We start from the raw sequence: 57,671 nt of genomic DNA on the forward strand, positions 1-57,671 counted from the left end.
CAAGTGTTTCTTCATGTAAGGAACACAGCTTCTTCCGGATGGAAGGAGCGGGAAAGTACATGCTTTTGATCGGAAGCGACGCCGCGTTTTACAAAGGGGCGCGGTGACGGACTGCGGTCTGTCTTCTTCCGGATCAAATCAAGCGCGATAAGGGCGTTTGGTGGATGCCTAGGCAGCAAGAGGCGATGAAGGACGTGATACTCTGCGTTAAGCCATGGGGAGCTGAGAATAAGCTTTGATCCATGGATCTCCGAATGGGGCAACCCACCTGACAGTTTGTTATTGTTATCTTCGGGTAATCAATAACGGGCTGAACCAGGTATCTTCAACCTGAATACATAGGGTTTTAGAAGCGAACCCGGGGAACTGAAACATCTAAGTACCCGGAGGAAAGGAAATCAACAGATACTCCCCCAGTAGCGGCGAGCGAACGGGGACCAGCCGAGCCATGAGAATGACCGGAATGTGCTGGAAAGCACAGCCAGAGCGGGTGACAGCCCCGTATGGGAAGTTCGATTGGACGTATTAAGTAGGGCGGGACACGTGAAATCCTGTCTGAAGATCGGGGGACCACCCTCGAAGGCTAAGTACTCCTTGCTGACCGATAGCGAACCAGTACCGTGAGGGAAAGGTGAAAAGCACCCCGACGAGGGGAGTGAAACAGTTTCTGAAACCGGACGCCTACAAGCAGTCGGAGCCGCCTTGAGCGGTGACGGCGTACCTTTTGTATAATGGGTCAACGACTTGGTCTATCTGGCAAGCTTAAGCCGTTAGGTGTAGGCGCAGCGAAAGCGAGTGTTAAATGCGCGACTTCAGTCAGATGGATCAGACCCGAAACCGAGTGATCTAGCCATGTGCAGGATGAAGGTTGGGTAACACCAACTGGAGGTCCGAACCCACACCTGTTGAAAAAGGTCGGGATGACGTGTGGCTAGGGGTGAAAGGCCAATCAAACTCGGAGATAGCTGGTTCTCCGCGAAAGCTATTTAGGTAGCGCCTCGGACGTATCCTCCTGGGGGTAGAGCACTGCATGGATGATGGGGGCCCACAGCCTTACTGAGTCTAAGCAAACTCCGAATACCAGGAAGGACTATCCGGGAGACACACGGCGGGTGCTAACGTCCGTCGTGGAGAGGGAAACAACCCTGACCAACAGCTAAGGCCCCCAATTCGTGGCTAAGTGGGAAAGCATGTGAGACTTCCAAAACAACCAGGAGGTTGGCTTAGAAGCAGCCATCCTTTAAAGATAGCGTAACAGCTCACTGGTCTAATCAAGAGGTCTTGCGGCGAAGATGTAACGGGGCTCAAGCCACGAGCCGAAGCTTTGGGTGTGCACATCTGTGCACGCGGTAGCGGAGCGTTCTGTGATAGAGAACGCTGCCTCTTTTGTTCCTTCGGGATCAACGGAGGCATTGTTCTGACTGTGAAGCCGGGCCGTAAGGCATCCGGTGGAGTGATCAGAAGTGAGAATGTTGACATGAGTAGCGACAAACAGGGTGAGAGACCCTGTCGCCGAAAGTCCAAGGGTTCCTGCTTAAAGCTAATCTGAGCAGGGTAAGCCGGCCCCTAAGGCGAGGCCGAAAGGCGTAGTCGATGGGAACCAGGTTAATATTCCTGGGCCAGGAGATGGTGACGGATCGCAGGTGTAGTGAGGTCTTATCGGATTGACCTTGCTGCTGAGCGGTTCCTGGAAACAGCCCTCCATGAGACCGTACCCTAAACCGACACAGGTGGACTGGTAGAGAATACCAAGGCGCTTGAGAGAACCACATTTAAGGAACTCGGCAAAATACCTCCGTAAGTTCGCGAGAAGGAGGCCCCGTTGGCAGGCAACTGTTGGCGGGGGGCACAAACCAGGGGGTGGCGACTGTTTACTAAAAACACAGGGCTCTGCGAAGTCGCAAGACGACGTATAGGGTCTGACGCCTGCCCGGTGCCGGAAGGTTAAAAGGAGATGTGCAAGCATTGAATTGAAGCCCCGGTAAACGGCGGCCGTAACTATAACGGTCCTAAGGTAGCGAAATTCCTTGTCGGGTAAGTTCCGACCTGCACGAATGGCGTAACGACTTCCCCGCTGTCTCAAATGTGGACTCAGCGAAATTGAATTGTCTGTGAAGATGCAGACTTCCCGCGGTTAGACGGAAAGACCCCATGCACCTTTACTATAGCTTCGCACTGGCATCAGGATTGTGATGTGCAGGATAGGCGGTAGGCTTTGAAACGGGGACGCCAGTTCCCGTGGAGCCATCCTTGAGATACCGCCCTTCGCACTCTTGATGTCTAACCGCGGCCCGTTATCCGGGTCCGGGACCCTGCGTGGTGGGTAGTTTGACTGGGGCGGTCGCCTCCTAAAGAGTAACGGAGGCGCGCGAAGGTTGGCTCAGAGCGGTCGGAAATCGCTCGTTGAGTGCAATGGCAGAAGCCAGCCTGACTGCGAGACTGACAAGTCGAGCAGAGTCGAAAGACGGCCATAGTGATCCGGTGGTCCCGAGTGGAAGGGCCATCGCTCAACGGATAAAAGGTACGCTGGGGATAACAGGCTGATGATGCCCAAGAGTCCATATCGACGGCATCGTTTGGCACCTCGATGTCGGCTCATCTCATCCTGGGGCTGGAGCAGGTCCCAAGGGTACGGCTGTTCGCCGTTTAAAGAGGTACGTGAGCTGGGTTTAGAACGTCGTGAGACAGTTCGGTCCCTATCTGCCGTGGGTGTAGGATACTTGAGAGGAGTTGCCCCTAGTACGAGAGGACCGGGGTGAACGTTCCACTGGTGGACCAGTTGTCGTGCCAACGGCAGTGCTGGGTAGCTATGAACGGACAGGATAAACGCTGAAGGCATCTAAGCGTGAAGCCCCCCTCAAAACCAGGTATCCCTTGAGAGCCGTGGAAGACCACCACGTCGATAGGCCGGAGATGTAAGCGCAGCAATGCGTTCAGTTGACCGGTACTAATGGCTCGACAGGCTTGATTTGATCCGGAAGTGGCCAGATCTGACACAGATCCCCGCTTCCAAAAGCATCCTTGGACAACTTACGGACCGCAAGGTCCGCAACGCTGAGCGTTTCTTATCTGATCTGGTGGACATAGCACGAGCGAAACACCCGATCCCATCCCGAACTCGGCCGTTAAGCGCCGTTGCGCCAATGGTACTGCGTCTCAAGACGTGGGAGAGTAGGTCACCGCCAGATCTGATAAGAAACGCAGCTCTCGAACGATCCAGATCATCGCGCCAACCCAACAATCGGCGCAGCCGCGCAACAGATCGCGCAGAATGGCGCGGGGTAGAGCAGCCCGGTAGCTCGTCAGGCTCATAACCTGAAGGCCGCAGGTTCAAATCCTGCCCCCGCAACCAGAATCTTGTTACATGTCAAATACTTAAAGGCCGAGCATAACGCTCGGCTTTCGTCATTCCAAATTCTTGTCAACGCCTGGTCAACGTTTATCGAGTCCCCCATCAACGGTTCGGATAATCGTCCGCGGAGGCATGCCTCACTTCGGAAGATCATCCCGAAACCGGTCCATCTGATGCATCCGCTCGTGAAGAATCGTCACGATGCCGACGTCCCCGTTCGACAGACGCCGCCAGTACACGAAATGATGCGCATGGCGGAAGTAGAAGCCTTCGACCCCGAACTCGGCCGGGATGCGGCGTGACGCGACGCCATGGCTTTCGATCTGATCGAACGCCGCGAAAAGCTCGGTGATGTACCGATCCGCCTGCTCAGGGCCCCAGCGGTCGCGGGTGTAACGGTAGATCTCGTCAAGCCTCAGCGACGCGGCCTCCTGGACTCGGACGGCCACGTCGTCAGCCCCGGTTCCGGGCGATCACCTCGGCGGCGGTCAACGAGCGATAGCTTTCCTCCGGCGATGCAAAGGCACGCGTCAGCTCAGCCTTCAGACGATCAAACGCCTCCCGTTCCGCCCGCTCCTTGTCGCGCCGGATCAGGTCCCGCACGTACTCGCTGATGTTCTCGTAGGACCCGTTCTCGCCCACGTTGGAGGCCACAAACTCGCTCAGCGCGCCGCTGATGCGGACCGTCATCGTCGTGGTCTGGGACATGGTGGCCTCCGTCTGGTAGTATTCAAGATAAGCAAAATTGAACACGCAGGCAAGGCGTACCATATGGCCAACCTCCGCGTCGGGTGCGGAGATTGGCATTTCTATTCTCCGCAAGTGAGATCGGCTACGCTTTCAAAATCGCCGCGCTGCGGCTCTCAACCGGTTGAAGCAGCCTGTTCCGGAAGGCCCCAGACAGCGCGAGCGAGCGTAACAAGTGAACGCTGACGCTGATGAACGGCCCCTTCATTCCAAGTGGAGTACGGCTCGATCGAGGTGACCGCCCGGTCAATGCGAGTGTTCGCACCGACCTTTGGCCGTTCGCTCAGCGCCCGTGTCAACAGCAGCTTGGACTGCTGATACACCGGCCTCTTTTCGCTGTACGGGCGGTTCCCGAGCGAGGTGTTTATGGATTTTTCGACAAGGACGAGGTTACCCAGCCTTTGCACGACCTCCGGATCGCTGACGGGACCGAACTCCGCGGCGGCCTCTGCATTCGGTGTTTGCGGGAAGATATGCTCGACCTCGTACCCGCCGCTGACATAGTTCCCAAGCCACCTCGTACCTTCGGTCTCACCATATGCGAGGAGATCCACCTGCTGGGTAAGCTTGGCCAGCACGTACTGGAACCGATACAGCTGCAAGCTACGCAGAGCGAGACGCCCCATGGAGTCATCGAAACGATTCGCCAGGTCTGCCTTCGCCTTGTCGAAGCGTGCGACGATGAACGCATCAAGCTCCTCGTCCGACTTGATGGACCGCAGCTCCGTTGCCCACTTTGCAAAGTTGCGCTCGAAATCCCGCGTCGGTTCACGCGTGATGACATAGCAGAAGAACAGGTTCTCCACTTCGGCGGCCAGACGATCGAACAGCGCCGGACCAAGATGGCGCCCCGCAAGAAGCAGTATCAGGTGCTGACGCGCTGCTTGGCCGCCCAGTAGCCGGATGTTGTCGAGATAGCGGTTGCGCTCACCCTTTTCATTCTTACCCTCGCGAAACCGCTCATAGGCCCGTGCGGCAGACACGAGTTCTTTGGCAAAACCGATTGGATCGCGTCCATACCCGACGAGCGCATCGTTTTTCGTGAACCAGCCATAGATCTCGTCCTCACGCAGGAGATCCACGTCGTACCTGCTGAAGATGAAGTAGCGGAGAAATCGCAGGGGTTTCTCGCCCATGCGAAAGATCGTGTCCTGCAGCTCCTTCCACGTATCCTTCAGGCGGTCGAACTGTCCCTTGGGCGTCTTCATGAATAGCAGGTTCTTCAGAAGGTCCATGGAGTTCAGTCCAACGCCACGATCGTTGATCGTTTCGAATATCTTCAGGGCTTTCGCGACGTCTTCGGTCTCGATGCGGATCAGCTTCACCTTGTTCGTCAGGTACCCGTAGAGTTTGCGGACGGCTGCGGCATCCTGACCGAATTCGGACTCGAGAAACCGGGTGACGACATGATGGGCGTTTTGCATGTTTCGCATCGACTGGGTGGAGGGCGTTTCGATGCGCTTCCCATCAGCGAGGCGAGTCAACGCATCGCCACTGTCTTCATACTGCAGGTCGAGCCGATAGCGTCGACGCTCCTCGCCGGAAACGTCAACCGCAGCATCGGCGATCTGGGAATTCAGCACTGAGGAGGGCTGCGCTCCCAGCTCAGCGAACCGATCCCGGATCGCGCAGAGCGTGATGTAAAGAGTTGTCATCCGCTGTTGGCCGTCGATCAGGTCAAGCACGCCATCGCGGCCAGGGCAGACGACGATGCTGCCGATGAAGTACTCTGGGGCATCTTGCGCGGGGCCGTCGCCCATCTCTTCGCGGACGTCCTTCAGAAGCTGTTCGACCTGGTCCGTATCCCAGACATACTCGCGCTGATAATCGGGGACAGCATAGAAGGACTGGAAGAGGCTGGCGACCGAGCAGTCTTCACTCTGGATCTTCTGAACGGCCATCTGCGCTTTTCCTTCCCGTTGACACAGTTAAGTCGTCGCAAAATCTGCGGAATTCTTCCAGACCAGATTTGCAGCGATCGCATGTCACTCCCGAAAAGTGCTCAGCCAGAGGCCAAGGTGAAATAGCCGTCGACAAGCTGTCTGACGACATCGCATTTCATCTAAGTGCACAATTGTGCCCATCGCCATGCGGGACAGGCATGGCCGCACCTGCCAACAGCGACCTGCGACGAATCCCTGCCGCTCGTTGACAACGTGAATCTATGAACCGGGTCGGGCAATGCGCTGCGGTCGAGGCGTCTGGCGCTTGCCTCGGGGGGGCTTCGCCCGGCCCGGATTTCACCCGCACGCCCGCGCCTGGTCGCGCAGCACGGCGTAGTCGCTCAGCATCCGGACGATGACCGCGCCTTCCGGTAAAGCCTCCACCTCGTCAGCTGCGCGGGCTTGATCGGCGGCTCTGTAGTCGACCACGGGCGGGCAGGGTGCGCGGGTGTCAGAACCGGCCATCGCGCAGCCGGTCAGCCAGAGCGTCACGATCATGAGGGCGGCGAGCGGCTGCGTCGAGCATCTGTCGGTGGATGGCATCGTTTCTCTCTCTGACATCAAGCCTTTCGGCGGCGCGCCCCGCGCGTTCACCGGTTCGGCGCAGGTTGAACAGAAACAGCAGGATCGCTGCTGCGGTGAGGATCAGGCCCAGCGCCTTGCGCGCCGGGCCTTGGTTGAGGAGCCAGCCGATCACCGCTGGCCCCGCTTCCAGTCATCAATCCGCGCATGGATCGTGACGGCGATGCCGATCAGGGCGATGGCGATCAGGACCCAGCGCAGCGTGTCGAGATATGGCACCAGCGGCTGGATGGTGGACTGGGTCTCGGCGAGAACGTCCTGCAGTACCTCGACCCCAGCAGCGCCGACCGTGGCGGCACCGGCCGCCCCGCCGCCACGGAGCGTGCGGCTTTCCGACAGCACTTCGCGCGCCAGTGGCAGTTCAGGTGCAAAAGGCACCGGCCGCGCCGGGAACGGATCGCCCCACGAACGAGCGGGCCCAAGGTCGATGTGCATGAAGCCGGAGCGGGGATAATACCCGAACCCCAGGAAGCCAACCGCCCGCGCTGCTGCCTCGAAAGCTGCGGGATCGTGGTTCGCCATGGCGATGTCGAAGGCGGTGCCCTGCATGTGTTTCGAGGCAGGGGCCCCGCCGACGGCGCGGTTGTGTTCGGGGCTGCGATAGGCAGAGCGGACGATCAGCGGCTTGCCCAACCGGTCGCGCAGGGCCTGCAGCTTGTCCATGGCTTCGGTGTTGATCTTGATCGCGCCGGTGCCGCGGCAGGCAATCTCGGCAGCCGAGAAGTTCGGCCAGCGCCAGGTGTTGGCGGGAACGTTGCGCCAGTGGGGGTAGGTCAGGGTGGGCATGGGATCCTCCAAATGAAAAACCCGCCTCTGGGGCGGGGGATGTGATCTTGGTTGTGTGATCTTCAGTCGATCAGTCGGATCGGCCACGCTGGAAAGCGTCGAAGAGCATGTCCCGCATCGAGCGGATGTCGGTCTCGATCCGGTCGAGACGGTCGCCATCGGCTTTGCGGTCCTCGCTGCGTTGGCGGTCGATCCGGTCCCGTTCGGAAACCAGTTCGCGGTCAAGCCGGTCCAGCAGGGCCTCGTTGGTGAAGGCCTTGCGCGTGATCGCCGCGAACAGGGCGATGGTGCCGCCGATGAGGGCTGTCAGCGCGGCGGTGATCCCATGGTCCCGAAAGGCCCGCGCGACCTCGCTGGTCAGGGTAGTCTGGTCGTTCATGATGGTCCTTTCGCGGTCATGCTGTTCAGAAATCGGTTTCGAGGTAGACCCCGGCGCAGTCGTAGGCGACGGCTGCGGCGGTCGCCCCGGTGTTCATGAACAGCCGTGGGGACAGGAATTGCGTGTTCGCAGGCAGGTCGGCGGTGATTTCCTGCTCGAAGACCGCGCCGGAAACCTCGTCGACGACGCGCACCCAGACGGAGTTGCCGTTGGGCGGGGCGGCGATGAAGAGCGTCAGCACGCCACCAGTGGCGATAGCGAAGGACGCCCCCATGTCTGTCAGGGTCGGTGCGCCGGTGCCGTCGTTCGCGACCAGCTGCCAACGGGTGTGGGTGCCGCGCTGGAAGCCGATGCCGATGCAGTTAATGGCTGCTGCCAGCGTGAGGGTGGTGGCCATCGCCGCCGTCGATCCGTAGAGGCCGAAGAACGCCATCCCGGTCGCCTGCAGCGTTGTCAGCGAAATCCGCGTGACGAAGGTCCAGCCACCGAGGCCCGCCGCATTGCCGCGCCAGCAGGCCCAGCCTGCGGAACGCTGGTCGGCGACAGATTCCGCCACAGCCGCCGAGGTCAGTCGCCAGCGGCGCATGCTGGCGGCCAGGTTCGTGGCGGCGAGGGTCGGGTGCGAGACCGTGCCGACCGAGGTGATCGGCAGGCCTTCGCCGGTGATCGTCGTGCCGGTCGAGGGCGCCCAGTTCGCGATCCGGTTGACGCCGAAGTGCGGCTGCAGAGGGAAATCCCGGCCCGAAGGCCGCATCACATCGACCACGGTGCCCCTGCGCGGTTCCGGGCATAGACGGAGGCCTTGCCTGCCGGTGGAGGCGATGGCGCTGCGGCCAGTCCCGGCAGAACGGTCGGCTGCGGCAGTTCCACCTGGCCGCTCGCGCGGTCGATCCGTATCGCGTCGTAGAAGGCTGAGCCATCCGGGCTCACCTTGAAGCTGAAGTCGTCATTGCCCAAGAGGCCGATCAGCGCTCGGGCGGAGAAGCCGGTCTTGAAGGCGAAAGCTGCGTCGTTCCCGGCGGCGGCCTTGTTTACGGTCGCCTCAATGCCCGCCCCTGCGTTGTTCAGAAGGACCGCAGGCGTATTGACCGACAGCCGGTTGTAGCTGTCAGCGGTTGCCCCGCCGAGGCCCAAGAGCTGCGCGGTCAGGTTCGCCTGGGGCATGCCGACCTGCGTGACGGCATTGGCGAAGGTGACGGTCGGTGTGTTGATCACCGTTGTCCCGCCAGCACCTGCCGTGGCCGAGCCGATGTTGACGACCGTAGTCGATCCGGATGCGCCGCCGGTGCCGAGGTTCACGGTCTTGGTGACGCCCGTGGTCGTGGCCCCGGTGCCCATGCCATAGGTTGCAGTCCCGGTGGACGTACCGATGGTCGCAGTGGCCCCGGATGTCGTCACCGTTCCCGAGGCCGTCAGCGTGCCCGATAATGTCTTGTTCCCGTTGAAGGTTTGGGTGCCTGCGAGGATCGCCAGTTCCGACGAGGTGTTGGACTGTTTTGCCCGACAACGGGCGCCAAGTTCTGGCTCTCGGTAATGAATGAACTGCGCAACCGGGGCGTCCAGGACATTCTGATCGCCATCGTGGATGGGGTGCAGGGCGTCCCGGAAGCAATCACCGCAGCCTTCCGGGATGCTACAGTCCAGACCTGCCCTCGCCATGGTCTCTCAGCGCCGGTGGCCGCCGAGGCCGACGACCAGGCCGAAGCCGCGATGACCACGGTGACCTTCATCGACCTGACTTCGGCCCAGACCTGACTCCGGCCCAGAAAGAGGCTTTCGCGGCCAAGGTCGCGCTGATCGCCGATCTGGTGCGCGAAAAGGCCGGTGCGGATCTGGTGAACGGCCTGTTGGCCGCGACCGGAAAATAACCGACGACCCGGCCCCGGCAACAACTGCCGGTGCCTTTCATTTCCCCGATGCCGGACACGCGCCCCGCGACCGCGCTGCACATGTTGAGCCGTCCGGCCTGAACATCATCATGAGGCTATGACCTCGAAAAGGACCATGACCCCGGCGAGAACTGAAAACAGGCTTGACCAAACCATGCAATCAAAGGGCCGATTGACAATTTGAAGCTGGGCGAGGGGGATGCGCGGGTGAAGCTGCCGCTTCATGTGGTCTGGCCGCGCGACGTGCGTGATCCTGCACGGGATGTGGCCCTGGAAATCCTGCTGTCGATTGCCGACCGCTTCGCCGCATCGGCCTGAACGTGCAATGTCGTGTTGCCCGTGCCGGCAGTGCCGGTTCGTGGCTGGCGAATGGATTTTGCGGTCCTGAATCCACGAGGATAGCGGTTCCATGATGATGGGTCACCCGCCGTTATTCCGCCGGTATGCCTCGCCGCGCTTGTTTCCGCAGTATTTCAGGACTTATCGGTTTTTACCGACACCGTGCTGAACGACATTCGCATGGCTCGTCCGGTCGCGACGGAGGCGGATGTCATCGGCGCCGCGCAGATGGCCGGATGCGACGGGTTCATCCGCGCCCTGCCTTCATCGTTACATGAATGGGACACTGCCCTGCGGGGCCTGCAGGCTCGCTGTCCCGCATGCGCCCGTCGGGTGATTTGCATGGCGGCTCCGGTGGTGGGATCATTGGTATGACCAATTTGGTCACAAACAGCTTTGTCGTCCTGACGTGGTAAAAAATACTTGACTGATCCTTCGCCCGTGCCATCCTGAAATCGGAAGCTGGGATATTTGGTCAGACCAATTTGGCGCGCTTCCAACGGCGACAACGAGGAGGTTGAGCGCATGACTTCGACTGTAATTGAAGCCGTCCCGGTATGCAGGACCAGTTTCCTTGCCATGGCCGGTTGATCCATCTCATCCGAATTACAATGCGGCGCTGACCGAAATCGTCCCCGATGCGGTGCGCGATTCCCCGGCGTTTTCCTGATAACAAACCATCCTCGGTTGCACCGGCCGCAAGCACGGCGTCGATCCGAAATAATCAGCGGAGGCTTTCGAACATGGAAGTTTGGGCACAGAATTACGATCCGGCGGGAAACATATGGCTATCCAGCCTTGTGGCCCTGATCCCGATAGCCTTCTTTTTTCTGGCCCTGGCCGTCTTTCGCTTGAAAGGCTATGTCGCCGGAACGATCACGGTGATCCTAGCGCTGCTGGTGGCGGTGCTGTTTTACGGCATGCCGGTGGACATGGCGCTTGCCTCGGCCGTCTATGGTTTTTTCTACGGGCTGTGGCCGATCGCCTGGATCATCGTGGGTGCGGTGTTCCTGTATAAGATTTCGGTCAAGACCGGCCAGTTCGAGATCATCCGTTCCTCGATCCTGTCAGTGACCGAGGACCAGCGTCTGCAGATGATCCTGGTGGGCTTCGCCTTCGGCGCCTTTCTCGAGGGCGCGGCGGGCTTTGGCGCCCCGGTCGCGATCACGGCGGCGCTGCTGGTCGGGCTGGGCTTCAAGCCGCTTTATGCCGCCGGTCTGTGCCTGATCGCCAATACCGCCCCGGTGGCCTTCGGTGCCATGGGGATCCCGATCATCGTGGCCGGGCAGGTGACCGGGCTGGACCCGTTCGAGATCGGCCAGATGGCCGGTCGGCAACTGCCCTTCCTGACCATCATCGTGCTGTTCTGGGTCATGGCGATCATGGACGGCTGGCGCGGCATCAAAGAGACCTGGCCTGCGGTCATCGTCGGCGGCGGTTCCTTTGCCATCTCGCAATTCCTGACCTCGAACTTCGTCGGCCCGGAACTGCCCGACATCACGTCGGCCATCGCCTCGCTGGTCTGCTTGACGCTGTTCCTGCGGGTCTGGAAGCCCAAGCATATCTTTCGCTTCGCGCTTGATGCCGACGAGGCGGCCAGGGTCGCCGGCAGCCAGGAGCCCGGCATCCATCGCAGCTATACCGCCGGCCAGATCGCCAGGGCGTGGTCGCCCTTTCTGATCCTGACCGTCATGGTGACGATCTGGAGCATCGCGCCCTTCAAGAAGCTGTTCGCCGCCGATGGCGCGCTGGCAAGCTGGGTCATCAAGATCGAGGTGCCCTTGCTGCACAAGCTGATCGAGAAGGTCCAGCCGATCGTGGCAGAGCCCACGCCCTACGACGCCGTCTATCAGTTCAACTGGTTCTCGGCCGTCGGCACGGCGATCCTCATCGCGGCGATCATCACGGTCATCTATCTGCGGATGCGCCCGGCCGACGCGGTCAAGACCTTTGGCGAGACGCTGAACGAGCTGAAAATCCCGATCTATGCCATCGGCATGGTGCTGGGCTTTGCCTTCGTGGCGAACTATTCGGGCCTGTCGTCCACGCTGGCGCTGGCACTGTCCCATACCGGCAGCGCGTTCACCTTTTTCTCGCCGTTCCTGGGCTGGCTGGGCGTGTTCCTGACCGGATCGGACACTTCGTCCAACGCCTTGTTCGGCGCGCTTCAGGCAACCACCGCGAAGCAGATCGGCGTGCATGAGGTGCTGCTGGTGGCCGCCAACACCACCGGCGGCGTGACGGGCAAGATGATCTCACCGCAATCCATCGCCATCGCCTGCGCGGCGGTGGGGCTGGCGGGCCGCGAATCGGACCTGTTCCGCTTTACGCTGAAACACAGCCTGGCCTTCTGCGCCATGATCGGCATCATCACCACCGTGCAGGCCTATTGGCTGACATGGATGATCCCGTGACCTGAACCACGGATCCGGCGGCCCGCAGCGGTCGCCGGGCCATCGCCTTGCCGCCCCGATAATGACGAGCCATCGACATGCCTTCCTCTCGCCTGCCGGACCAGATCGCAACAAGGATCGAAGAACTCATCGTCTCGCGTCGGCTGACGGCGGGCGACCGCCTGCCCGCCGAACGCAAGCTGGCCGAGGAATTGCAGGTCTCGCGTTCGTCGCTGCGCGAGGGCATCCAGCGACTGGCAAGCCGCGGCCTGCTGGTCAGCCGGGTCGGCGGCGGCACCTATGTCGCCGATCTTTCGCCCGTCTGGTCGCGCGAGGCGATCTACAATCCGCTTGAAACGCTGGTCAAGGGCGACCCGGAATATCGCTTCGACGTGCTGGAGATCCGTCATGCGCTGGATGGCACCGCGGCATGGCATGCCGCCATCCGCGCCACCCCGGAAGACCGCGACCGGCTGCGCGAAAGCTATGAACACACGGTGGCCCTGCATGGACACGAGGACCCGATGGAAGAGGCGCGCGCAGACGCCTCGTTCCACCTGGCCATCGCCGAAGCCTCGCATAATCTGGTGCTGGCGCAGGTCACGCGGGCGCTGTTCGACCTGCTGCAGGTCAGCATCTCGCGCAATCTGGAAAAGCTTTATACCCTGCCCAAGGTCTATGAGCCGCTGTCCGCCCAGCACGGCGAACTGACCGAGGCCATCTGCGCGGGCCAGCCGGACCGCGCCCGCGAAGCCGCCTATGTGCATATCAATTTCGTGCATGCCTCCCTGAAATCCATAGACGAGGACATCGCCCGCAAGGCGCGTTCGGCCCGTCTGTCTGCTGAAAAGACCCATATGCCATGATCATTTCTGCCTCGACCGACTATCGCGAAGCCGCCCGGCGCCGCCTGCCGCCGTTCCTGTTCCATTACATCGACGGCGGCGCCTATGCCGAACACACGCTGCGCCGCAACGTGTCCGATCTGGCCGATGTCGCGCTGCGCCAGCGGATCCTGCGCAACATGTCCGATCTGACGATCGGCACCGAGCTGTGGGGCGAAAAGCTGGACCTGCCGCTGGTGCTGGCCCCGGTCGGCCTGACCGGCATGTATGCGCGCCGGGGCGAGGTTCAGGCCGCCCGCGCCGCCGAGAAAAAGGGCATCCCGCTGACGCTTTCGACCGTGTCGGTCTGCCCCATCGAGGAAGTCGCCCCGGCCGTCCAGCGCCCGATCTGGTTCCAGCTTTACGTTCTGCGCGACCGCGGTTTCATGAAAAACGCATTGGAGCGCGCGCAGGCGGCGGGGGTCAGGAATCTGGTCTTTACCGTGGACATGCCGGTGCCCGGCGCGCGCTATCGCGACGCCCATTCCGGGATGAGCGGCCCTAATGCCGAGATCCGCCGCCTGTTCCAGGCCGCGACGCATCCCCGATGGGCCTGGGACGTGGGCCTGATGGGCCGCCCGCACGATCTGGGCAATGTCTCGCGCTATCTGGGCAAGGCCACCGGGCTGAAGGACTATATCGGCTGGCTGGGGGAAAATTTCGATCCCTCGATCTCATGGGCCGATCTGGAATGGATCCGCGATTTCTGGAAGGGCCCGATGATCATCAAGGGCATCCTGGACCCGCAGGACGCCCGCGACGCGGTCAGTTTCGGTGCCGACGGCATTATCGTCAGCAACCATGGCGGGCGACAGCTTGACGGCGTGCTGTCCTCGGTCCGGGCGCTGCCGGCCATCGCCGATGCGGTCAAGGGCCAGATGAAGGTGCTGGTGGACAGCGGCGTGCGGACCGGTCTTGACGTGGCGCGGATGATCGCGCTTGGCGCGGATGCGGTGATGATCGGGCGGGCCTTTATCTATGCGCTTGCGACGGACGGTCAGGCCGGGGTCGAAAACCTTCTGGACCTGTTCGCCAAAGAGCTGCGCGTGGCGATGACGCTGTGCGGCGCGAAATCGCTGTCCGAACTGACGCGCGAGTCGCTGGCGATGGATGGCCACGCGCTTGCTTTGGCCGCAGAGGCCGGATGACCGGTGCTGTCGAACGGTGCCGCTGCGGGCGGCGCGTCGCAGCGAATGACGGGCGGTTTGCCTATCAAGGGGGGAAAGGCAATGAGTGATCTGGGATCGGACATCGACCCGATTGAATCGCGCGAATGGCAGGATGCCATCGCCGACGTGATCGAACGCGACGGGGCGGGGCGGGCGCATTACCTGCTGGACCGGGCGGTGCAGCAGGCGCGCGCGGCTGGCGCGACCCTGCCGTTTTCGGCGACGACGCCCTATCAGAACACCATCCCCGTGGACGATCAGCACGAGTTCCCGGGCGATCTGGAGATGGAATGGCGCATCCGCACCATCAACCGCTGGAACGCCATGGCGACCGTCGTGCGGCGCAACAAGGAATCCAGCGAATATGGCGGGCATATCGCCAGCTTCGCGTCCTCGGCGGTGATGTATGACGTCGGCCTGAACCATTTCTGGCGGGCGCGCTCGGCCATCCATGGCGGCGATCTGGTATTTTTCCAGGGCCATGTGATCCCCGGCATCTATGCGCGTTCCTTCATGGAGGGGCGGATCAGCGAAGACCAACTGATCAACTTTCGTTCCGAAGTGGCGGGCAACGGCCTGTCGTCCTATCCGCATCCGTGGCTGATGCCGGATTACTGGCAGTTCCCGACCGTCTCGATGGGACTTGGACCGCTGATGGCGATCTATCAGGCCCGGTTCATGAAATACATGCATCACCGGGGCCATATCGACATGGCCGACCGCAAGGTCTGGTGCTTCCTCGGCGATGGCGAGATGGACGAGCCGGAAAGCCGCGGCGCCATCGACCTGGCGGTGCGCGAGAAGCTGGACAACCTGATCTTTGTCGTCAACTGCAACCTGCAACGTCTTGACGGCCCGGTGCGCGGCAACGGCAAGATCGTGCAGGAACTGGAAGGCGACTTCCGGGGTGCGGGCTGGAACGTCATCAAGCTGCTCTGGGGCAAGGGCTGGGACCAGTTGCTGGAAAACGACGTCACCGGGCGTCTGCGCCAGTTGATGGACGAAACCGTCGATGGCGACTATCAGACCTTCAAGTCCAAGGACGGCGCCTATATCCGCAAGCATTTCTTTGGCAAATACCCGGAAACGGCGGCGCTGGTCGAGGATTGGACCGACGACCAGATCTGGAGGCTGAATCGCGGCGGTCACGACCCCGAAAAGGTCTATACCGCCTTCCGCAAGGCCACCGAGACCCGGGGCGTGCCGACCTGCCTGCTGATCAAGACGGTCAAGGGCTATGGCATGGGCACGGCGGGCGAAGGCCAGAACACCACCCACCAGCAGAAGAAACTGGCCGAGGATCAGCTTCGCGCCTTCCGCGACCGCTTCAAGATCCCGGTCTCGGACGAGGATCTGCCCAAGGCGCCCTTCGTGTCGCTGAACAATGCGCAGAAAGCCTATCTGGCCGACCGGCGCAGCGCCCTGGGCGGGGCCTTCCCGCAGCGCAACGCCACCGCGCCCAAGCTGCCGATCCCGCCGCTGGAGACGTTCAAGGCGCAGCTTGAGACCACGGGCGAGCGCGAGATCTCGACCACCATGGCCTTCGTGCGCATCCTGACCACGCTGCTGCGCGACAAGCAGGTGGGCAAGCATGTCGTGCCCATCGTGCCGGACGAAAGCCGCACCTTCGGGATGGAGGGCCTGTTCCGCTCGATCGGGATCTACAACCCCGAGGGGCAGAAATACACCCCCGAGGACCGCGAACAGATGTCCTATTACCGCGAATCCATCGACGGGCAGGTGTTGCAGGAAGGCATCAACGAAGCCGGGGCCATGGCCGACTGGATCGCAGCGGCGACCGCCTATTCCAACCACGGCGTGCCGATGATCCCGTTCTTCATCTATTACTCGATGTTCGGGTTCCAGCGGATCGGCGATCTTGCCTGGGCGGCGGGCGACAGCCGGGCGCGCGGCTTCATGCTGGGCGGCACGGCGGGGCGCACCACGCTGAACGGCGAGGGTTTGCAGCATGAGGACGGCCACAGCCACATCCTGGCCGGGACCATCCCGAACTGCATCAGCTATGACCCGACCTTCCAGCACGAGGTGGCGGTGATCGTCCAGCACGGGCTGAAGCGGATGTATGAGGATCAGGAGGATGTCTATTTCTACCTCACCCTGATGAATGAAAACTACGCCCATCCCGACATGCCGGCAGGCTGCGAGGACGGCATCATCCGCGGCCTTTATCGTCTGAAAGAGGTCAGGAAGCCCGGCAAGAAGCACGTCAACCTGCTGGGGTCGGGCACCATCCTGATCCAGGCGATGAAGGCGGCGGACATACTTCAGGCCGATTTCGGCGTCAGTGCCGACATCTGGTCGGCGACCAGCCTGAACGAACTGGCCCGCGACGGCCAGGACGCCGCGCGCTGGAACCGCCTCAATCCGCTGGCCAAGCCGCGCGTGCCTTTCGTCACTGAGCAGCTTTCCAGGGCAAAGGGGCCAGTGATCGCGGCCACCGACTACATGAAGAACTATGCCGAACAGATCCGCGCCTTTGTGCCGGGCCGCTTTTCGGTGCTGGGCACGGACGGCTATGGGCGTTCGGACAGCCGGGCAAACCTGCGCCGGTTCTTCGAGGTGGACGCCAGCCACATCGCCGCGGCGGCCATGGTCGATCTGTTCCGCGAAGGGGCGATAGACGAGGCCACGCTGAAATCCGCGCTGAGCAAATACAACATCGACGGCGAAAAGCCGAACCCCCGGCTGGTCTGAGTCGGAACGAGGGGAGACCTGACATATGGCTATCGAAGTAAAAGTTCCCGATATCGGCGATTTCAAGGACGTGCCGGTGATCAGCATCCTGGTCGCGGTGGGCGACACCGTCGCCGCCGAGGATCCGCTGATCGAGCTGGAATCCGACAAGGCGACGATGGAGGTGCCCAGCCCCGTCGCGGGCAAGGTCGCCGCGATCTCGGTCAAGGAAGGCGACCGGGTGTCCGAAGGCGTGCTGATCCTGACGGTCGAGGCCGACGGCGCTGCCGATGCGCCCGCCGCGGCGGCCCCGGCAGCGGCCCCGGCAGCGACCCCGGCGGCGCCCGCCGCGACGCCGGCAGCCGCCCCGGCGGCAGTGGCGGCCCCGGCCCCGGTGACGGATGCGGGCTTTGGCAAGGCGCATGCCTCGCCCTCGGTCCGCGCATTCGCGCGCCAGTTGGGCATCGACCTGTCCAAGGTCAACGGCACCGGCCGCAAGGGCCGCATCCTGCGCGAGGATCTGGTCAACAGCTTCAAGTCCGGCGCGGCCCCCGCCGCATCGGGCGGCGCGGCGCAGGGCGGCATGGGCATCCCGCCGATCCCGGTCATCGACTTCTCGAAATTCGGCCCGGTCGAGAATGTCGAGATGGCGCGCATCAAGAAGCTGTCAGGCCCGGCGCTGCATCGTTCCTGGCTGAACGTGCCCCATGTCACCCATAACGAGGAAGCCGACATCACCGAGATCGACCAGTATCGCAAGGAACTGGACGACGCGGCGAAAAAGGACGGCTACCGGGTGACGCTTCTGTCCTTTGTCATCAAGGCCAGCGTCTCGGCGCTGAAGACGCATTGGGAGTTCAACTCCTCGATCCATCCCGACGGCGACAAGCTCATCCGCAAGGGCTATTACAATATCGGCTTTGCCGCCGACACGCCGAACGGGCTGGTCGTGCCGGTGATCAAGGATGCCGACCGCAAGGGCATCGTCCAGATTTCCAAGGAACTGGGCGAACTTTCCGCCAAGGCCCGCGCGGGCGAGCTGAAATCGGCGGACATGCAGGGGGCGACCTTCACCATCTCGTCGCTTGGCGGCATCGGGGGCACCTCCTTCACCCCCATCGTCAACGCGCCCGAGGTGGCGATCCTTGGCCTGACGCGGTCCAGGATGGCGCCGGTCTGGGACGGCGCGCAGTTCGTGCCGCGCAACATGCTGCCCATGTCGCTCAGCTATGACCACCGCGCCATCGACGGGGCGCTGGCCGCCCGCTTTGCCGCGACCCTGAAATACCTGCTCGGCGACGTGCGCCGGATCATGCTCTGAAAGGAAGGCACGTTCATGGAAGTCAAAGTCCCCGATATCGGTGATTTCAAGGATGTCCCCGTCATCAGCCTGCTGGTGGCGGTGGGCGACGAGGTGACCAAGGAACAGCCGCTGATCGAGTTGGAATCCGACAAGGCGACGATGGAGGTGCCTTCCCCCGCGGCGGGCAAGGTGGCGTCCATCGCCGTCAAGGTCGGCGACAAGGTGTCCGAGGGCGCGCTGATCCTGGTGCTGGAAGGTGCCGGGGCCGCGACCGCCCCGGCAGCCGCCGCACCGGCTGCGGCATCGACTGCGGGCCCGGCTGCGGCCCCGGCTGCGGGCGGCGGTGATGTGCATGCCGAGGTGGTCGTGCTGGGTTCCGGACCCGGCGGCTATACGGCGGCCTTTCGCGCCGCCGATCTGGGCAAGAAGGTCGTGCTGATCGAAAAGGATCCATCCCTTGGCGGCGTCTGCCTGAACGTGGGCTGCATCCCCTCCAAGGCGCTGCTGCACGCGGCCAAGGTCATCACCGAGGCCGAGGAAATGGCGCATCACGGCGTCACCTTCGCCGCCCCGCAGGTCGATCTGGACGGCTTGCGCGGCTGGAAGGATTCGGTGATCAAGCAACTGACCGGCGGGCTTGCGGGTCTGGCCAAGGGCCGCAAGGTGACGGTGGTGAATGGCTATGGCCGCTTCACCGGCCCGAACATGATCGAGGTGGACAATAACGGCGCGAAATCCACCGTCAGCTTTGATCAATGCATCATCGCGGCGGGCTCGGAACCCGTCACCCTGCCGTTCATCCCGCATGACGACCCCCGCGTGATCGACTCGACCGGCGCGCTGGAACTAGCCGATGTGCCGGGCCGGCTGCTGGTGCTGGGCGGCGGCATCATCGGGCTGGAAATGGCCTGCGTCTATGATGCCCTGGGGTCCAGGGTCACGGTGGTCGAGTTGATGGACCAGATCATCCCCGGCGCCGACAAGGACATCGTCAAGCCCCTGCACAAGCGCATCGAGGGCCGGTATGAAAAGATCCTGCTGAAGACCAAGGTGACGGCGGTGACGGCGGGCGAGGACGGCCTGACCGTCACCTTCGAGGACGACAAGGGCGCGACCAGCACCGACACCTTCGACCGCCTTCTGGTCGCCGTGGGCCGCAAGCCCAACGGCAAGCTGATCGGCGCCGAGGCGGCGGGCGTCGCGGTGGATGATCGCGGTTTTATCGCGGTGGACAACCAGCAGCGCACCAATGTCGCCCATATCTTCGCCATCGGCGACGTGGTGGGCCAGCCGATGCTGGCGCACAAGGCCGTGCACGAGGGCAAGGTCGCCGCCGAGGTCTGCGCGGGCCACAAGCGTTTCTTCGACGCCCGCGTGATTCCCTCGGTCGCCTATACCGACCCGGAAGTTGCCTGGGTCGGCCTGACCGAGGCGCAGGCCAAGGCCGAGGGGCGCAAGACCGGCAAGGGGGTCTTTCCCTGGGCGGCCTCGGGCCGGTCGCTGTCGCTTGGGCGGTCCGAGGGCATCACCAAGCTGGTCTTCGACGAGGCCGACGACCGGGTGATCGGCGCGGCCATCGTCGGCCCCAATGCGGGCGACCTGATCGCCGAGGTGGCGCTGGCCATCGAGATGGGCGCCGATGCCGTCGATCTGGGCCACACCATCCACCCGCATCCGACGCTGAGCGAAACCGTGAACTTCGCCGCCGAGATGTTCGAGGGCACGATCACCGACCTGATCCCGCCGAAAAAGCGGCATTGACCTGTCGGCGGCGGCGGCCCTTCGTGGTCTCCGCCGCTGGCCCGATTCATGGCCACGGGGCGCGCCACCCTCTGGAGCCGGAAGAAGGAAGATCCCGGATGACGACGACAGAACAGATCGCCACGCGTGCCGCGCTGCTGGACCGGCTTGCCGGGATCGTGGGGGCGGGCAATGTGCTGACCGCACCGCGCACCACCCGCCGCTTTACCCGCGGTTTCCGCTATGGCTCCGGTCCGGTCGCGGCTGTGGTCCGGCCCGGTTCGCTGGTCGAATTGTGGCGGGTTCTGAACGCCGCCGTCGCGGCCGGGCGGGCGGTGATCCTGCAAGCCGCGAATACCGGCCTGACGGGCGGCTCGACCCCATGGGGCGAGGATTACGACCGCGAGATCGTGCTGGTCAGCGTCATGCGCCTGCGCGGCATCCATCTGCTGGGCGGCGGCGAGCAGGTCGTCTGCCTGCCCGGCGCGACGCTGGACGCTCTGGAAAAATCCCTGCGCCCGCTGGGGCGCGAGCCCCATTCCGTGATCGGGTCGAGCTGCATCGGCGCCTCTGTCCTGGGGGGCATCTGCAACAATTCCGGCGGCGCGCTGATCCGGCGCGGCCCGGCCTATACCGAGATGACGCTTTATGCCGAAGTCCGCGCGGATGGCTCGGTCGCGCTGGTCAACCATCTGGGTCTTGATCTGGGCGACGACCCCGAGGAAATCCTGGCCCGCGTCGAGGCGGGCGACCTGCCCCCGCCCGCGCCGACCGACGCCTGGGCCTCGGACCGCGAATATGCCAGCCATGTGCGTGAGGTCGATGCGCCCACCCCGGCGCGGTTCAACGCCGATCCCCGGCGGCTGCATGAAAGCGCGGGCTGCGCGGGCAAGCTGGCGGTCTTCGCCGTGCGGCTGGACACGTTTCAGGCCGAAAAGGACACGGCGGTCTTTTACATCGGCACCAACGACCCGGCCGAGTTGACCGAGATCCGCCGCCATATCCTGTCGCAATTCGACAGCCTGCCCATCGCCGGCGAATACATCCATCGCGAAGCCTATGACGTGGCGGCGAAATACGGCAAGGACACCTTTCTGTTCATCCGGAAGGCCGGCACCGACCGGATGCCCGCGCTGTTCAATGCCAAGGCGCGCATGGATGCGCTGACCGAACGGCTGTGGCTGGGCACCACGCTGTCGGACCGGCTGGCGCAGGCGGTGGCCGGGTTGTTCCCGCAGCACCTGCCCGCGCGCATGAACGATTTCCGCGACCGCTATGAACACCATCTGCTGCTGCGCATGGGCGGGGCGGGCATCGGCGAGGCGCGCGCCTATCTGTCGGGGCTGTTCCCGTCGGCCAATGGCGACATGTTCGAATGCACCCCGGCCGAGGGGGCGGCCGCCTTTCTGCATCGTTTCGCGGTGGCCGGTGCGGCGGTGCGCTATCGCGCCATCCATGCCCGGCAGGTCGAGGACATCGTGGCGCTGGACATCGCCCTGCGCCGCGACGACCGCGATTGGGTAGAGGTGCTGCCCGCGGATCTGGATGCGAAGATCGGCAAGAAACTGTATTACGGGCATTTCTTCTGCCACGTCTTCCATCAGGATTATGTCGTGAACAAGGGTCACGACTGCCTGGCAGTGGAACATGAGATGTGGCGCTTGCTGGACGAACGCGGCGCCGAATATCCGGCCGAGCACAATGTCGGCCACCTGTATCGCGCCAAGCCGGAACTGGCGGGCTTTTATCGGTCCATCGACCCGACCAACAGCCTGAACCCCGGCATCGGCCAGACCTCGAAATGCGCGCATTGGTCCTGATATTTCGTCGACCTGGGGCAGATCAGGACGGGTGCCCCCGCTCAAGATCCAGATCGCGAAAGACGTCCTCGCCAACCCGTCTGTAGTCGACAGAGCCATGCAGCTTGTCGAGTTGAAGGACGCCGCCAACGAAGCCCGCGCGTGCGGTGCCGCCACGCCGGGGCAGGATGTCAGGATGCATCGCTGCCGCGCTCTGCGCGAAAATCCATTCTGGGACGAACCGCCGCGCGCATCAGGAAGAAAAGCCGCCGCAGACAACAATCCAAGTTATCGGCCGCGTGGCAGCAGCCATTGGCAGGGGAACCGGCGGCGGTCGGTGCTTGATGCTTTGGCTTCCGTCACCGCAAATCCGGCACGACGACGGGTTCGAACAGCACCGTATCCTTTGGCTGGTTCAATGCCGATTGCGCCCGGCGCGCCTATTGCATCCGGCCGGTCACCCTGGCCTTGCGGCGCGCGGCGCCATATTGCCGCCACAACCCAAGAGAATACAGCACCAGCGCCGCCCAGATCAGCGGAAAGGCGATCCGGCGCGACTGGTCGAACGGCTCGCCAAAGACCAGCACCGCGTAGAGAAAGATCAGCGTCGGGGCGATATATTGCAGGATGCCGACGGTGGACAGGCGCACCAGCTTGGCGCCATTGGCATAGAGCATCAGCGGAACGGCCGTGACCACCCCGCAGCCCGCCAGCAGCAACGTGTCGGCGGCCGTGCCTGTGCCAAAATGCGACTGTCCGGTCAGCCCCAGCCACAGCAGGATGGCCGCCGCAAAGGGGCACAGCACCAGCACCTCAAGCGTGAAGCCCTGGTTGGGGCCAAGCGGCAGGCTTTTCTTGCAATAGGAATAGAACCCCCAGCACAGGGTCAGCCCCAATGCCACCAGCGGCAGGCGGCCCGCCTGCACGGTCATGATGACGACGGCGGCCGCCGCCAGCGCGATGGCCGCCAGCTGTGTCCGGCCCAGCCGTTCCTTCAACAGCACCGCCCCCAGAAAGACGCTGAACAGAGGGTTGATATAGCAACCCAGCGCCGCCTCCATCGCGTGATCGTTGGCGATGGCCCAGACATAGATCAGCCAGTTGACCGAGATCAGAGCCGCCGTCAGCACCGCCATGGCCAGCAGGCGCGGCGCGTGCAGGGCGGCGGTCACCTCGGCCGTGCGTCCTTGCCAAATCAGCACCGCCGCCGCGATGGGCAGCGACCAGATCACCCGATGGGCGACGACCTCGACCGGTGGGACATGCGCCAGCGCCTTCATGTAAAGCGGCAGAAAGCCCCAGAGGACATAGGTCAGGATCGCCAGGACCAGGTGCGCGGACTATATCCGCCTTGTCCGAAACATGCCCGCAGGATGGGCAAGATGAGAAAAGGTGCCGAGATGTCCGCTGTCGAAATGAGCCATAACCGTGCTGCCGCTGGTCTGGGTTCGGTCTTTGCCCGCGTGACGGCGACGGTCGCCGCCTGGAACGATGCCCGCATCACCCGCCGCGAACTGAACCGTCTGACGGATCGCGAACTGAGCGATATCGGCTTGTCCCGCGGCGATATCGAACGCGTTGCGCGCGGCCTATGAAGCCAGCCCGATCAATGAACAGACCCCGCGGCGCAGCCTCGGGGTTTTTTCATGCGCGGGCGGTGGACGTCCGAGGTTCCGCATGTTCGCAGTCCAGGGCAGGAAAGAAACGGCCTGTCATCATGCGCAAGGCTGTGTGAGCGGTCGCAGCGGGTGGATGGCGGCCGATGCGCCCCGCGCCAATCCCGCGCCCAACTGACGGGGCTTCTGCTGTGGCGGGCTATCGCGACCTGGTCAGTGCCGCGACGCCGGCCAGGATGATCAGGCCCGCCCCGGCAAGTGTCCAGATATCCGGCCGCTCGCCAAAGACGGCGATGCCGGCGATCATCGCAAAGACCAGCCGGGTATAGCGGAAGGGCGTGACCGCCCCGACCTCGCCCGTGCGCATGGCGATGGTCAGCGCGGTATAGGCGACGACCCCGCTCAGCGATCCGGCGATCACGCTGGCCGCCGCTGCCTGGCCCGGCCAGACCGGCGCAGGCCCGAAGGGCAGCGCGATCAGCCCCGAGACGATCAGCATCAGGAAACCCAGCACGCCCAGTTGCCGATGCGACATGGACATGGGCGCCGCGCGCGTCGCAAGGTCGCGGCCGGCGAAGCCCAGCGTCGCGATCACCGCGAAGATCGACAGCATGCCGAAGCCCTCGGCCCCCGGGCGCAGGATTAGCAGCACGCCGACAAAGCCCACCGCCACCGCGATCCAGCGGGCAGCGCCCACGCGCTCATGAAACACCAGCGCGGCGCCCGCGATCACCACCAGCGGCGTCGCCTGAAGGATCGCCGAGGCGGTCGAGAGCGGCGTCAGCGCGATGGCGAGCATGAAAAACAGCCGCCCCACGATCTCGAAGGCAGAGCGGGTCAGCATCAACTTCGACAGCATCGCGACCGAGAAAGGCTGCTCGCCCGCCAGGATCGCCATGACGGAAAAGGCCAGAACGCCGATGATCCCGAACGAGATCAGCACCTCGCCCACGGGCAGGGTCTGCGCGGCTGCCTTGAGAAAGCTGTCCTCGACCGTGAAGCAGGCCATCGCCAGCACCATGAACAGCGCGCCGCGCAGGTTCCAGACCGCATCGCGCCGCGAGAGTTGAATTTCCATGCTGCGTTATCCCCGCTGAACATCGACACGCCTCTCATCATCCGTTCATGCAGCCGTTTCAAGGGCGATTGCCGGCAGGGCGTGTTCTGCGTCACAGGACATCCGTTTTGCGGCCTAGCACATTCCTGGCATATCGGGCATTCGCCAAAATCACCTCGGAACCCCGTGCTTCAAGTATCTGGAAGGCCGGGATCCGGTAGACACCGGTGGATTCCATGGCAATGCTGGTCGCGCCGGAGTCCATGGGCCAGTCGGCCATATCATGCAGATCCTGCGTGAAACGTGCCAAATGGCCTGACAGGCATACCGCTGGCCCTTGGGGTTCACTGCTGCCATGCGCATGGTCGAACCGATGTCGATCGCCGCAGCCTTGGGATTGACCATCTTCAGATCCGAGTGGTCTTTGGTCGTAATCGGGTCATGGCATCCCCTTCGAACAGAACGAAGGGCGTGGGTCATGCAAGTCCGTCATCTTGCCTCGATCGCGATCGCTGACAACGCAGCGTCGTCACTCTCAAGTGCGCATCCGCCCATGTTCCACGTTTTTTAACGGGGTCCATCCCACCAATAAGCAGTCGGCATCTGCCCGTCCCCGCCAGCCTGGCACAAGCTGTTGCTACCGCGCACAGGGGCGCTGGGGTCCGTGACGGTTTTTCGGGATGTCCCTCTTGCTGCGCGCAAACAGTCCCCCGGACTGTTTCCTGATCCGTGCAAGTCCTTGAGGATGCGGATCCCGCGCCGGAGCCGTTCGTTCTCGCGCGCCAGTTCACAATCCTCGGCCGATAGCATATCCGTGTCGCGGTCTGCATTCACCCATTTGTTCAAGGTCGGCAAGTTGCCCCCATATCATTCGCAACCCGGCACCGCGTCCTTGCGAAATTCATCCGTCCTGCCTGTGAGGGTCCTGGCGCCCGATTGGCCGCGGGGGGCGTGCAGGGGATTGCTGCACTAAAGGCATGGCGATGGGTAGCCCCAGCACCGTCTGCTCGCCGCGTAGAAGATGCATGATCTTCGGGATTAAGTCGTGCATTTACGCATGGGTAGGTTGCGGCGGTTGTCGGCCCCCGCAACCAAAAATATTCGTAAGATCAAAGACTTCAGAGCCGAGCTAAACGCTCGGCTTTTGTCGTTCCAAATTCTTGTCAACAGCTGGTCAACGTTTATCGAGGCCCCCTACACGGGCAACATGATCGCGCAGAACGCGGCAATCATGCCGCCGCCCTGCATGCCGGTTCAAGCCAAGCCCAGATTTCCGCAGTAACCTCCGCGAGCGGCCGCCCTTCGAGAGCCGTGCCCCCAGAGTAGGCCCGCCACTGCGTCATCTTCGCCGGATCGGTCGAGAACTCCTCCGACAGGCCGACAGGGCAGGAGGCTGGAACAATCGTATAGCGTCGAGCGAAGGTTCCTCGGATCGCGGCCGCGAGGTCGCCCGTGTCGATGTCGATGGATTTCGGCAGCGTCCACAGATCATACAGATCCTTCATCCGGCTGTTCGCCAAGCCCAGCGCCACCACGGCCTGAAGCTTCTCGGCGATGACCGTTGCTGGTGAATAGGCGCGGATCGATGTGGCTGGAAAGTCGAGCAGGGAGCCGTACTCGATCTCGAATTGCGGATCGGCCAACGCATCGCCGAAGCCGAGGTCCACGGTGATCGGTATGCGCGTGTTGCCCAAGCGGGCTTCGGTCCGGAGCCGCATCCCGCCATAGATCTGGTCTTCTCGAATGGCGACGGCCGTCAGGCTTTCAATGTCATAGACCAGCCCGTCATCGCCATCTATGGCGAGTATCTGGGAGAAGGCAGTCTTCAGTTCTGCCTCCTCGTCCGAGCCGAACGCCAGGAAGTCGATGTCCCGGGTGAAGCGGCCAGTGTCGGCCGTCCACAAGGTGACAAGCATGCCACCCTTCAGGACAAAGCGGTCGCGATATTCGGAGACCGACAGCCGGTACACCAGTCGTTCGAGGCCGAAGGCCACCAGCACCACGTCGAACAGCTGACCTTCAGCACGGGCAAGGTTCAGCAGACGCTGACGCACGGAGGCCGCGACATCTTTCGGCTGCATAGCCATTGGATGTCAGTGCCTCCAGATAGGGGCGCATCTGGTTCCACGCGCCGTTCTCGCGAGCTGCTGCGGCAAGCTGGCCTGCCGTTGCCTTCCTGGCGCTTAGCGCGGCCTTCATCGCTTCAATGGCAACCGATCGGTCTACAAGCTTCGGGTTCCGAAATGCGTCGGCAATTGTCTTGGCTATGGAGTAGACCCGAACCTCCGCCTCTCCGATCCGATGGACCTCGGTGCCATTGGTCAGGTAGGGCTCACGGAAACGCACGATGCGGATGCGAGGGTATTCGATCTTCGGTGCCCAGTCCTTGGCGCCGATGGCGATCCACACCCGGCGTGGAAGTTGGTCGGTAAGCTGATGAAAGGATAGAGCCGAGGTCAGGCAGATGACGGCCTTGGGTGCAAGCTTGGCGATCTCGATCAGCCCTGCATGAAGGTCTGGCTCGCTGCCTGGCAGCTGATATAGGCCCCGCCCAATCCGTACCACCACGCCATCTGCCACCGCCCTCGCGATGGTGGTTCCGCTCACGCCGATGGACGCCAGATCCCTTGAACGGGCTGGCGCATGAACTTCCATGTAGTCGATCATGCGGGCGCGCTGGCCCTGATCCGTCGCAAGCATGGTTACAAAACCTCGGACACAAGTGCATCCTGTCCTAGGTTTTGTAACATGTCGCTCTGCTTCAAGCAACCTGCGCAGGTCGCCAGTCTCCGCCAGCATGGCCTCCTGGCCCGTGAAGGATTGCCAGCGCTCGACGGCGACATCGACATAGGCCGGGTTCAGTTCCACGCCGAAGCAGACCCGGCCAGTGGTCTCGGCCGCGATCAGCGTCGTGCCGGAGCCCATGAAGGGTTCATAGACCGCCTGACCCGGGCTGGAATTGTTCAGGATCGGCCGCCGCATGCATTCGACCGGTTTCTGCGTGCCGTGGACCGTGTCGGCATCCTGATCGCGGTTGGCGATCTGCCACAGCGTGGTCTGCTTGCGGTCCCCGGCCCAATGGCCCTTGCCCTTGGCGCGGACGGCATACCAGCAAGGTTCATGCTGCCAGTGGTAATCGCCGCGGCTGAGGACCAGCCGATCCTTCGCCCAGATGATCTGCGACCGGATGGCGAAGCCTGCAGCGGTCAGGCTGTCCGCCACGGTCCCCGCATGCAGCGCGCCGTGCCAGACATAGGCGACGTCGCCAGGGAACAGCGCCCATGCCTCGCGCCAGTCGGCACGGTCGTCGTTCAGCACCTTGCCGGTGCGTTTCGTCTTCGCGGCCCCGGCCTGGTTGCGCCAGGAGGGGTCATACTCCACGCCATAGGGCGGGTCGGTCACCATCAGCAGGGGGCGCACATCGCCCAGCAGCCGCCCCACCACATCGGCCGAGGTGCTGTCGCCACAGATCAGCCGGTGCGCGCCCAGCTGCCAGAGGTCGCCCGGCACCGACACCGGCGTGACCGGAAGCTCCGGAACATCGTCCTCGCCCTCGACCGGACCTTCCCCGCCCAGCGCCTCGGGATCCCGCAAAAGCGCGTCGAGGTCATCGTCGCTGATGCCGAGCAGCGTCAGGTCGAAATCTTCGGCCAAGAGCCCAGCGATCTCGTCGCGAAGCATGGCCTCGTCCCATTCGCCCAGTTCCGTCAGCTTGTTGTCGGCGATCCGGTAGGCCCGGCGTTCCGCCGCGTCGAGATGGCTGAGCCGGATTACCGGCACCTCGGTCAGCCCGAGCATGGTCGCAGCCAGCACCCGGCCATGGCCCGCGATCAGCTCGCCGTCGTCGGCCACCATGCAGGGCACGGTCCAGCCGAACTTGGCCATGCTGGCGGCGATCTTGGCCACCTGATCATCGCCATGCATCTTGGCATTGCGGGCATAGGGGCGCAGCTGGGCAATCGGCCAAGATTCAACCTGGCTCGGCGCGAAGACGAGGTCCATGGGATGCGGCTCTGGATGTGGGGGAGGGGAAACGAAAAGCGCCCGCGAGGGGGTTCCTCCGGGCGCAATTCTTCGATGATCAAGGGTTAGGTCAATGGGGGCAGGTCTGTCAACAGGAAAAATGAAGCGGATTCAAGTGCTTCTGTCGATTCCCGGTTTTGGCCTGCCGCGTGGACTCCGGCCCCTGTTATTGTGCCGTGTAGCCGCCATCGACGAGGTGGTAGGAGCCCGTGATGAAGCTGGCCCGTTCCGAAAGCAGGAAGACGATCAGCGCGGCCACCTCTTCTGACCGGCCGAGACGGTTCAGGGCGTGTTTGCCCTCGAGGAACTTGAGCGTAGCCTCATCCAGTGCATTGGCGACCAGCGGTGTGTGGATGAAGCCGGGACCGACGGAATTGACCCGCACCCCGCCCGCGGCATGTTCGAGGGCCGCGTTCTTTGTCGCGCCGACGACCGCGTGCTTGGCACTGACATAAGCAGTGGAATTGGAAAAGCCGACCGAGCCGAGGATGGAGGCCACGTTCACCACCGCGCCGCCGCCTGCCTTCTCAATCTCAGGGATGGCAAAGCGCATGCCGTAGAAAACGCCAGACAGGTTGATGTCGATGACCTTCTGCCAGCCCTCGAGGTCATAGCTGCCGGTCGGGGCTGCAGGCCCACCAATTCCGGCGTTGTTGACGATGCCGTAAAGCGCGCCGGTCTTTGCCACGGCGAAATCGACCATGGCTTTCACCTGATCGGCCTTGGCCACATCGACGGCGAAGGGATAGGCCTTCCCGCCCTTGTCAGTGATGCCCTTCACCACCTGTTCGGCATGCTCGAGGTTGAGGTCCGCGACGACGACGGTTGCGCCACTGCTGGCCAATTCCTCTGCCGTGGCTGCCCCGATGCCTGAGCCGCCACCGGTGACGATCACCGTCTTGCCATCAAAACGCAGATCCATGCTTTCCTCCTTCGCCTGCCATTAGTTCGTAAGCCACAGGATAGCCAGCCCATCGGGAGGATGTCACGCGGTGCGGGTGGCACGATGGAAATTTCGGGCTGGATTCCGTGCCAAGTGGATTCCCAAAACTGGCCAGGGTGGATTCCGGTCGGGAATCCACCTCGCCAAGATCGTGATTTGGCAAGCGCATGACTTGTAATGATTTTTTGTCTGACGGCCCTCAGGGTGGCTTCCAAGTGGATTCCCCGGCTAAGAATCCAGTCGCTAGCGAACTGCCGCGCTGCGCCCCCCCGCATACGTTTGGGGCCGGGGAGGAACCAAAGGAGGGGGGAGGCAATCCCTCCTCGTTGGTCAGTTGCCCTTGAGGAAGTCGTCGACGAACTCCGATACGGGAGTGACGCCCGTCACCAGCAGGTGATCCCTCGCCCTTGTGCAGGCGACATAGAGCAGGTGCCGTTCCGTGTTGTAGACTTCCTCGAGGTCCGCGTCGTCAGCCACTGACTCGATCCGCTCTGATTGCGGGATCACCTCGTCGTCGCAGGCCATGACCACCACTGACCGGAACTCCAGCCCCTTGGCGAAGTGCATTGTACTGATGGCGACTGCCCCGTCCTCCACTTCGACTTTTTCACTCAATTCGACCGCACGAACGCCCGCAGCTTTCACGGCAGAACGCGCACGTTTCAGTTCTGCATCCGACCGGACGAAGACACCAACCTCCCGCGGCGCGCAGCCCTCTTTCAGCCGACCAGTGATCCAGCGTGCAACCGAGCGGCATTCATGATCATCATCGTTGCAGGCCAAGACCATGGGCGGAGGCCCATCGAACATGGACACCGTGCCGCGCCGCCCTTCCGTGTTTCCGTCGACATCCGAAACGGTTGACGGCAGGAGCCGATCGGCATGTGTGCGGATCTGGTGTGATGTGCGGTAATTGATGCGCAGCGTGAAAGAGCGGCCGCGGACATCAAGGCCAAGCGCCTTCCAGGAAAAGGGCTGTTGAAAGATGCGCTGGCCAAGATCTCCGGCGAAGAAGAGACCGTCGCTTCGCCCTGCTGCCATGGCGGCGAAGAACCGCGCCTCGGTCACACCGAGGTCCTGCGCTTCGTCAATCACGGCGAAGTCGTAGGGGCGTGTGCTGCCTTGGCCGAAACTGTCTGCCAGACGGCCGAAGACGTCAGACCATGTCACAACGCCGCGCTCTCTGAGCCCAGCACGGACGCGTTCAAAGATGGTCCAAAGGGTCTCGCGCTGCTTGCCGCCGATCCGGGTCTTCCTGCCCAGCCGCGAGACGTCACGGTAATCTTCCCAGGACCGAAGCTGCCAAGCGTCCACAACGTCGGCCCACTCTCCCATCAGGAACTGCTTGGAGAACCGGTGCCCTTCGACCTCGGCCGCTGCCTTTGTGATCAGCGAGTCCACCAGTGCAGCAGGGGCGATCTGTGGTTGTCCGAACCGCTCGGAATAGAGGTCATACCCAACTGCCGACACCGCCTTCACGATAATCCGCGCCGAAACGAGGGGCTCGTTGCCCACGAGGCTGGCCAACTTGCTGCGCAGGGCATTCGCCAGCGGCTTGGAGAATGTCGTCAGCAAGACCTTGGCAGAAGGATTGGCACGGGCAAGATGGACCGCACGATGCAGCGCCACGATGGTTTTTCCTGTCCCGGCTGAACCCGAAACCCGGGTCGGACCGGAGAAGGATCGCTCGACAAGGTCAGCCTGGGCCGGATGCAGAAAGACCGCCCACTTGTCCCACGGATAGTCGAGCGCCTGCTTCAGTTCCTCGGCGTTGGTCAGAATGCGGAAGCGGCGCTGGGCGTCCGGGTGGGCAAAGGGGTCGGCTTCGGCGGGCACAGGCTCTGGCGGTTGCGGTTTCTCGCCCACAGCCAGTTTCAGCAGAGCCTCCTGCGCCTCTTGCGGCAAGTGCTCGATGATGTCGAACAATGTGTCCTCGGTGGCCGCCCGGACGTCATTCACCCATTCCTCGGGCACGCCAAAGGCCATCAGTTCGAATTTGCGCAGATTGTCGAAAAGGCGGGCCGCGAGCTTTGTGACAGGCGCCGGTGTAGCGGCCACCTCTTTGGGCTTGAAGATTTCCACCTCTTCAACCCGCTCGCGCACCTCGACAAGCTGCATGGCGCCCGTGGTCGGGTGGCGTTCAATCTTGCGGCGTTCGGCCCATTTGTAGGCGTCGTCGTGGTGATCGACATAGACCAGCAGGATGCTAGAGGCCGTGCGGTGGACGATGATCCGGATGTCAGCATTCACCCGCACCGACCAGAAGTTCGCATCCTTTGCGCGATCCAGTTTATGGAAGGACAGTCCGTTCGAGGTCGGGTCCAGTTGCAGGTCGAAAGCGGTGGTCTTGGCCGCCTTCTGCTCTTGCGCAGTCAGGCGGCCAAGGCTGTCGGTGAAGGTGTCGGCGATCCGAAATTCCATGTGCTCGCCAACCCCTATACCCAGTTGCCTGAATGCGGATGCCTAGTGCCGAGCATGTACACGCCCGAGTGCACGTCGATCAGACTCCAGTCCGCAAGCTGAGCGCAGAGCTCAGCAAACAGCCCATTGTTTTCGTAGATTGCGCCAGGTTCGAATGATGCATCGTCCAGTTCGCTGCCAGCCGGAGATTTGCTGAGTATACTGGTACTGTGAAGCAGCTTGAGCCCGGCAAAAATTGGCCCCCCAGGTGGCAACATAGGTGGTGGTGATTTTTGCGAGGTCGCTAGGGCAGGCTGACCGAACAAGGCAGTCATGAACATTGAGGTCGCATTCCACGCGCCGATGTACGGCGGTCGTTCCTTGGGATTCAGTATCGGGCTGAGCCACCGCTCTTGCGCCCTGCCGAGTTTATCCAGCGTATCTGGCAGGGTTTTGGGAAGAGTGACCTTTCCGAACAGCATGTGTGCGCCCGTCAGCGACTGTTCGATCGGTGTCGGGCCCCGCTCGAGGTGGAAGCTCTTGGCGGTGTTCAGGTCAGCTATGTTCCAGTCGGAGAGCACGTTGCAGACAGCTTCCGTGAACTCGAGGTCCAGTTGAGCCAGGTGGCCCCAGGACAGGCCAACGGCGAAGCAGACATGCCAGGGGTTGGCAGAGGGAAAGGCCGCCAGATGAGAGGTCATCTCGGACGTGGCCATCTTGTTGAGAGACTGGCCTGACTCCTTCAGCAGTGCCAATACCTTGCCGCGGGCCGGGCCACCTTTCACCCCACCACCCTTTTCGCAGAGCTCGTTGAACGCGCGCTGTGTATCGTTGACCGGCTTGCTAATCGGCGCCTTCATTGTCTCACTCCACCGCAAACACCTTCATCACCTCGTCGCCAAGGTGGTTGATCACCTTCACCGCGATCCGCCCCGACTTCGGCTTCGCGAACGGGCGCGAGGTGTCACAATACAGGCTCTCCCAAGCCTCCTCGTCGATCTCGGCCTTCAGTGTGGTCTTCAGCGCCTTGTAGGGGTCGTTGGCGCCGAGGAAATAAGCATGGCGGACGAAGAAGGACTCCTCGTTGTAGTCGGTGTCCAGCATCCACAGGGCGATCCCGTCCGTCCCCTCGCTCTGCACCTCACCGGTCTGGGGCTTGAACACGTCCACGCCGAAGACCTGGACCTGCACCATGCCATCCCCGGCATCCGTGATCCGGATATCCGGCTCGCCGAAGATCACGAACAGGTTGCCCGCGCCGGTGGATTTCAGGTCGCCGCCCATGTGCAGGTCGGGGTTCATCCGGGCCTTCAGCACGCGGATACGGCCTAGCTTGTCGAACTCGCTGCTATGGGCGTCGTAGTTGAAGGCGCAGCAGATCAGCACGTCGAAACCGGCGTCGCCTGCCTCGCGCGCGGCGGCGACCAGGTCGGGGCGGCTGACGGTGCCGAACTCCGGGCCGATGAACACGCCCGCGCGGCGCTGGGTGTCGCCTTCCATGAAGGTGCCCTCGGCTGCGATCCAGTTGCCGGGCCACCCCTTCAGGCTGGTAAAGGTGATCCGATCCTCCTTGTGCGCCTGCTGCACGCCTGCGGCTTTCAGGTTTTCCAGGATCATGTGGGCGAAGTCGGTGAAGTCGCGCGGGGCCTCGGCCGCCTTGCGCTTACCCTCGGCGGCCTCGTGCGTGTCGATCAGCTCGTCATCCCAATCCACGGCAAGGGTCCGGTGAGGCGACAGGCTTTCCACCGTGAAGGGGCCTGCGACGCGGACTTTAGATTTGTCGTCGTAGGGTTTGTCGTAAAGGTATTCGAACTCGGCCTTGGCGGCGATGCTGGCGTCGATTTCGCGCTGGCGGGCGATGCGCGCCTCCCAGAACCGTTTTAGGGCGATTTGCGCGGGGGCGGGCCAGCCTGATGGGGCCTCTCGGGGGATTTCCCATTCCATCAGGCCGTTCGCCGGGGCCACTTCGCCGGAGGGGAGTTTGACCTCACCCCTCGCGGTGAAGTCGATCTTCGCGCCCGCGCGACCGCCGATTTCCACTTTGAAGGGGGTTGAATGGCCTGCAAGGGCCGCATTCAGGGCGGCGATGGCATCCTCGACCGCAGGCTGCATCCTATCCCATATCACGTCGATCTCGGCGTTAGATGCGATGTTGCTCAGCATTATGTGAGGCACGCGCTGGTAAACAAATCCTTGGCGGATACTGCGGAAGGTCGGTGCGGTCTTAGGTGGTGTGCGGGTGATCTCGCCTTCCTTCTCCTGACCTTCGGGGCTATCGGCAAGGAGGTAATAGGGGTAGCGCGCACCCATAAGTCGCGTCCTAGCGAGCGCCACGGCGACGCGGGACGTGTCGATTGTAATCCAGCGCCGCCCCCATTGTTCGGCGACATAAGCCGTTGTGCCGGATCCACACGTAGGATCGAGCACCAGATCGCCGGGGTCGGTGGTCATATGGATGCAGCGCTGAACGACAGTTGCAGAGGTCTGAACAACATAAATCTTGGAAGCCATAAAGCTGGCCGAGACGTCATCCCAACGGTTCGTTATTGCCAGAGCGGGGAAGTCATCAAGAAAGCGAACGTATCCTAACCTGGCCTGAGTGGCTTCCAGACGTCCGGCAATCTTTAGGCGCTGCATGCCAGTTTCATTGGTTTTCCATCGGACGCTCATTGATGGCCGAAGGGTTCTGCCGTCGATGTAAACGGGAAACCAAGATGCAGCACCTTCGCCTTTCTCTCTACCCGCACTTTGCGAGGTCAAATTATCGAGCGAATATACTCGCCATTCGTCACCCGCGGCGTCGGCGAGAATATCGCCGACGGGCTGAAGGGTCTGAGCGGGCGCGCCGGGGCGATCGGCATGGTATTCGCGGTAAGCTTCGACATGGGACGAGAACCCCAAGCTTCCACGCGGCGTAAGCCTGTTCAAGCCCATCAGCCTGTTTGTCCTGATTCAATGCCTGGGCCCCAGTCTCTGGTCGGTTGTCATCATTACGCTGATGCGCAATTCTTTTTCGGAAATCGACGAGAGGGGCAGTAAGCGTTGCAACTGACCCCTCCTGACCGACCTATTCTTTATCTGGCCATAGGCCTATCTTGGCGCTACGCGCCAAGATGAAACGCCACCATGCAGCCTCTTCGTCCCAGAGCAGTAGTTCGAATGCGGCACTGCGAACGGCAGCTTTGGAAAAGGGAGAAGCGCTGCTTCGCTGACCTCTAAACGAAGATCTACGCGATGTACCGTCGCGCGTACGACAGTGAGTTTACGTCGAGAGGGTATGAGTTCAGATAGTCGGCGGCCGCCAAATCACTCAACGTGGCCAAGTGGAGACCGTTTTCGTGCAATGAGAATGGTCCCTGCCAATCAATAGCTCTGATCTTTGGCCAAATTTGCTTCCTGATCTCTTCGCGATCCGCCAGCTCTCGCTTCCCTTCATCCTCAAGTATCGCGATGAAGGTAATCGGAACTGCAGCCATACCTGACCAACTCGCGTGCGGGTGTGCGCGGATCTCGCGAATAGAACGAACGGCTTTACCGAGATCAGATTCGCCTTTCGGGTACTAGGAAAGGATCGCATTGCGCAAAGATGCCACCGATGCCACGAAGGCGTCTGGAAAAGCAAATCGACCAAAGAAGGTTTCAAGTGCTCTAGAAAATTCGAGCTGTTGGCTTTCGTCGTGGCACCCGCGTTGCCGCTCCCAAGACACCAGAAGGTCTTTGGTCACACTCATCGTGCGAGAGAAATCGACAACTACTCCGTCTGGCGTTGCGGACAGAAAGCCGAAACGAGGTGCTTGGCCTCGTTCGATCTGCCCTATACGTTTTGCGTCCACAACGACCATCGGGCAAACAGAGACATACCGGATGCGCTCTGGATCCCGCACCACGTCGCAAGTCTGAGATATGACAGCAAATCCGACTATCTCGGAGTCTAATACAGCGCCTCCGTCGTCTTCGCCTTCATCTGTCAGTTTGGAGATGTCGCGAAACAGGAAGTCGCCACAACCAAGAGCGAAATCGCCTTGCTGCCATTCAGCAAGGCGAACCAGAAAACCTTCGTCGCTCTCCGATGATTTCTCGGTCAACCGGCACTTCCTTTATGCCTTGTTTCGACGTGCTTTCGCACGCCGCAACTTCGGTTGACTGAGCGCCAAGATTTCTGTTTCGTCCATTCCGCTCAACGCTTCGATAGCATCTCCCCAATGCCTTGGCGCGTTGAACCTCTCGGCGTCCTGGGTCAATGCAGACCCGAAGGTAGGACGGCCCACACCTTTGCCTGCAAGTGCGCGGACCCTTTCATACTCTCCGCCACACAGCAAATCCAAAAAGGTTTGCCCCGGTCGCGCGTTACCCAGAAGCAGATTGCGGTTCTCTTCGGCCGATCCTCTGTCGATGAAGCTGAGAGCGGTCACGACTTGCCCCAAGCGCTCATGATTTTCAGCGGACACAGTCTTTCCAGACGCCCAGTGATATGGAGCGCGCGCGGACACGTCGAACACCTCCGCAATCTGAGCCCATGTCAGCCCAGAGATCTGCCGAAGTTCGTGGACCAATTCGGCAGGTGTTGTGTTCGCGGTCGGCTCGTTGTTCTCCACGGAGAAAGACACTGGAATGTTCAGTGCAGTACTGCCTTCAAGGTATTCTTGGCGCATGGCGAATGCTTGAATGTCTCGCTCGAACACCTTGAAACTTTGCCCATGTGAGAACGGTGCTGCCACGTCGGGTGCGGCTTCAGCCATCACATCAAATCGAGTTACCCCACTCACAGCCGGAGCAAAAAGGATCGCGGCGGATGCCGCGCCTGCGGAAAGTTGTTTAATCAACATGTCACTTGGCTCCAAAACGTTCCAAGAATTTTTCGGTCACACTCCACCGGAAGAAAGCATAGGCGCGCGCAGCAACCTTGTCGAGTTCGGTACACAGCATTTGGGTATCAAAGTTCCGCCCCTCACAATTTGTGCTGTAGGAGTCCACATCGAGCACCCAGCTCTTCACACCAACGGGAGGTGCCATTTCTAAGTCGTGGCTGAAATTGGGAGGCGCAAGACCGTATCGGGCGATAATTTTTCCTTCTTTCGTCGTGCCCGTGATCTCGGTCATCGAAATATCGATGTGTTGGACCAATCCCGATTGCAGGACATTAAGAAGCTCAGGATGAACCAAATCCGATAAAGCTTCAACGTCGGCGGAATCCTGTATGCGGTCAACGTACCTAAAACCAACGCGCTGAACCAGCTTGGGGCGAATGGTATCGACGAGCTTTCCAAGAATAAACTCGAACCGCGAAAGAAAATCATCTCGGGACACATAGCTTGCCGTTTCTAAAGTGATCGCATCGGGTCCTAAAGACACGCGCAGCACTCTGTCCGCATCGAAAAAGCGCCAGATAACAGTGGTGACTTGCCGCGGCTTAACTTCGTTGCCATTGATAACTATGTCCACGCCTTGGATCATGTCGCTCTGAAAATGCGGGTACTCATCACGGATCGCCTCTTGGAAATCCGCTATGTAGCTTTCTTCCGCGACCTTGATGATCTTAGGGAATTTCACTTGCCCAAGCACGCGCACCAAGGGTGCGTCGCTCAGGAGTACGCGATCAGGAACCTCCCCGAAGAGGGGGTCGTCGCAACGATCTGCCATGTTGTTCGCCCTCTTTTCTTGGCGGAGTATAGCATATGAAGTAGAATGTGAAGTAGCGATTTTTAACCTACGAGGTTAAGAATCCCGTAATGCACCGCGCGTTGCGCGCGTGTAGAAATGTCCACACTGACCGGATAGGTGTAAGCTGGGCTCGCCAAAAGGGGACCCAATCCGCGGCGCGGCGCTCGCGCAGCTTTAAACTGGCCATTCGTCGCCCGCGCAGCAAATGACCGCCCTTTCTGCCTACGGCCCTGCGAAACGGACGTTGGTTGCTCCGTCTCGCGATGCGCAGCACGGATAGCCCGCCCGGCTCTAGCCGGGCAGGTTCATGAGGCTTCGTCACTGTCGCCTCGCGACTACTCGATACCGAAGCGACCCTTCGGACAGTTCCACGGTAGCAGCGTGTCATACTGCGACCGGGCCAAGCCGTTGGCCATCTGCTCGAACACCCAGTTCAGATATGCCCGCGCCGATCTCTACGAAGAGGTCTATCACGTTCATGCGGTGATCATGCCGCGCGTGATGGCCAAGGACGGTCGCCGTCTCCTGCAACCCTCGAAGCATGCCATGATCCGCGATTATGAGGCCGCGCAGGACAGTGTCGGGGATTGGTTCGCCGAGTTGGGGCTGGTGCGTGGCAAATGCGAGGCGGAAGACATCCGCAAGGCCGCCAGGTTCAACACATCCGGCGCGCCGATGCGGCGTCGGGCGCGCCGGATGTGTTGTGGCCAGCCGAGGTCGAGGTGCCGAAACGGCGCCGGCATATCAGCCCACGACAATGGCGCGCAGAACAGGAATCCAAGATCGCCAGGCGCGAGCAGGCGACCTATCGAACTGCCAGCGATCTCGCCGCGCAGGCGGTAGGGTTGACCGGTCGAGAACGCAACGATCATCGCCTCCTTATCCTCGGTCAACACGATGGATCCTGGCTCCGATGGTCCGGTCTTCATATCCTCGACCGTCGCGCGCTTGCGCCACTTCGCAACGGTCTTGGGGTTGATCCCCGCTTCCCGGCTCAGCTGCGCGAGAGAAGCTTGCGATCGCTGTTTCGCTGCTCTGACGGCGTGCGTGGTCGTGGCGCTGCCTTGACGAACTTGTTCCATAGGGCATCCTTCCATTCCAAAGAAAGGATCACACCATCAAACCGTGGGATCAAACACCTAGCTAGTCCGCCGCTCCATGCCGCTGGGATCGGCGGTTCCGTTGTTGCTGATGCTGAAGGACAGGTAATTAAGTGTCGGAGAACAATGCAAGCAGAGGCCGATTCAAGGCGCAATCAGGCCACCAGCGTCGCGATTTCGGCGGCGGATGCCTGCAGCTTTTCGACCAGCAGATCGACTTCCGGCTTTTCGGCGCCGATGCGGCTTGACGGCCCGACAAGGCCAAGCGCACCCGCGACCAGATTTCCAATCAGGACCGGAACGCAGACGGAAAACACATCCTTGTCCAGCTCGCTGTCATTGATGGCGAAGCCGGATTTTCGGATCTCGGCGTAAAGCTGGGACAGGCGTTTCGGATCGACGATCGTATGCGGCTGATAGGCCTGCAGATGGGCGTCGGGTCGGGGCGCGGGGTCCTCGGAAAAGGCCTGGATCACCTTGCCCGCCGCCGTTGCATGGACCGGAAATTCAAAGCCCGGATGGATAAAGGCATTCGCGCCCTTGTTCGGCACCACGAATTCCAGCAGCTGATTGCCGTTTTCCGAGGCCGAGACGTAAAAGCTGGTCTCGCCCGCCTCATAGGCCAGCGCCTCAAGCACCGGAACCAGCACCACCCGTAGCGATTTTTCGCGCGAGATGAACATGCTCAGCCGCCGGGCGCGCGAGCCGACCGAATAGGTCTTGGTGCCGGGATCGAATTTCAGCATCCCGCTTTCGGCGAGGTTCGCGGCCAGCCGAAAGGTCGAGGACTGCGGCAGCCGCGCCGCGTTGACGATTTCGACCAGCGACATTTCCCGGCCCGAACTGGCGACAATATCCAGAATCCTGAAGGCCCGATCCAAAGGGTTCGATTTACTCATAACTGACCTGTTTCAATGTGCGATCATGATATGCCTGTTTACGCTATAATCGTTCAGTGCACTGACAGAAAGATCGCTGCCATAGCCGGATTGCTTCAGGCCCCCATGCGGCATCTCGGTCGCCAGAATCTGATGCGTGTTCACCCAGGAACAGCCGAACCGCAATTGCCCGGTCACGCGCATGGCGCGGCCGATATTCTCGGTCCAGACCGAGGAGGCCAGCCCGTATTTCGTCGCATTGGCCATGGCGATGGCGGCGTCCTCGTCCTTGAACGGGGTGACGGTGACGGCGGGGCCGAAAATCTCGGCATCCGATCCGGCGGGTTCCAGAAGGATGGTCGGGCCGACCCAATAGCCGCCCGCATCCGGCGGCGTAAATCCAGCGGGCCGCAGCGCGCGGTCGCCGGCGGCGTCGATCCGGCGCAGAACGCTTTCCTGCTGGGCCTTGGTGATCAGCGGCCCGAGGGTCGGGCCCGGCGAGGCTGAATCGGCGCTCAGGCCGGCAAGCGCGGTCTGAAACGCGTCGACGAAACGGTCATGGATCCCCTGCGCGACGAGCAGGCGGCTGGCAGCGGTGCAATCCTGACCGGCATTATAAAAGCCGCCGAACAGCAGCCCCTGCACGGTCTTGTCGAGATCGGCGTCCTCGAACACGATGGCCGGGGCCAGGCCGCCGAGTTCAAGATGCGTGCGCTTGATGGTCGGGATCGCAGCTTCCAGCGCGAATTGCCCGGTGCGGATGCTGCCCGTGACCGAAATCATGTCGATCTGGTCATGGTTGATCAGTTGCGAACCGATCACCCCGCCGGCGCCCGGAATGATGTTCAGCACGCCGGGCGGCAGGATGTCCACGACCAGCCCGGCGAATTTCAGGATCGAGAGAGAGGTCTCCTCGGACGGTTTCAGCACGAGCGTGTTCCCGGCCGCAAGGCAGGGCGCCATTTTCCACGTCGCCATCAGCAGCGGATAGTTCCACGGCGAAATGCCCGCGACGACACCGATGGCATCGCGGCGCAGATAGCTGGTGAAGCCTTTCAGATATTCGCCCGCCGCCTGCGCCTGGGTGGTGCGGATCGCACCCGCGTAAAAGCGGAACACATCGGCGACCATCGGGATTTCTTCGCCCAGCACCTGCGCATAGGGCTTGCCGGTATCCAGATGCTCCAGCCGCGCAAGCTCGGCCGCGTTCGCCTCGACCATGTCGGCGATGGCCAGCAGATGCGCGGCGCGGTCGGCGGGGATGCGCGACGACCAGTCGGGGAAAGCGGCGCGGGCGGCGCGGACGGCCTGATCGACCTGTTCGGGGCTCGCGTCGCGGATGGTGGCGATCCGTGCGCCCGTGGCCGGGGCATAGGCGGGGCGTTCGGCCCCTTCTGCGTCGCAAAGCTGACCGTTCAGCAGGATGCGGGTTTCGAATCTGTCAGTCATGGCTGGGGAAGACCTTCCCTGGATTGAAGATATTGCCGGGGTCGAGCGCGTGCTTGATCGCCCGCATCGCGGACAGCGCCGGTCCATGCGCGGCGGCCATCAGGTGGCGCTTGCCAAGCCCGATGCCATGCTCGCCCGAGATCGTGCCCCCCATGTCCAGCGCGGCCTTGGCGAGCCAGTCCTTGAACGCACGGGCGCGCGCGCTTTCCTTGGGGTCGGTCGGGTCGACCAGCAGCGCATAGTGAAAATTGCCATCGCCCAGATGGCCCGAAAGCGGTGCGAGCAGGTTGGCCTTTGCCAGTTCGCCTTCGGCCATGTCGATGATCCGGGCGAGACGGCTGACCGGCACGCAGATATCGGTCACGATCACCTCCGCGCCGGGCCGCAGCGCCTTTTCGGCTTCGGATGCGGCATGGCGGATGCGCCAGATCTTCGACAGATCCTCGGGCCGGGTCACGGCTTCGATGTCGTGGCCGTTGAAGTCCTGCATGACCTGCGTGGCGATACTGACCAGCGAATTGGCGCTGGCGTCCTCGCCGTGAAACTCCAGGCATAGCAGGTGGCGGTCCGGTGGTGCCTCGTGCTGCAGCAGGGCGACGCCGCGCATCAGAGTCGCGTTCATCAACTCGGCCCGCGCGACGGGCATGCCATAGGAGCGCAGGTTGGTCACAACCTCGACGGCGTCGGGCAGCCTGTCGAAATGCGCCTTCAGCGCGATCCGGGTTTCAGGCTGCGGGCGCAGCTTCAGGCGGATTTTCGTCACCAGTCCCAGCGTGCCTTCAGAGGCCACGAAAAGATGGGTCAGATCGTATCCCGAGGATGATTTGGGCGCGCGCCCGCCGGTCTGGATGATGGATCCGTCGGCCAGAACGACCTCCAGCCCCATCACATTGTCCGACATCGACCCGTAAAGCGGTGTCGTCGTGCCCGAGGCACCGGTCGCGACCATGCCGCCGATCGAGGCGTCGGCACCCGGATCGACCGGGAAGAACAGCCCTGTTGCCCGCAATTCGCGGTCCAGTTGCAGACGCGTGACGCCGGCCTCGACCAGACAATCCATATCCTCGGCATTGATTTCCAGAATACGGTTGAGGGCCGAGGTATCGATGGACAGCCCCCCTTGCACCGCCAGAACCCCGCCTTCCTGCCCGGAGCCGGTGCCGAAGGGCACCACCGGAACACCCAGTTCGGCACAAAGGCTGATGGCGCGGGCCGCATCCTCGGCGCTTTCGGGCAGGAACACCGCATCCGGCAGCGCCGGTTTACAGGCGCTTTCATCGCGGCCATGGATCTCGCGGATGCTCTGGCCCTGATGAACCGCCCCGCTGACGCGGGACTTCAGCCGGTCGATGAAATGCGCAAGCTCATCCGGCCGCATCGCCCCACCCGGCGCTCTGATGAACGTGGATCAGGGTCGGGCCGTTCTGGCCAAGCGCGCCTTGCACGGCCTCTGTCACCTCTTGCGGGGTCGAAGCGCGCGTATACTGGCAGCGATAGGCGCGGGCGAGGCTTTCGAAATCGGGGTTCTCCGGGTAGACATCGATCTGCGGGATCTGCCGCGCCTTCATGAAATCGGCGATTTCGCCCAGGGCGTCATTGTCCCACAGGATGATCGGCAGCGGCAGGCGCTGTTCGACAGCGGTGGCCAGTTCCGGCAGGGTGAACTGAAAGCCGCCATCGCCGACGATCACCGCTGTCGCCCGACCGGGACAGGCGATCTGTCCGCCAATCGCGGCGGGCAGGGCATAGCCGAGCGTCCCGAACCCCATCGGAAAATGCCAGCAGGCCGGGTTGTCGACGGGGAATGTCACGCAGCCGGTATAGCCGATCTGGGTCATGTCGGCATAGATCAGCGCGTCCGGTGGCAGGCCCGCGCGCACGGCCTTCAGCACCGTGTCATGGGCTTTTTCCAGTGGCGAAAGCGTTGCCCGATTGGCCTCCTTGATCGCGGCCACGGTTTCGGCCGGGTTTTCGGCATCGGGTTGCTGATCGCCCATTGCGTCCAGAATCGCCTCGGCCGCCAGCCGCGCATCGGCCAGCAAGGCGATTTCGGGATCATAGTCGCGGATCAGCACGTCGGGGTCGATGTCGATGCGCACGAATCTGCCGTTCATCGTCAGCTTGGGTTCCAGCAGCGCGGGATCGATCTCGCCCCCCGCCTCGACATCGGCGGTGACATACAGGTCAGGCTCGCTGATCTCGGTGCCGAAGGCGATGACCAGATCGGCATCGGCGATGTATTTGCAGCTCGGTAACCGCTGCAGGGTCGAGCCGAGCGATTGGGCATGGCTTTCGGGCAGAATGCCCTTGCCCGCGACCGTGCTGACAAAGACCGCGCCGCTCCGTTCGACCAGCCTGCGCAGCGCATCAGAGGCGTTCACGGCGCCGCCGCCGGCAAGGATCACGGGTCGCTTGGCGGCGATCAGCAAGGCGGCGATCTGCGCCGCGATCCGGGGATCGGCGCCCGGCGTCATCGGCAGGCTTGAAACGGGACCGGTGGTGTCGAGCGGCTCCCCCAGCACGTCGATCGGGACCGAGAGATGCACCGGCCTCGGCCGCGCGGCGGAAAACCGGGCGAAGGCGCGGGCAAGGTGCTGCGGCACCTGCGAGGCGCGATAGGCCATGGCGCTCAGCCCGGTGATCGGGCTGCTCAGGCCCCGCTGGTCGGTGATTTCGTGCAGCATCCCGCGGCCCATGCCTTCGTCGCGGGACGCAATCGCCGCCGTCAGCAGCAGCACCGGCACGCTGTCGGAATAGGCCTGCCCGATGGCGGTCGAAGCATTGGTGACGCCGGGGCCGGAAATGATCATGGCGACGCCGGGACGGCGCGATGCGCGGGCATAGCCGTCGGCCATGAAACCCGCGCCCTGTTCATGGCGCACCCCGACATGGCGGATGCCCGCTTCTTCCAGCGTGCGATAGAATTCCAGCGAATGCACCCCCGGCATGCCGAAGACGGTGTCGATCCCGTAGCTGTTCAGAAGATGGGGGATCTGCTCGCCGCATGTCCGGTCAGCCATTGCGCAACTCCTCTGCGAATCTGATGATCCGTCTGGCGGCTTCTTCCATGACGGGAATGTCGGACAGAAAGCCGACACGAACGGTATCTTTCATCGACGCGCCGAAGCCGAAGCCCGGCACCACCGCAACATTCTCGGCATCCAGCAACCGCTCGGCGAAAGCCTTGCCGTCCAGCCCGGTTTCCGACACGTCGATCAGCAGGAACATGCCCCCCTGCGGCACCGAAAAGCTGAGGGTGTTGGTCTTGCTCAGCGCGGCGACAAAGGCATCGCGGCGGGCCTTGAAGATCTCCGAAATGCGCTGCGGGGTGTCGGAGTCGTTCAGGGCGGTGGCGGCGGCTTCCTGCACGAACTGGTTGATGCCGAAATACTGGGCCTGGGCCAGATCGGTCAGCGCCGCGATCACCGGCGCGGGCGCGATCACCCAGCCGATCCGCCAGCCGGTCATGGCATGGGATTTCGACAGGCTGTTGACGACGATCACGCTGTCGCGGGTCTCGACCTGACGATAGGGCGAGCTGTGCGCGCCATCGTAACACAGTGACCAGTAAACCTCGTCCGAGACCAGCCAGATGCCCCGCTTCTGGCACAGCCGCGCCAGCGCATTCAGATCATCCTGCGCAAAGACGGTGCCCGAGGGATTGCCGGGCGAGTTCACCAGGATCGCCACCGTCCTGTCGGTGATCGCGGCCTCGATCCTGACAAGGTCAAGTTGATAGCCCGTGTCCTTGTCCAGCACGACCGGAACCATCTTCGCCCCGCCGATCTGGGCCACGGCAGGATAGGTGGCATAGGAGGGTTCCAGCACGATCACCTCGTCCCCCGGCCCGGCGATGGTCAGAAAGACCGAGAACAGCGCCCCCTGCGCCCCGCTGAGGACCGCGACCCGGCCGGAATCAATCTCGCCGCCATAAAGCGCGCTGCCATGGGCGGCGATGGCGTCCCGCAGCGCCGGCTCGCCGGCCAGCGGGGCATAATGCGTCCGCCCCGCTTCCAGCGCGCTGACCAATGCCGCCTGAATATGCGCCGGCGTGTCCAGATCCGGGTCGCCGACGCCCAGATGGATGATCTGCTGGCCGTTCCGCATCCGGTCATAGGCGTCGTCGCCGACCGCCCATGCCTTTGCCGAGGGGCCGGAAATCCGGTCGGTCAGGGGGGAAAGAGGCCGCATCCCTTACTTCGCTTTCACGACCGCATCGGACATGACGCAAAGCAGTTCGAACATCAGGTTCGCCGCCGTGATCGAGGTGATGCCGGTCGGGTCATAGCAGGGTGCGACCTCGGAAATATCGGCGCCGACCAGATCCACGCCCTGAAGCGCGCGGATGATCACCTGACAGTCGCGCGGGGTGATGCCGCCGATTTCCGGGACCGGCGTGCCCGGGCAGAAGGCCGGGTCCAGCCCGTCAATGTCGATGGTCATATAGGTGCGGCCGGTGCCCAGCACCGACTGGATCTTTTCAATCGCGGCGGCGCGGCCCATCGCTTCGTATTCGTCGAAGGTGATGATGGTGAAACCGGCCTCATATCCGAAGGCAATGTCGTCGGGGCTGAAGCGGCTGCCGCGCAGACCCAGCTGCACGACGCGCTTGGGGTCGATCAGCCCTTCCTCCAGCGCGCGGCGCATGAAGGTGGCATGGTTGACCTTGGTGCCGCAAAGCTCGTCCAGCGTATCGGCATGGCTGTCGATCTGCAGGATGCCGACCGGCTGCTGACGGGCGATGCCGCGCAGGATCGGCGTCGGGATGGTATGATCGCCGCCCACCGCGATCGGGCGGATGTTCAGCGCGGTCAGATCGGCAAAGAATTTCTCGATCGTCTCGATGCTTTCATCCTTGTTCAGCGGATTGACCGGCGCATCACCCAGATCGGCGATATTGCACATCTTGTAGGGCTGCACACCCGAGGTCGGATGCGCCTTGCGGATGATCCGGCTGGCCTGACGCACGGCGGCCGGGGCCTCGCGCGGGCCGCCGCGATAGTTCAGACCGATGTCGAAGGGAACACCGACCAGACCGATGTCGATCTCGTCGCTCATCTCGACCCGCTGGGTGCGCAGGAAGGTGGCGATGTCGGAAAACCGTGCGACCTTAGCGGCGTCAACGGGTTCGTATTTCGGGTTTACCATGTTGTTTTCCTTCGCTTGTCAAACGCCGCCAAAGCAAACGTATTTGGTTTCCAGATATTCATCCATGCCCTCGTGAGAGCCCTCGCGCCCGAAGCCGGATTCCTTGATCCCGCCGAAGGGCGCGACCGTGGTCGAGATCAGGCCGGTATTGACGCCGACCATGCCGCTTTCCAGCTTTTCCGCGACGCGGAAGCAGCGCTGCACGTCCTGCGCGTAGAAATAGGCGGCCAGACCGAACTCGGTCGCGTTGGCCATGGCGATGCCCTCGTCCTCGGTGTCGAAGCGGAATACGGGCGCGACCGGGCCGAAGGTTTCGTCGCGGGCGATCTGCATGCCTTGGGCCGCGCCGGTGATCAGCGTCGGCTCGAACCAGGTGCCCCCAAGGGCGTGGCGCTTGCCGCCCTGCACGACGCGGCCGCCCTTGCCGACGGCATCGGCCACAAGGGTTTCGACCTTGGTGACGGCATTGTCATCGATCAGCGGGCCCTGATTTATCCCGGCTTCCGCGCCATTGCCGACCCGCAGCCCCTGCATGGCGGCCGCCAGCTTTTCGACAAAGACGTCATGGACCCCGCTTTGCACATAAATGCGGTTGGTGCAGACGCAGGTCTGACCGGAGTTGCGGAATTTCGAGACCATCGCCCCTTCGACGGCGGCATCCAGATCGGCGTCGTCAAAGACCAGAAACGGCGCATTGCCGCCCAGTTCCAGACTGATCCGCTTCATCGTCGCCGCGCATTGCTGCATCAGAAGTTTGCCGATCCCGGTCGAGCCGGTGAAGGTGATCTTGCGCACGATGGGGTTCGCGGTCATCTCGGCGCCGATCTCGCGCGCGTCGCCGGTGACGATGTTGAAGACCCCCGCCGGAACCCCGGCCTGTTGGCACAGATCGGCCATCGCCAGCGCCGAGAAGGGCGTCTGCAGCGCCGGTTTGCAGACAAAGGTGCAGCCGGCGGCCAAGGCCGGTCCCATCTTCCGCGCGATCATTGCATTTGGAAAATTCCAGGGCGTGATTGCACCGACCACGCCGATCGGCTGGCGGATGGTGATGATGCGCTTGTCGCGCTGATGGCCGGGAATGGTGTCGCCATAGACCCGCCGGGCCTGCTCGGCGAACCAGCGGATGAAGGACGCGCCATAGAGGATTTCGCCCTTCGCCTCGGCAAGGGGCTTGCCCTGTTCCAGCGTCATCAACAAGGCAAGCTCATCCTGATGCACCAGCAGCAGGGTATAGAGCCGCATCAGGATATCGGCGCGTTCCTCGGCGGTGCGCGCTGACCAGTCAGGCAAAGCCGCCTGTGCCGCCGCGATGGCCGACGCCGTTTCCGAGCGGCCCATATTCGGCACCGTCCCGATGATCTCGCCCGTCGCCGGGTTCACCACGTCACAGGTCGCGCCGCTGTCCGCGCCGATCCACGCGCCGTCGACATAGCCTTGCTGATGCAGGAACGGAATTCGGGTCATCACCGTCATCTTTCGTCATTCGCTGATGGGTCTGTCGGAAGGCATGCTTTGCGGGATTCAGGCATTGGCCAGCCTGACCGCCGCCTGCAGCAGGACGTTGGCGCCCGCCTCGGCCTCCTCCGGGGTGATGGATTCGGCGGGGTTGTGGCTGACGCCGCCCTTGCAGGGCGTGAAAATCATCGCCGTGGGACAGACATGGGTCACATAGACCGCGTCATGCCCGGCGCCGCTGACCAGCTCCATGGACGGATAGCCGCAATCGCGGACCGCCTGACGCACCGCGTCGATGCAGCGGGCGTCAAAGACCAGTTCGGGCGAGGCGCCGAATTCCTCGCGCGCGATCTGATAGCCGCGCGCGCGTTCCCTGTCGGCCGCCGCTTCATAGGTGGCGATCAGCTCCGCCAGAACGCTGGCCTTGGGGTGGCGCAGGTCCAGCGTGAAGTTCAGCCGGTGGGGAATGGTGCTGTGCGAGGCGGGCGTGGTTTCGATCAGCCCAATGGTGAAGCGCGCATCTTCGGTCGCATCGGCCTTTTCATAGCAGGCGGCGGCGATGCGGGTGAAGGCGGCGACCGGGTCCAGACGCATGTTCATCGGGGTGGTCCCGGCATGCGCCTCGCGCCCGATGATCGACACGTTGTTGAAGCTCATCGCCTGCGCGCCGGTCACGACGCCGACCAGAATACCGTTCCGCTCCAGCACCGGGCCCTGTTCGATATGCAGTTCCAGATAGGCGTCGAATTTGCGCTGCCCGACGGGTTCGTCACCCTCATAGCCGATCTCGCGAAGCGCTTCGATGAAGCCGATGCCTTCGCGGTCCTGCCAGCCCTGCGCCTCGTCCATGGTGAAGATGTCGCTGTAAACACCGCTGGCCGCCATCGAGGGGACGAAGCGGCTGCCTTCCTCGCTGGTCCAGTTGATGATGGTCAGGGGGCGCTTGGTGCGGATCCCCGCGTCATGCAAGGCGCGCACCACCTCCAGCCCCGCCAGCACGCCAAGGACGCCATCGAACTTGCCGCCGCAGGGTTGGGTGTCGAGATGGCTGCCCATGGCGACCGACAGCAGGCTGTCATCGGTGCCGGCATAGGTGGCGAACATGTTGCCAAGCGCATCGACGGCAACCTCCATGCCCAGATCGCGGCACCACGCGGCGAAAAGATCGCGGCCCGCGCCATCCTCGGGCGTCAGCGCCTCGCGATTGATGCCGCCATCCGCCGTGCCGCCGATCCGGGCGTGCTCCATCAGTGAGGACCACAGCCGGTCCTTGTTGACTCTCAGCGCCTGTTCCATGCTTCTCCCCCCGCGCGTCGGTCAGTTGGCCGCCGCGTATTCCTGATCCGCGATGTCGAGGCCGTAATCGAGCGCGCTCAGAATCCCCTCCAGTTCCGCCTCGGAGATGATGAAGGACGGGGCGAGGAACAGCGAAATCTGCTCGCCGCTGGTGCCGATCAGCGCGCCCGCCTCAAGGGCGCGGGCCGAGACCTTGGAGGCGATCGGGGCCTCGCCGGTGTTGTTTTCCCAGGTGCGCCAGTCGGGGCCGTGCAGCTCGACCGTCCAGTGCAGCCCGTTGCCGTCGACGCGGGCGACGCTGGGGTGCTTGCGGGCGATCTCGACCAGACGACGCTCCATCAGGCCCTCCAGATGCTTCACGCGGGCGATCAGGTTGTCGCGCTTCAGCACCCGCAGATAGGCGCGCACGCAGGCGACCGTCAGCGAATGGCCGCGGAAGGTCGAATAGGTCTGCCAGCTTTTGTCCTTCATCTCGTCGACGATATCCTGCGACAGCGCGACCGCGCCGACGGGCGAGGACCCGCCGGCCAGACCCTTGCCCAAGGTCACGATATCGGGCCGGGTTTCGCCGCCCTGAAAGGCGAACATCCGCCCGACGCGGCCGGTGCCGGTCACCACCTCATCGGCGATCCACAAGGCCCCGGCGTTACGCGCGGCGCGGGCGACGCGATCCTGATATTCGGCGTCGTAATAGATCCCGCCCTGTGTGTAGTCGATGATGACCGAGGCCGCATCGGACAGCGTGCCCTCAATCCCTTCAAGGCGGTCCGCCAGCGGGCGGTTGTCGCTGATCGTTCCGTATTTCGCGCCCAGCGGTTCGGGGATCTGGCGGATCGGGATGGTGCAGGGCACCGGCCGCGACTGGCCGTTCTGCACCGACAGCCCGCCGTGCCATTGCGGCTGCACGGTCAGGTGCTGGGACACGCCGGCCATGCCGTGAAAGGCGCGGGTGCGGGTCGCCAGCGCGGTACGCCCGGTCAGGGCCTGCGCCAGCGACATGGCCAGATCGTTCGCCTCGCCGCCGCTGAGGAAGAAGCGGACGCCACCGATCCAGCTTTTCTCCTCGGCAAAGGCGATGTCGATGACATCCTCCGCCGCCTGCTCACGCTCTTTCCAGAACCAGCCCTCGTTGATGACCGGGTTTTCGGCCGCCTTGCGCACCGCCTCGACCATGTCGGGGTGACGGTGGCCCAGCGGACCGCCGGTGTTGGAGGCGTCAAGCACCTTGCGGCCATCTTCCAGATGGAAATAGACGCCATCGCCCCCCACGACCTTGAAAGAGGTGCCCTTGCCTGCGTTCAGGCCGGTATAGATCAGTCTGCTCATCTCTCGCTCACCCTTCGAATGTCAGAGCGTTTGCTTGCGGAACGTGTCCTTGACGGCGATCTTGCCGTCGCGGATCAGGAAAACATCGCAGCCGCGTACGTCGACCTTGCTGCCGTCGGTCTTGGTGCCGGTGAAGCGCCATTCGGTGACGGCGCGGTCGCCGCTGACGAAATGGGTCACGTCATTCCAGGCCGCGTCCGGGAAGGTCGCCCACAGCGCCGCATAGGATTTGCGCAACTCGTCCTTGCCTCGCGAGGTCGCACCGTCGGGACCGGTGCCGGCCGAGCCGTAAAACACCCCGTCATCGGTCATGCAGTCCAGCAGGGCATCCACGTCATGCGCGTTCCAGCCTGCCGCGAACTTGTCCAGAAGCTCCAAGGTGGTCATCCTGATTCCCGATATTTATTCCGTTTAATGGATTTAATATCCGAATTATGGAAACACGCAAGCGGATTTCGGCAGGCGCAAAAATCTCAGGTCCGAACGTCCTGCACACTGGCGAGCAGCCCAAGGCAGGCTTCCAGTTGCGAAATCTCGATGAACTCGTCGGGTTTATGCGCCTGCTCGATCGAGCCGGGGCCGCATACGACCGTCGGCAGCCCGGCGGCCTGATAAATCCCCGCCTCTGTCGCGAAGGGCAGTGGCTGTTCCGCCGCCCGCCCGCCCAGATCGCATAGGCGTTGCGCGAAGTGATCGTTGACCCCGGCGGAAAGACCGGCCGCCGAGGTCAGTTGATGATCGCTGCGCGACACGCCGTCGAAGGGCCCGATTTCTGTGATGGCCTGTTGTAGCTCTACCGGGGGCTTCGCCGTCGCGTGACGGATTTCCCATTCGACGGAACAGGTCTCGGCCACGATATTCCGGGCGCTTCCGCCGGTGATGCGGCCAACGCTGATCCGGGTGCCCTCGGGCGCAAAACGCTTGTCGAGCGCGGCCAGACGGCCGACGAAATCGCTGGCCGCATAGATGGCATTGGCGCCGAGATCCTGCCGCGAGGCATGGGCGGCGATGCCCGAGAAGACGCTTTCCATATCGGCAAAGCCGGAATGCGCCCGTCCGACCGCCATCATCGTCGGCTCGCCCACGATGACACCCCCCGGCGCAATGCCCAAATCCCGCAGCTGAGCGGGCAGCGCCTTGGCGCCCTCGAATGCGGTTTCCTCGTCCGGGGTCAGGCAGATGGTCAGCGGGCAGGTCGCGGCGCGGCGGGCGAAAAGCGGCGCCAGCGCCAGCGCGCAGGCCACGAACCCCTTCATGTCCGTGGTGCCACGCCCATAGATCCTGCCGTCGCGGATGGAGGGCTGAAACGGATCGCCGGTCCAGCTCTGCCCGGAAACCGGAACCACATCCAGATGCCCGGCCAGCATCACCCCGCCGGTTTTCGCCGCGCCGAAATGCGCGATGAGGTTCCGACCGGTGCCGAAATCGCACAGATGCAGCGCAGAGGTTACGCCCCGCAACCGGTGCCGGATTTCGTCCTGACAGCGCCGGACGCCTGCGGGCTGCACCGTGTCCATGGACACCAGCCAGGACAGGATTTCCAGCGTGTTCTTGACGGATGGCGCCTGTTCCTCGCCCATCTAGACCGTCATGTGATGCGTCAGCCGACGCTCGACCTGCTTCAGCACCAGGAGCAGCGCATAGACCACCACCAGATAGAACAGCGCGGCCGTCAGATAGAGCTCGTAATGCGCATAGGTCCGGTTGGCGATGACCGTCGCCACCCCGGTCAGGTCGGGAATGGTGATCAGCGACACCAATGCCGTGGCCTGAAGCTGAAAGACGATCTCGTTCATGTAGGTCGGGATCGCATAGGAAAACGCCTGCGGCAGGATGACCATTCGCGTCCGCTGGAACGGGGTCATGCCATAGGCTTTCGCAGCTTCGCGCTGCCCGGTAGGCACCGCCAGAATCGCGCCCCGGATGATTTCCGTCGTATAGGCGGCGGTCGACAGGGTGAAGGTCAGGATCGCGCAGTTCCACGGATCGCGGAAGAACCACCACAGGTTGGCGGCTTCAAGCTGCGGCCGGAACTGGCCTGAACCGTAATAGACCAGATAAAGCTGCACCAGCAGCGGCGTGCCGCGAAAGAAGAAGGTGTAGGCGAAGACAATCGCGTTCAGCCAGGCCGGCCCCGAGGACCGGGCAATGGCCAGCGGCACCGCGATCAGCAGCCCCAGAACCACCGTGATCGCGGTCAGGGTCAGGGTGACCCCAAGCCCGTCGAACAGCTTGGGCAGCGCGTTGATGATAATCTCGAAATTCATCAGCCCCGCGCCTCGTTTCCGCGAAATGCGAACTGTTCGGTTCGCTTGATCAGCGCCAGCGACACCACCGTCACCGACAGGTAAAGCAGCGCCGCGATCAGATAGAAGGTGAACGGCTCGCGCGTGTTGGCCGAGGCGAGCTCGGCCGAGCGCATCAGCTCGTCCAGCTGAATGGCCGAGATCAGCGCCGTCGCCTTGACCAGAACCAGCCAGACATTGCCGAGGCCGGAAATCGCGAAGCGCAGCATCTGCGGAAAGATCACCATGCGGATCAGGGTGAAGCCGGTCATGCCATAGGCGATGCCGGCCTCGATCTGCCCCTTCGGGATCGAGCGGATGGCGCCGCGAAACACCTCGGTCGCGAAGGCGCCGTAGATCAGGCCAAGCGTGCAGACGCCGGCGATAAAGGGATCGAAATCGACCCGGAACCGCGACATAGATTCCGGCCCGAAGGTGCGGACCAGCGTCTGGATGAGGGTAGGCGTCCCGTAATAGATCAGCAGGATCAGCACCAGTTCGGGAACACCGCGGATGACGACGGTATAGATTTCCGCGATCGTGCGCAGCACGCGGCCGCCATAAAGCTTGGCCGAAGCGCCCAGCAATCCCAGAACGAATGCCACCGCGAAAGCCGCCAGCGACACGCCAATCGTCATCGCCAGCCCCTTCAGGAGCAGCGGGCCGTATCCTTGAAGCATTGCGCCCCCGAGAAATGTGAAGTGAGATGGTGCTGCCGCCGCGTCACCGCGGCGGCAGACGGCGATCACTCACCGTAGATATCGAACGAGAAGTATTTGTCGTTGATCTTGGCATAGGTGCCGTCGGCGCGGATCTGGGCCAGTGCCGTGTTCAGCTTTTCCAGAAGCTCGGGATCGTCCTTGCGCACGGCGATGCCGTTGCCGGTTCCGAAATAGGTGGGATCCGAGAACGCGTCGCCGCCGAACCGGAAACCTTTGCCCTCGTCGCGCGACAGGAACAAATTTTCGATCGGGACGGCGCCATCGGCATAGGCGTCGATCCGGCCAGCGATCAGATCCTGTATCGCGTCATCCATTTTCTGATAACCGCGATAGGTCACGGTATCGCCGAACGTGTCGCGGACATAGGGTTCCGCAGCGGTTGCGGCGACAAGGCCCACCGTCTTGCCCGCCAGCGCGGTTTTCTGCTGCTCGATACCCTCGCCCGGCGTTGAGTCGATCTGGTCGGCCAATTCGTTGCTGACCACGAACCGGACCGGAACCTGCGCATATTTGTCGGTGAAGGCAACGACCGCCGCGCGTTCGGGCGTCATGGTCATCGAGGCGATGATGGCGTCGTATTTCTCGGCCAGCAGGCCCGGAATGATCCCGTCCCAATCCTGGGCCACGATCTCGCATTGCAGCTTGGCCGCCTCGCAAAGCGCATTGGCGATATCGACATCGAAGCCGCCCAGCTTGCCGCTTGCATCAACATAGTTGAACGGCGGATAGGCGCCCTCGGTGGCGATGCGGATGGTTTCCTGCGCCAGGGCGCCGGAGGCGATGGCGATGCCGGCCAGCATGCCCATCGCGAAAGTCGGCAGTTTCATGGTTAGCTCCCTGTTTGTGTTTTTTAGTAGCTCGTGGTGGACAGAAATTCCCGGCACCGTTGCGATTTCGGCGATCCGAAAACCTCGTCAGGGGTTCCTTCTTCTTCGACCAGCCCCTGATGCAGAAAGACGACCTTGGTCGAGACGTCGCGCGCGAAGTTCATTTCATGGGTGACGACCAGCATGGTGACATGCTCCTCGGCCAGCTTGCGCATGACCCGCAGCACCTCGCCGACCAATTCGGGGTCAAGCGCCGAGGTCGGCTCGTCGAACAGGATCAGCGTCGGCTTCATCGCCAGCGCCCGCGCAATGGCGGCGCGCTGCTGCTGGCCGCCCGAAAGCTGCGACGGATACATGTCGCGCTTGTTGGCGATGCCAACGCGTTCAAGGACGGACATCGCCAGTTCCTCGACCTCATGCGCTGGGCGGTTCAGGACCTTGCTGGGTGCGGCCATGACGTTCTGCAGGATGGTCATGTGGCTCCACAGGTTGAAGCCCTGAAACACCATCGGCATCCGCGAGCGCTGGCGGGCGGTCAGGCCGCGGTCGCGTTTGGTCGAAAATTTCGGATCCTTCGACGAAAACACCGGCTCTCCCTTGAGGCGGATGTCGCCCGTGCTCGGGGTCTCGAGCAGGTTCAGGCAGCGCAGAAAGGTGCTTTTCCCCGAGCCGGAGGAGCCGAGAATCGAGATCACATCCCCCTTATGCGCTTCAAGGGAAATCCCCTTCAAAACCTCAAGCGCCCCGAAGGATTTGTGCAGATTATCAACGGACAGGACCGTTTCGGCAGTCCCCTGCGACGGGTCGAAGGCGACTTGGCTTTGAGCTTGCATGGCACCCTTTAATCTGAATTTCGGAATAAAATGCCATAAAACAGATTGTGAGTCTAGTAGTTGAATTGATCTGTGCGGGGTAAGTGCGCCGGGCGGCCAGTGGCCACAGGCCATGCCCGCCATCGATGCGCTTCGGAAAAACTGCAAAACGGCAGTTTCGGTCGCGCCTTTCGGGCGCTGATGGAGCTGACGCCCAAGACCGCGCGGCGCATCCTGCCGGATAGCAGCGAATATGACGCGCCGCCGGAAAACATCGTCGCCGGTTATCTGTTGCGCGTGCGGCCGGGCGACAGCGTTCACATCGATGGCAAGGTGGTCGAAGGCCGCCCCGCCGTCGATGAAAGCATGATTGCCGACGAGCCAGTTCCGGCCGAAAGACTCCCGGCGACCGCGTGACCGGCGGCACGATCAACAGGAACGGTGCGCCGACGATCCGGGTGACCAATGTGGGCGCCGACACCGTTCTGGCACAGATCGTGCAGATGGGCGCCGGCGCAAGCCGCTCCAAGGCGCGCACTCAGAAGTTGGCAGACCGGGTCGCGGTGATTTTGGTGGCGATCGCCATTGTCGCCTTTATCGTCTGGCTGATCTTCGGGCCGCAGGCCGCCTTCATCTTTGCCATCGCCTGTCCCTGTGCGCTCGGGCTGCGACGCCGACTTCCATCACCGCAACCGCCGAAATCGGACATGATGATCCAAAAAACTAAGGATATTTTCTGTCTGTTTATCAATTATGTGTATCGGAGAAGACATATCGCCGTGTAGCCTCGCCCGCGCCCCGTCGCGGGCGTCAGGGGCGCCCTGGACCCGAACCTCGTCCAGTATCTCTCTGAGCAACGCATTGGTCGCGACCATCTGGTCGATGGTGCAGGACCTGCGGACGGCAGTTTCGGGTTGCTTTACCGGGCGTCGCGCCCAAGCATAGGCGGGACCATCCCGAAACGGGAGACTGTCATGCACGACAAGGATCACGCCGCCGAAATCGAACGCGTCATGCGCGGCCAGTCGACGGGTCGTGACGGGGCCGTCGCAGAGAGTTGGCGGCGCTGCATCGAGACGCATGGGCTGGACCCCACGCGTCCTTCGCCTGCCCATATCGTCACCGAGGCCGAATTGCGCGACCACTGCGAGCAATCTGGCCAATTGATCGGGATGGCGCGGTCGGGGCTGGATGCCCTGTATCGGCAATTGGCGGGGCAGGATTATGTTTTGCTACTGGCGGATGCGCAGGGGGTGACTGTCGACTTCCTCGGCAAGCCGCAGCACAAGGACGCACTGCGCGCGGCGGGGTTGTATCTGGGCTCGGACTGGAGCGAACATCGCGCGGGCACCTGCGCCGTGGGGGCCTGTCTGTTCACCGGCGAGGCGGTGACGATCCATCAGAGCGATCATTTCGACCTTCACCACACCCCGCTGTCATGCACAGCGGCGCCGATTTTTGACAGCACGGGTGCGTTGGCGGCGGTGCTGGACGTGTCGCTCTTGCGTTCGGTCCTGCCCAAGCCGAGCCAAAATCTTGCGATGACGATGGTGCGCGCCGCCGCCCGTCGGATCGAAATGGCGAACCTGATGGCCATGTCGCGGCGCGACTGGGTGTTGCGGTTGTCGGCGAGCCCCGAATTTCTGGATGTCGATCCCGAGGCCGCGATTGCGCTGGACGCTTCGGGGCGGATCATCGGGCTGACGCACGGCGCGCAGCGGGTGCTCGGGGGGGATCTGCTGGGGCAGCGCATCGACTGGCTGATCGAGATCGGAATCGACGATCTGCCCGACCTGTTGCGCGGCCGCCCGACCGAAGAACGGGTAATCCGGCTGCGCGACGGGCGAGCGTTGTTTGGTCACGCGATTGCCCCGCAGACGCCGCGCGTGGCGCGCAATGCGGGGGCGGTTCTGCCGGGCGGGCTGTCCAGCCTTGCCGGGCCGGACCCCGCGATGCAGCATCTTCTGGCGCGCGCGGCCAAGTTGGCTCGGACACATATACCCTTGTTGTTGCTGGGCGAAACCGGGACGGGAAAGCAGAGGCTGGCCCGCGCCATCCATATGTGCGACCCGCAGGCGCGACCCTTTATCACGCTCGATTGCGCCGGGGCGGAGCCCGCATCCATTGCGGCGCTGCACCCGCAGGCGGCGGCGCATGGGACGTTGTTTTTACAGGGCGCCGATGATCTGTTGCCTGACGCGCAGGCCGCGGTTCAGACCCTGCTGAGCGATGCGAAGCTGCGGGTGATCGCCTCGGCGCGCGCCGATCTGGCGGCGATGACGCAGCGGGGCGATTTCCGCAGCGATCTGTTTTTCCGCATCGCAGCGGTCGCGCTGGCCGTCCCGCCGCTGCGGCTGCGACAAGATTTCGACTGGCTACTCGACCGGATGCTGCGCGCGCGCAACCCCGACGGGCGCCGGCTGACTCCCGCCGCGCAGAGCGCGCTGAAATCGCGCAGTTGGCCGGGCAATCTGCGCGAGCTCGCCAGCACGCTTGATGTGGCCGTGGCCTTGTCCGATGGAGCTACGATAGACTGCGCCGATCTGCCCGACCCGGTGCTGGCGCTTGCGGGCGAACCCGAAAGCCTCGAATCGGTGCTGGACGCTTGCGGATGGAATATGGCGCTGGCGGCGCGGCGGCTGGGGCTCAACCGTTCGACCATTTTGCGTCGGGT

At 62.8% G+C, this 57,671-nt stretch carries 44 protein-coding genes, 1 tRNA gene, 2 rRNA genes and 5 pseudogenes (1 of these 52 cut by a window edge); 14 read left to right on the forward strand and 38 right to left on the reverse strand.

Annotated elements, in window-relative coordinates; genetic code table 11:
* Positions 1–136 precede the first annotated feature (136 nt).
* The 3 genes from H1S04_RS11850 to H1S04_RS11860 all read left to right on the forward strand — a co-directional run bounded on the left by H1S04_RS11850 (position 137) and on the right by H1S04_RS11860 (position 3,352).
* A 23S ribosomal RNA gene (locus H1S04_RS11850) occupies positions 137–2,972 on the forward strand.
* A gap of 101 nt (positions 2,973–3,073) precedes the next feature.
* Positions 3,074–3,188: ribosomal RNA gene (rrf, locus tag H1S04_RS11855) — 5S ribosomal RNA — on the forward strand.
* A gap of 87 nt (positions 3,189–3,275) precedes the next feature.
* Positions 3,276–3,352, forward strand: a tRNA-Met gene (locus tag H1S04_RS11860).
* A 137-nt stretch (positions 3,353–3,489) separates the two neighbouring features.
* Here H1S04_RS11860 and H1S04_RS11865 read toward each other — a convergent pair.
* From H1S04_RS11865 to H1S04_RS18940, 7 genes and pseudogenes are all read right to left on the reverse strand, one after another.
* A complete protein-coding gene (locus tag H1S04_RS11865) occupies positions 3,490–3,801 on the reverse strand; it encodes a type II toxin-antitoxin system RelE/ParE family toxin (protein WP_181745791.1) in 312 nt (103 codons plus the stop codon).
* A 4-nt stretch (positions 3,802–3,805) separates the two neighbouring features.
* Positions 3,806–4,060, reverse strand: coding sequence for an addiction module antitoxin (locus H1S04_RS11870; protein WP_181745792.1), 255 nt, complete (start codon positions 4,058–4,060; stop codon positions 3,806–3,808).
* Between the two features lie 155 nt (positions 4,061–4,215).
* Complete coding sequence (locus tag H1S04_RS11875; protein WP_181745793.1) at positions 4,216–6,000, reverse strand: DUF262 domain-containing protein; 1,785 nt, start codon at positions 5,998–6,000, stop codon at positions 4,216–4,218.
* Positions 6,001–6,493: 493 nt separating this feature from the next.
* A complete protein-coding gene (locus H1S04_RS11885; protein ID WP_370470518.1) occupies positions 6,494–6,739 on the reverse strand; it encodes a hypothetical protein in 246 nt (81 codons plus the stop codon).
* On the reverse strand, positions 6,736–7,410 hold the full coding sequence (locus H1S04_RS11890; protein ID WP_181745794.1) for a D-Ala-D-Ala carboxypeptidase family metallohydrolase: 675 nt from the start codon (positions 7,408–7,410) through the stop codon (positions 6,736–6,738). Before H1S04_RS11890 ends, H1S04_RS11885 begins: the two co-directional genes overlap by 4 nt.
* Positions 7,411–7,480: 70 nt before the next feature.
* Complete coding sequence (locus H1S04_RS11895) at positions 7,481–7,789, reverse strand: hypothetical protein (RefSeq protein WP_181745795.1); 309 nt, start codon at positions 7,787–7,789, stop codon at positions 7,481–7,483.
* A 25-nt stretch (positions 7,790–7,814) separates the two neighbouring features.
* A pseudogene (locus H1S04_RS18940) lies at positions 7,815–9,277 on the reverse strand (DUF2793 domain-containing protein); the annotation flags it as partial.
* A gap of 15 nt (positions 9,278–9,292) precedes the next feature.
* Between H1S04_RS18940 and H1S04_RS18945 the strand changes: the two are divergent.
* Positions 9,293–9,448, forward strand: a pseudogene (locus H1S04_RS18945) (transposase); the annotation flags it as partial.
* 703 nt (positions 9,449–10,151) lie between these two features.
* Here the strand turns inward: H1S04_RS18945 and H1S04_RS11910 are convergent.
* Positions 10,152–10,598 carry a hypothetical protein gene (locus H1S04_RS11910; protein WP_181745796.1) on the reverse strand — a complete coding sequence of 149 codons (447 nt, stop codon included), beginning with the start codon at positions 10,596–10,598 and terminating at the stop codon, positions 10,152–10,154.
* 162 nt (positions 10,599–10,760) lie between these two features.
* Here H1S04_RS11910 and lldP point away from each other — a divergent pair, with 162 nt between their 5' ends.
* The 7 genes from lldP (at position 10,761) to dld (ending at position 22,020) form a co-directional block, all read left to right on the forward strand.
* Positions 10,761–12,431 carry an L-lactate permease gene (gene lldP / locus H1S04_RS11915; RefSeq protein ID WP_181745797.1) on the forward strand — a complete coding sequence of 557 codons (1,671 nt, stop codon included), beginning with the start codon at positions 10,761–10,763 and terminating at the stop codon, positions 12,429–12,431.
* A gap of 77 nt (positions 12,432–12,508) precedes the next feature.
* Complete coding sequence (gene lldR / locus H1S04_RS11920; protein ID WP_181745798.1) at positions 12,509–13,276, forward strand: transcriptional regulator LldR; 768 nt, start codon at positions 12,509–12,511, stop codon at positions 13,274–13,276.
* On the forward strand, positions 13,273–14,442 hold the full coding sequence (gene lldD, locus H1S04_RS11925; protein WP_181745799.1) for an FMN-dependent L-lactate dehydrogenase LldD: 1,170 nt from the start codon (positions 13,273–13,275) through the stop codon (positions 14,440–14,442). The genes lldR and lldD overlap by 4 nt, the downstream gene beginning before the upstream one ends.
* Positions 14,443–14,523: 81 nt before the next feature.
* A complete protein-coding gene (aceE, locus tag H1S04_RS11930) occupies positions 14,524–17,178 on the forward strand; it encodes a pyruvate dehydrogenase (acetyl-transferring), homodimeric type (protein ID WP_181745800.1) in 2,655 nt (884 codons plus the stop codon).
* 25 nt (positions 17,179–17,203) lie between these two features.
* Positions 17,204–18,478 (forward strand): dihydrolipoyllysine-residue acetyltransferase, encoded by a 1,275-nt coding sequence (aceF, locus tag H1S04_RS11935; protein ID WP_181745801.1) that lies wholly within the window; start codon positions 17,204–17,206, stop codon positions 18,476–18,478.
* 15 nt (positions 18,479–18,493) lie between these two features.
* Entirely contained in the window at positions 18,494–20,221 is a 1,728-nt protein-coding gene (lpdA, locus tag H1S04_RS11940) for a dihydrolipoyl dehydrogenase (protein WP_181745802.1), read from the forward strand.
* A 98-nt stretch (positions 20,222–20,319) separates the two neighbouring features.
* Positions 20,320–22,020, forward strand: coding sequence for a D-lactate dehydrogenase (gene dld / locus H1S04_RS11945; RefSeq protein WP_181745803.1), 1,701 nt, complete (start codon positions 20,320–20,322; stop codon positions 22,018–22,020).
* 419 nt (positions 22,021–22,439) lie between these two features.
* Here dld and rarD read toward each other — a convergent pair whose 3' ends face one another.
* Complete coding sequence (rarD, locus tag H1S04_RS11950) at positions 22,440–23,330, reverse strand: EamA family transporter RarD (protein WP_181745836.1); 891 nt, start codon at positions 23,328–23,330, stop codon at positions 22,440–22,442.
* Between the two features lie 69 nt (positions 23,331–23,399).
* On the opposite strand from rarD, the gene H1S04_RS11955 reads away from it, so the two are divergent.
* Positions 23,400–23,594 (forward strand): DUF1127 domain-containing protein, encoded by a 195-nt coding sequence (locus H1S04_RS11955; protein WP_181745837.1) that lies wholly within the window; start codon positions 23,400–23,402, stop codon positions 23,592–23,594.
* Between the two features lie 220 nt (positions 23,595–23,814).
* Here H1S04_RS11955 and H1S04_RS11960 read toward each other — a convergent pair whose 3' ends face one another.
* The 29 genes and pseudogenes from H1S04_RS11960 to H1S04_RS12100 all read right to left on the reverse strand — a co-directional run bounded on the left by H1S04_RS11960 (position 23,815) and on the right by H1S04_RS12100 (position 55,018).
* Positions 23,815–24,693 carry a DMT family transporter gene (locus H1S04_RS11960; RefSeq protein WP_220185212.1) on the reverse strand — a complete coding sequence of 293 codons (879 nt, stop codon included), beginning with the start codon at positions 24,691–24,693 and terminating at the stop codon, positions 23,815–23,817.
* A gap of 91 nt (positions 24,694–24,784) precedes the next feature.
* Positions 24,785–24,952, reverse strand: a complete 168-nt coding sequence (locus H1S04_RS18720) for a hypothetical protein (protein ID WP_370470516.1) — start codon at positions 24,950–24,952, stop codon at positions 24,785–24,787.
* A gap of 455 nt (positions 24,953–25,407) precedes the next feature.
* A pseudogene (locus H1S04_RS18950) lies at positions 25,408–25,629 on the reverse strand (hypothetical protein); the annotation flags it as partial.
* Between the two features lie 272 nt (positions 25,630–25,901).
* Positions 25,902–26,753: a nucleotidyl transferase AbiEii/AbiGii toxin family protein gene (locus H1S04_RS11975; protein WP_220185213.1), complete on the reverse strand. Its 852-nt coding sequence runs from the start codon at positions 26,751–26,753 to the stop codon at positions 25,902–25,904.
* A complete protein-coding gene (locus tag H1S04_RS18725) occupies positions 26,692–27,372 on the reverse strand; it encodes a type IV toxin-antitoxin system AbiEi family antitoxin domain-containing protein (RefSeq protein WP_370521530.1) in 681 nt (226 codons plus the stop codon). Before H1S04_RS18725 ends, H1S04_RS11975 begins: the two co-directional genes overlap by 62 nt.
* A gap of 51 nt (positions 27,373–27,423) precedes the next feature.
* Positions 27,424–28,674: pseudogene (locus tag H1S04_RS18730) on the reverse strand (site-specific DNA-methyltransferase); the annotation flags it as partial.
* 187 nt (positions 28,675–28,861) lie between these two features.
* Positions 28,862–29,617 carry an SDR family NAD(P)-dependent oxidoreductase gene (locus tag H1S04_RS11985; RefSeq protein WP_181745806.1) on the reverse strand — a complete coding sequence of 252 codons (756 nt, stop codon included), beginning with the start codon at positions 29,615–29,617 and terminating at the stop codon, positions 28,862–28,864.
* Between the two features lie 351 nt (positions 29,618–29,968).
* On the reverse strand, positions 29,969–32,059 hold the full coding sequence (locus H1S04_RS11990) for a 3'-5' exonuclease (protein WP_181745807.1): 2,091 nt from the start codon (positions 32,057–32,059) through the stop codon (positions 29,969–29,971).
* Positions 32,060–32,073: 14 nt separating this feature from the next.
* Positions 32,074–32,898 carry a hypothetical protein gene (locus H1S04_RS11995; RefSeq protein ID WP_181745808.1) on the reverse strand — a complete coding sequence of 275 codons (825 nt, stop codon included), beginning with the start codon at positions 32,896–32,898 and terminating at the stop codon, positions 32,074–32,076.
* 4 nt (positions 32,899–32,902) lie between these two features.
* Entirely contained in the window at positions 32,903–34,972 is a 2,070-nt protein-coding gene (locus H1S04_RS18520; protein ID WP_298948786.1) for a DNA methyltransferase, read from the reverse strand.
* A gap of 626 nt (positions 34,973–35,598) precedes the next feature.
* A complete protein-coding gene (locus tag H1S04_RS12010; protein WP_181745809.1) occupies positions 35,599–36,123 on the reverse strand; it encodes a hypothetical protein in 525 nt (174 codons plus the stop codon).
* 12 nt (positions 36,124–36,135) lie between these two features.
* Positions 36,136–36,864, reverse strand: a complete 729-nt coding sequence (locus tag H1S04_RS12015; RefSeq protein WP_181745810.1) for a hypothetical protein — start codon at positions 36,862–36,864, stop codon at positions 36,136–36,138.
* Between the two features lies 1 nt (position 36,865).
* Entirely contained in the window at positions 36,866–37,678 is an 813-nt protein-coding gene (locus tag H1S04_RS12020; RefSeq protein ID WP_181745811.1) for a TIGR04255 family protein, read from the reverse strand.
* A gap of 578 nt (positions 37,679–38,256) precedes the next feature.
* Positions 38,257–38,781: a hypothetical protein gene (locus H1S04_RS18735; protein WP_255435599.1), complete on the reverse strand. Its 525-nt coding sequence runs from the start codon at positions 38,779–38,781 to the stop codon at positions 38,257–38,259.
* 173 nt (positions 38,782–38,954) lie between these two features.
* A complete protein-coding gene (locus tag H1S04_RS12030; RefSeq protein WP_181745812.1) occupies positions 38,955–39,698 on the reverse strand; it encodes an IclR family transcriptional regulator in 744 nt (247 codons plus the stop codon).
* 12 nt (positions 39,699–39,710) lie between these two features.
* Positions 39,711–41,126, reverse strand: a complete 1,416-nt coding sequence (locus tag H1S04_RS12035) for an aldehyde dehydrogenase family protein (protein WP_181745813.1) — start codon at positions 41,124–41,126, stop codon at positions 39,711–39,713.
* Positions 41,119–42,504 (reverse strand): FAD-binding oxidoreductase, encoded by a 1,386-nt coding sequence (locus H1S04_RS12040; RefSeq protein ID WP_181745814.1) that lies wholly within the window; start codon positions 42,502–42,504, stop codon positions 41,119–41,121. The genes H1S04_RS12035 and H1S04_RS12040 overlap by 8 nt, the downstream gene beginning before the upstream one ends.
* On the reverse strand, positions 42,491–44,146 hold the full coding sequence (locus H1S04_RS12045; RefSeq protein WP_181745815.1) for a 5-guanidino-2-oxopentanoate decarboxylase: 1,656 nt from the start codon (positions 44,144–44,146) through the stop codon (positions 42,491–42,493). The genes H1S04_RS12040 and H1S04_RS12045 overlap by 14 nt, the downstream gene beginning before the upstream one ends.
* Positions 44,139–45,317, reverse strand: coding sequence for a pyridoxal phosphate-dependent aminotransferase (locus tag H1S04_RS12050; RefSeq protein ID WP_181745816.1), 1,179 nt, complete (start codon positions 45,315–45,317; stop codon positions 44,139–44,141). Before H1S04_RS12050 ends, H1S04_RS12045 begins: the two co-directional genes overlap by 8 nt.
* A gap of 3 nt (positions 45,318–45,320) precedes the next feature.
* Complete coding sequence (gene speB, locus H1S04_RS12055; protein ID WP_181745817.1) at positions 45,321–46,274, reverse strand: agmatinase; 954 nt, start codon at positions 46,272–46,274, stop codon at positions 45,321–45,323.
* 18 nt (positions 46,275–46,292) lie between these two features.
* Positions 46,293–47,747, reverse strand: a complete 1,455-nt coding sequence (locus H1S04_RS12060; RefSeq protein WP_370470514.1) for an NAD-dependent succinate-semialdehyde dehydrogenase — start codon at positions 47,745–47,747, stop codon at positions 46,293–46,295.
* A 48-nt stretch (positions 47,748–47,795) separates the two neighbouring features.
* Positions 47,796–49,025, reverse strand: coding sequence for a Zn-dependent hydrolase (locus H1S04_RS12065; RefSeq protein WP_181745819.1), 1,230 nt, complete (start codon positions 49,023–49,025; stop codon positions 47,796–47,798).
* Positions 49,026–49,046: 21 nt separating this feature from the next.
* On the reverse strand, positions 49,047–50,351 hold the full coding sequence (locus H1S04_RS12070; protein WP_181745820.1) for an aspartate aminotransferase family protein: 1,305 nt from the start codon (positions 50,349–50,351) through the stop codon (positions 49,047–49,049).
* 21 nt (positions 50,352–50,372) lie between these two features.
* Positions 50,373–50,738, reverse strand: a complete 366-nt coding sequence (locus tag H1S04_RS12075; RefSeq protein WP_181745821.1) for a nuclear transport factor 2 family protein — start codon at positions 50,736–50,738, stop codon at positions 50,373–50,375.
* 86 nt (positions 50,739–50,824) lie between these two features.
* Positions 50,825–51,931, reverse strand: coding sequence for a M20/M25/M40 family metallo-hydrolase (locus tag H1S04_RS12080; RefSeq protein ID WP_181745822.1), 1,107 nt, complete (start codon positions 51,929–51,931; stop codon positions 50,825–50,827).
* Positions 51,932–52,618 (reverse strand): ABC transporter permease, encoded by a 687-nt coding sequence (locus tag H1S04_RS12085; protein WP_181745823.1) that lies wholly within the window; start codon positions 52,616–52,618, stop codon positions 51,932–51,934.
* On the reverse strand, positions 52,618–53,316 hold the full coding sequence (locus tag H1S04_RS12090; RefSeq protein ID WP_181745824.1) for an ABC transporter permease: 699 nt from the start codon (positions 53,314–53,316) through the stop codon (positions 52,618–52,620). The genes H1S04_RS12085 and H1S04_RS12090 overlap by 1 nt, the downstream gene beginning before the upstream one ends.
* Before the next feature lie 65 nt (positions 53,317–53,381).
* The gene (locus tag H1S04_RS12095; protein WP_181745825.1) at positions 53,382–54,185 is read right to left on the reverse strand and encodes a transporter substrate-binding domain-containing protein; all 804 of its coding nucleotides are present in this window, start codon (positions 54,183–54,185) and stop codon (positions 53,382–53,384) included.
* A gap of 23 nt (positions 54,186–54,208) precedes the next feature.
* A complete protein-coding gene (locus H1S04_RS12100; RefSeq protein WP_181745826.1) occupies positions 54,209–55,018 on the reverse strand; it encodes an ABC transporter ATP-binding protein in 810 nt (269 codons plus the stop codon).
* Positions 55,019–55,177: 159 nt separating this feature from the next.
* Between H1S04_RS12100 and H1S04_RS12105 the strand changes: the two are divergent.
* Positions 55,178–55,703 (forward strand): annotated as a pseudogene (locus tag H1S04_RS12105) (heavy metal translocating P-type ATPase); the annotation flags it as partial.
* 268 nt (positions 55,704–55,971) lie between these two features.
* Positions 55,972–57,671: the 5' portion of a sigma-54-dependent Fis family transcriptional regulator gene (locus tag H1S04_RS12110; RefSeq protein ID WP_181745827.1), read on the forward strand. Its footprint extends 28 nt past the window's final position; 1,700 of the gene's 1,728 nt are visible here — the first part of the coding sequence; the start codon lies at positions 55,972–55,974; its stop codon lies beyond the right edge, outside the window.

The organism is Paracoccus sp. S1E-3 (assembly GCF_013868135.1).
Classification (GTDB): Bacteria; Pseudomonadota; Alphaproteobacteria; order Rhodobacterales; family Rhodobacteraceae; genus Paracoccus.

Coding starts and splice junctions, on each gene's coding strand:
- H1S04_RS11870 (WP_181745792.1), bottom strand. CDS start 4,060: ATGTCCCAGACCACGACGATGACGGTCCGCATCAGCGGCGCGCTGAGC.
- H1S04_RS11875 (WP_181745793.1), bottom strand. CDS start 6,000: ATGGCCGTTCAGAAGATCCAGAGTGAAGACTGCTCGGTCGCCAGCCTC.
- H1S04_RS11890 (WP_181745794.1), bottom strand. CDS start 7,410: ATGCCCACCCTGACCTACCCCCACTGGCGCAACGTTCCCGCCAACACC.
- H1S04_RS11895 (WP_181745795.1), bottom strand. CDS start 7,789: ATGAACGACCAGACTACCCTGACCAGCGAGGTCGCGCGGGCCTTTCGG.
- H1S04_RS11910 (WP_181745796.1), bottom strand. CDS start 10,598: ATGGCAAGGAAACTGGTCCTGCATACCGGGACGGCTTCAATTACAGTC.
- lldP (WP_181745797.1), top strand. CDS start 10,761: ATGGAAGTTTGGGCACAGAATTACGATCCGGCGGGAAACATATGGCTA.
- lldR (WP_181745798.1), top strand. CDS start 12,509: ATGCCTTCCTCTCGCCTGCCGGACCAGATCGCAACAAGGATCGAAGAA.
- lldD (WP_181745799.1), top strand. CDS start 13,273: ATGATCATTTCTGCCTCGACCGACTATCGCGAAGCCGCCCGGCGCCGC.
- aceE (WP_181745800.1), top strand. CDS start 14,524: ATGAGTGATCTGGGATCGGACATCGACCCGATTGAATCGCGCGAATGG.
- aceF (WP_181745801.1), top strand. CDS start 17,204: ATGGCTATCGAAGTAAAAGTTCCCGATATCGGCGATTTCAAGGACGTG.
- lpdA (WP_181745802.1), top strand. CDS start 18,494: ATGGAAGTCAAAGTCCCCGATATCGGTGATTTCAAGGATGTCCCCGTC.
- dld (WP_181745803.1), top strand. CDS start 20,320: ATGACGACGACAGAACAGATCGCCACGCGTGCCGCGCTGCTGGACCGG.
- H1S04_RS11955 (WP_181745837.1), top strand. CDS start 23,400: ATGTCCGCTGTCGAAATGAGCCATAACCGTGCTGCCGCTGGTCTGGGT.
- H1S04_RS11960 (WP_220185212.1), bottom strand. CDS start 24,693: ATGGAAATTCAACTCTCGCGGCGCGATGCGGTCTGGAACCTGCGCGGC.
- H1S04_RS18720 (WP_370470516.1), bottom strand. CDS start 24,952: ATGGCCGACTGGCCCATGGACTCCGGCGCGACCAGCATTGCCATGGAA.
- H1S04_RS11975 (WP_220185213.1), bottom strand. CDS start 26,753: ATGCAGCCGAAAGATGTCGCGGCCTCCGTGCGTCAGCGTCTGCTGAAC.
- H1S04_RS18725 (WP_370521530.1), bottom strand. CDS start 27,372: ATGCTTGCGACGGATCAGGGCCAGCGCGCCCGCATGATCGACTACATG.
- H1S04_RS11985 (WP_181745806.1), bottom strand. CDS start 29,617: ATGGATCTGCGTTTTGATGGCAAGACGGTGATCGTCACCGGTGGCGGC.
- H1S04_RS11990 (WP_181745807.1), bottom strand. CDS start 32,059: ATGGAATTTCGGATCGCCGACACCTTCACCGACAGCCTTGGCCGCCTG.
- H1S04_RS11995 (WP_181745808.1), bottom strand. CDS start 32,898: ATGAAGGCGCCGATTAGCAAGCCGGTCAACGATACACAGCGCGCGTTC.
- H1S04_RS18520 (WP_298948786.1), bottom strand. CDS start 34,972: ATGGGCTTGAACAGGCTTACGCCGCGTGGAAGCTTGGGGTTCTCGTCC.
- H1S04_RS12015 (WP_181745810.1), bottom strand. CDS start 36,864: ATGTTGATTAAACAACTTTCCGCAGGCGCGGCATCCGCCGCGATCCTT.
- H1S04_RS12020 (WP_181745811.1), bottom strand. CDS start 37,678: ATGGCAGATCGTTGCGACGACCCCCTCTTCGGGGAGGTTCCTGATCGC.
- H1S04_RS18735 (WP_255435599.1), bottom strand. CDS start 38,781: ATGGAACAAGTTCGTCAAGGCAGCGCCACGACCACGCACGCCGTCAGA.
- H1S04_RS12030 (WP_181745812.1), bottom strand. CDS start 39,698: ATGAGTAAATCGAACCCTTTGGATCGGGCCTTCAGGATTCTGGATATT.
- H1S04_RS12035 (WP_181745813.1), bottom strand. CDS start 41,126: ATGACTGACAGATTCGAAACCCGCATCCTGCTGAACGGTCAGCTTTGC.
- H1S04_RS12040 (WP_181745814.1), bottom strand. CDS start 42,504: ATGCGGCCGGATGAGCTTGCGCATTTCATCGACCGGCTGAAGTCCCGC.
- H1S04_RS12045 (WP_181745815.1), bottom strand. CDS start 44,146: ATGGCTGACCGGACATGCGGCGAGCAGATCCCCCATCTTCTGAACAGC.
- H1S04_RS12050 (WP_181745816.1), bottom strand. CDS start 45,317: ATGCGGCCTCTTTCCCCCCTGACCGACCGGATTTCCGGCCCCTCGGCA.
- speB (WP_181745817.1), bottom strand. CDS start 46,274: ATGGTAAACCCGAAATACGAACCCGTTGACGCCGCTAAGGTCGCACGG.
- H1S04_RS12060 (WP_370470514.1), bottom strand. CDS start 47,747: ATGACGGTGATGACCCGAATTCCGTTCCTGCATCAGCAAGGCTATGTC.
- H1S04_RS12065 (WP_181745819.1), bottom strand. CDS start 49,025: ATGGAACAGGCGCTGAGAGTCAACAAGGACCGGCTGTGGTCCTCACTG.
- H1S04_RS12070 (WP_181745820.1), bottom strand. CDS start 50,351: ATGAGCAGACTGATCTATACCGGCCTGAACGCAGGCAAGGGCACCTCT.
- H1S04_RS12075 (WP_181745821.1), bottom strand. CDS start 50,738: ATGACCACCTTGGAGCTTCTGGACAAGTTCGCGGCAGGCTGGAACGCG.
- H1S04_RS12080 (WP_181745822.1), bottom strand. CDS start 51,931: ATGGGCGAGGAACAGGCGCCATCCGTCAAGAACACGCTGGAAATCCTG.
- H1S04_RS12085 (WP_181745823.1), bottom strand. CDS start 52,618: ATGAATTTCGAGATTATCATCAACGCGCTGCCCAAGCTGTTCGACGGG.
- H1S04_RS12090 (WP_181745824.1), bottom strand. CDS start 53,316: ATGCTTCAAGGATACGGCCCGCTGCTCCTGAAGGGGCTGGCGATGACG.
- H1S04_RS12095 (WP_181745825.1), bottom strand. CDS start 54,185: ATGAAACTGCCGACTTTCGCGATGGGCATGCTGGCCGGCATCGCCATC.
- H1S04_RS12100 (WP_181745826.1), bottom strand. CDS start 55,018: ATGCAAGCTCAAAGCCAAGTCGCCTTCGACCCGTCGCAGGGGACTGCC.